A 55693-nucleotide genomic window follows, 5' to 3' on the forward strand; every position below is an offset into this window, starting at 1 on the left:
CTGTCGTTGCTGTGCACCCCCCTGGTCACAGAAAGAAGGCCCGACGCTCCTGAACAACCCGGGCTGCTCCTGGGCAACATCGAAGTATGGCGAAAGAACCCCTTCACCGACGCTGATCTGCAACTGCTGCAATGGCTCGCTACCTACGCCGCGGTGAGCATTGACAACGCCCGCCGCTACACGCGCGAACACCGCATGGCTCTGGCACTCCAGCAAAGTTTGCTGCCGCAGGCGCGGGTCGTCATGACAGCAGGCGAGACGGCCGGGATCTACCTGCCGTGCGGTGCCGGGCCGGCGGGCGGCCTCAGCGGGGACTGGTTTGACGTCATCCCCCTGTCTTCCGCCCGTGTGGCGCTCGTAGTGGGCGACGTCGTCGGCCATGGTCTGCGTGCCGCCGCCGCCATGGGCCGGATGCGCACGGCCGTGCGCACGCTCGCCGATCTCGATCTCGCGCCCGACGAGCTGCTCACCCACCTCGATGACGTCATCATCCAGTTTGCAGAGGGCGACGCGTCCGGTCACGAGAATGCCCCCGGCAGCTCCTGCATCTACGCCGTTGTCGACCCGACCACACGGCGCTGCGCCGTGGCCAGTGCGGGGCATCCGCCACCGGCACTCGTCCGGCCCGACGGCACGGCAGAGTACATTCCCCTCGTCCCGGGCCCCTTGCTGGGCGTGGGTGGCCTGGCATTCGAGGTCGCCGACGTTGATCTACGAGACGGCGACGTACTCGCGCTCTACTCCGACGGCCTGATTGAACACCCGTGGAACGACATCGACCGCGGAATGGCGGCCTTCCGCGAGCGACTGGCCGCGGCCCACCCCACTGACGGTGACTTGCACGTGGCAGCCTCCCGCCTGGTCGCTGGAATCTCCCCGGACGTCCTGCGCGACGACGTCACCCTCCTGCTCGCACGGGTACGCGGAGTCCCCGACGAAGACACCGTGTCATGGGAGATACCGGCCGACCCGGCGGCAGTCGCCGGCAGCCGCCAGAGCGCCGTCGACCGGGTCAGCGAATGGGGCCTTGACGAACTCGCCTTCACCACCGAGCTGGTAGTCAGCGAACTCGTCACCAACGCCATCCGCTACGGCGGCGGCGGCGCGAGCCTGCGCCTGATCCGCGAAAGCGACAGACTGACATGCGAGGTCTCCGACCCCTCCAGCACCGCCCCACACATCAAGCGCGCCCGAGACACCGACGAGGGCGGCCGGGGACTGTACATCGCCGCACGGCTCGTCAGCCGCTGGGGCGTCCGCTACACCCCCACCGGCAAAACCATCTGGACCGAACAGCCCCTGCACCCGAGTGAACGCCACTGACCGCCTGCTGCAACGGAAGCCCGCCTTCTGACCGGCGATCGAGTGGCTTTGTCGGTGAGCTACGGCTCTGGCTCAAGTTCTGTTTGCGTCGTGAGGGAGCGTCGCGACTGCTGCGGCATAGCCCCCGCCACCTGGGGGGACCCTGCGTATCCCGGGCATGACGACTGGTTGATGCTCGGCGCGGGCGGCTGCGGGGCTCAGGCGGTGCACGTGGACGCGACGCCCGTGCGCTTCGATGTCCCTGTCTCCGGTGAACTGCTTACCAGGCTTACCTGGCGCAACCGGCGAGGGCAGACCCGCGGTCTGAAGTACGTGGTGGATGGTCGTCTCGAAAGATCGATCAGCCTTCAAGGGTTCTACCGCCTGACCCCCGAGGCCGCTGACGAGCTGGCGGAAGTCGTCAGCAGTTCTACCCTCTGATATTGACCGGCGAGCGAGGCATCAGTACCCATCCCACCTCTATCTGCAGCAGCTGTGGAGAGTCGAACAGGAGCGAGTTCCGCCGCCTCCCGAAGTGGTGAACATTCGCTGTCCGTACAAAGCCAATCCGTTGACACACTGCGGCGGCGAGCGCGCCCTGGACCGCATGTGCTTGGCGGGAGCACCACGAATGCGGCTGCCAGCCGAGGCAGGTAGCTGTCTAAGGTCAGCCGGTAGGGCGACCGCGACCGGCAACACGATTGAGACGGGGCGCGTTTCGGGTTCACCGCAGTCCTCAGAACGACGGATCACGGACACATCCGGCTGATTACCCGGCATCTTCCGCTTTTCGCTTTCAGAGGCCGGTTCCAGTGAACAGGAATTGCAGAATCTCGGTACGGAGGGATTGCAGGAGGCGTATTTCAAGGACGGCAGCAGACGTGCAACCTGCTCGTGGAATTCACCTCGGCACCTACTATGCCTGACCCGGAGTACCGGCTACCGCCGCTGTATCCACTGCCGCAGGACATCCAGCAGCCCGCCGTTGCACTTTGGTTCGGTGCAACGGCGGGCTGCGTCGTCAGGGCTATTACTACAGCGCCCGCTCGATCTGGTTTTCGCTGATCTTCTCTTCGCGCATGGTCTTGTCGTTCTTGATGGCGTAGCGAGTCTGTGCCCCGCCGCTTTCGGTCTGCTGGATTTCGCCCTTCTGGAGCTCGTCTTGCTGGTCCCGGTACTCCACGTGCTGTCCCTTGCGGTAGGCCATGGGAATCTCCAAGTCTCGTGTAGGCCGGCGGAGGACCGGCCCTGCTCGTTCGGCAGGTGACGCCCCTGGCGCCCGCGTCCTGTCACTGGTCGCTCTGACAGCCCACCCCCCAACTCCGCCCTACGGCAATCACTGCGGGCCGAATGGAGGACGCCTTGCCCGCCACTGCGTCGACGTTCTCTGGAGCTTCCTCTGCGACGGACGGCACTACGAGCCAACCGCTCTCGAGGCTTGACATCCGGTCTGGGCACTCCGGTTGATCCGCACCTCCCAGCTCGGCTGATATGTCCGTTCTTCTCAGGGAGATCTGGGAGGTCGCCTCCTTTGTTTGCCTGGTGGACGAGTTCGTCTGGGAGTCTGGGAGGCAGGCCCTGGGGGCGACAGTGGCAATCGGCGTCCGGGCCCAGCGTCCGCGGCGTGCTCACGTGGTGGTGCGGACCGCCTTGGGATGGTGGCCGGCACAGCAGCGCGGATCGTCCAACCGTTCCACGGCCAGTAAATCCGTCAGGGCGCACGGCCCGTGATCACACGGCCCGGCATGCGAAGGCCAGGGCCGCAAGGACGAGCGGCTTCCCGGGGGCCTGATGTTTACGAAAGTCCACCACGGACCTGATTATGTGTGTGTTTGTCGGTACCTCTGTACCAAGGCCTGTCCGGTCAGCAGGCGGGCGGTACGCAGGGACAGGTGCCGGACTGTCTGTAAGCACTTCACGAAAGAACAGCCGCCACGGGGCCAGCCGTCCCAGGGCGAGGTGGCCGGTACCGGGGCACCGCGACCGCGACCTGGACTGTGAAGTGGGCCGCGCCGGTTCTCGGTGACGGCGGAGAGGTCACCGAGAACCGGCAGACCGCGTTCATCGCGCGGGTGGTTGAGGTGCAGGTCCTCAACTGACCTGCTACCGGCGCCGGTACCTGCGCTGCTACCGGCCACGCTTCCAATGCGGCTGCCAGCGCTCGTCTGATCCCATTTCGGGACCGGTCATCGGTCACCTTCCTGGCTACCCCTGGGCAAGCCTTGGCCTGCCGTGGGCAAGCCTGCAAGTAAGGGTTTCCTGGCGCCTGTAGAGAGGGTGTGCTGGTGTCGCTTTTGGCCCCTGACGTCGCTGCTTACGCGGGTAGCTTCCGATCATGGCGATTACGCCGGAATTAGAATGGCCAGGCCGGCCTGAGGTGTCTCTGCCGCATCCCGAGATCACCTACATAGGGTGCACTCGGTGCGGGACACAGATCGCGGGTCTCGATGGCCGGTACGCGTGTGCGGGTTGCGGCTGGGTCAACGACTGGTCCGAAGGGCACAGTCCGCTCCCTGCGATCGGGCTCCCTGCGTGAACTTCCTCGGCAGCGGAGCTCTGCCGGTCTGGAGCCGATGTGGGAAGCGTGGCTGCCGGCTGCCCGTCACGTGGGAGAGCGGACCGACGAATCCGCGGTTTCGTCCCGCCTCACGGGAGCCCTTGATCTAGGGGACCAGTGCTTTTTCGGTGCTGTGCTGGGTTGCATGGTGACGTGCAAGCAAGTGAGCAAGGGCTCCGCGTACAAGTATTACGGGCGTGAGGTGGTGGTCGGTGACGGGCGTCGGCGTCGGGGGAAGAGCCTGGAGGAGGCGCAGGAGGAGGCGGGTGTCCCGCCGGGTGTGTGGATGGGCCGGGCGCGGGTCACTGAGGGGCAGATGCGGAACCTGTTCGGCGAAGGTCTCCACCCGGATGCGGACCATATTGTTGCCGGCCCGTCTTGCCGCCGGCGGCAGTCCCGCAGCGGCCGCCCGGGCGGCCCGGCTCGGCTACGGGGTGCAGAAGTGGTCCGGCAACGATCTCGTGTTCCGCCCGCCGGGCAGCGTCCAGGCCCTCTGGGCGCTGGGCACACCGCCGGTCCGCCAGCTCATCGAGGACCTGCAGACCCGCGTGATCGGCGAGGTCCTGGCCACCGCCGAGACCGACCTGCTGTGGGTACGCGTCGGTGGCGACAGCACCGTGCAACGCGCCCGTGCCGGTGTGATCGCGCCCGCTTCCGCCACTACGAGAACCGCGACGGCATGCCGCTGCTCCACGATCACGTCGTCCTGTCGGTCAAGGTCCGCCGCCAGGACGACCGGTGGGGCACCCTGCACACCCGCTCGTTCCTCGAGTACGCCGTCGCCCTCTCGGAGCTCTACAACCAACGCCTGATGGAAGAGATCTGCCGCGCGCTCGATCTGGCGACCGTGCCCCGCTACCCGACCGCCGGACAGCGGCCCGTGATGGAACTCGCGGGGATCCCCGAGAAGCTCATCGACTGGGCCGCCACCCGCAACAAAGCGACCATGCAGCGCCTGGCAGAACTCGCCGACCAGTACCAGAAACGCACCCGCCAGCCCCTCACCACCAAAATCCGGCAACGACTGATGGCACGCGCCTCCCACGAGACCCGGCCCGCCAAGAAGAAGACCAGCCAGCCCCTGCCCGCCTTGCGGGAACGCTGGCGAGACGGCGCCGTCGCCCTGGTCGGCGAGGCGGTCGTCGACAACCTCCTGCGCCTGGCCCGCCTCGCCACCGCAGCGATCCGCAACACCGTCCGCACCGCCGTGGACGTCGCGGCCGCAGCCCTGGAGATCACCGCGATCGTCTCTGTCCACCACGGCGGCCGCTTCCGCCACCGCCACCTGCTCGCCGAAGCCCGCCGCTACCTCACCCGCACCCTCCACGTACACCCCGCCCCGCCCCGCCCCACACCGACACCGCCATCACCGCGGCCGCCATCCGCGACCACTGCATCCCCGGCGACCCGCCGAACCCCGACGGGCCGATGCCGCTCGCGCATCGCATCTTCACCACGGCCTGGGCACCCAACTCGCCCCCCGGTTCGGCCACGCCCGCCGCCCACCGGATCCACCACCGCGCCCGCGCGGAAGCCGCACGCCGTACTGTCCTCGCTCGTGCCGAAGCGCAACAGAAGCCGCCTGTATCACCTGGCCCCGTAGCCAGCGTCTTTGACCTCTGGCTTCGTTCACTTCCAGCAACAGCGTTTGTTGATCTGTTTGAGCAGCAGTGAATGCCCAGACTCGCCATGATTGTTCACGAGAAATCGAGGCTTGCCAGGGCAGCACATGAACCCGAGGCGGATGACCGGCGCGGGCGGCGGGCAAACCCGGGCGGCCTCGTGTCGGTCCGCGCTTGCGGTGCCGCCGGGGCGGCATCCTGGGCATATGAAGCACCAGCGAGGGCGCCGCGGTCGGCGCCGCTCCCGCGCCAAGGCCATGGGTGTGACCCCGGCCGAGTTGGACGCCCCCCGTCCCGGGCCGCCGGTCGTCCCGGTTCCCGAGCAGCGCCGGCCCGAGCCCGCCCCGGAGCGGGTGCGTGGCCCGGTGGCGGGGTGCTGCCGGGTGGGCACCGAGCGGCGGATCGCCGCCGGCGGAACCGTGATGCTCCGGCACTGCCAGCAGAGCGCGTGCGGGGCCTGGAGGCCGGCCGCGCGATGGCCCGCTGGCCCGGAGGGTGTGGGTGCGTGCCCCCGCCGCCCTGCAGGTGCCCGGCTCAACGAGCGTGGCCCCTCGTCTTCCCCCTAGAAGGCCGAGGGCCATCAACGTCAGCCCGCCGGCCGCAGAGGGAGGGTCTACTCCGGCGACACGGTCCAGATCACAGACGGTCTGATCACCGCGTACCGCAGGGTGACCAATCCCGAAAAACTTGTCCACGTCTGAGCTGTCACACCCGGAGGGGCTACCTCGTCTCCCTGATGAGAACGCAAAACGGGCGACGAAGGAATGTGCGCGAGCAGGTTAAATCGATCATGCGGAACGGCATACATCCACCTGCTGCATCTTCCCAATGACAGGCCGCTATGAGCCCTGTGTGTGTACGAAGCTGCGCGCTTGAGTCGTCCCTCCCCAGTAAGGACCTGTATGCAAGCCATCACTGTTCGAGACCGTGACGCTGGTCTTGCCGGGATGTCCCTGACGGACATGCCCTACCCCCACGCGGCCGAGAACGACGTCATTGTGCGGGTGCACGCCGCGGGCTTCACCCCCGGAGAGCTGGACTGGCCCGGCACGTGGACCGATCGTGCTGGCCGCGACCGGACGCCGAGCGTGCCCGGGCACGAACTCTCGGGTGTTGTCGTAGAGCTGGGGTACGGCACCACCGGCCTGAGCGTCGGGCAGCGGGTGTTCGGCCTGGCCGACTGGACCCGCAACGGCACGCTCGCCGAGTACACCGCGGTGGAGGCCCGCAACCTCGCCCCGCTGCCGGCGGACGTCGACCACACCGTGGCCGCCGCGCTGCCCATCTCCGGGCTGACCGCCTGGCAGGGTCTGTTCGACCACGGCCGCCTCACCACAGGCCAGACCGTCCTGGTCAACGGCGCCGCGGGCGGCGTCGGCTCGATCGCGGTACAGCTCGCCCGCGAGGTCGGCGCCCGCGTCATCGGCACCGGCCGCGCCTCCGACCGGGACAGGGCACTCGCATTCGGCGTCGACGCCTTCATCGACCTGGAGGCCGAGAAGCTGGAGGACGCCGGCGAGGCCGACGTGGTGTTCGACGTGATCGGCGGAGACATCCTCGACCGCTCGGCCGCCCTGGTGCGCGCCGGCGGCACGCTCGTCACCATCGCCATGCCGCCCAAGGTGCAGCCCAAGGACGGGCGGGCTGTCTTCTTCGTCGTCGAACCCGACCGCGCCCGGCTCACCGAACTCGCCCAGCGGGTAAGGGACGGTCGGCTCGGGCCGACCGTCGGCGCCGTGCGGCCGCTCGCCGAAGCACCCGCCGCATTCGCCCCCGGCAAGCGCACCCCCGGCAAGACGATCATCCGCGTCACCCAAGACTGAATCAGGAGACCCATCGTGATTGGAATACGGATCGCCGGTGGCCTCCCGGCCGTCGCCACGCTGGCTGTGTCCACGGCCTGCACGACCTCGACCCCAGCCACCCATGCTAAGGCTCCGGCCTCAGCCGCTGCCTCGGAGCACCCCGCCGAAACCCTGACGCCCCTGCTCCAGCAGGCCCTTCCGAACGTGAAGGGCAAGACGTTCACCTCGGCGGTCGTCGACTTCCCGCCCAGCGCACGCGCGGTGCCCCATCGGCACGGCCAGGCGTTCGTCTACGCCTACGTCCTGGACGGCACCGTGCGAAGCAAGCTCGACGGCAAGGCCGTGAGCACTTACCAGCAGGGCGAGAACTGGGTCGAGCCGCCGGGCGCCCACCACGTGCTCACAGAGAACACCAGCCGGACCAAGCCGGCCAAGCTCCTGGTCGTCTTCGTATCCGACACCGGAGACGAGCTCAAGGTCGACGACCCGAGGTCCTAGCCCGTCTCAGGCAGCGGGCGGCTCGGTCCCGCACTAACTCACTGCCCCTGTCGGAACACACCCCCGACTGGCTCCCGGTCAATTTGGTTGATGGAGGGTCAGCCTTCTGTGGGGGAGTGGTGGTTACTCCTGCTGTTGTTCAGTAATTGAGCATCGGTCCCAGGTGGGAGAGGCCGCCGCCGCAGCGAGCCTTGACCCGCTCCTGGCCAAGCTGTTGAAGATCCGCACAGGCGACGACGAACTTGATGCCGCGGTTGCCGAAGGCCCTGGGCAGCGTGACCGACATCCAGCCCGCCATGAGGTGGTCGAAGGCGTTTCCCACGGTCGGCCTGATGGCGGGGTGCGGGACCTCTCCGGCGAAGGCCTTCACCCGGCCGGGGACCGCATCCTCGCCGGCCGCCTTGCCGCCGGCGACACACCACAGCCGGCGGCGCGCGGGCGTCCCGGCTCGACCACGGCACCGCCCCAGCGATGCCCTTAACCCGGCAGGGCTCGATTACCTCACCGTCGGACACACGAAAATCTATGTCGGCCGGAGTAGACATTGGGAGGTGGCGTGGTTATGGTTTCTCTCGTAGCCGAGATCAACGAGGCCTGGCAGAGACGAACTGCCGGGCAGCAGTACACGCAGTTGCAGTGCGCAGGACGGTGCGGTGGTGGAGTTTCGAAGCCAGAGCGGTTGAAGGACGGCGACGGGACTGACGGCCGGACCGGGTGGCCCGCAGTGATCAGGGGCCGCCGTGAGCAGTAACGCAGTGGCAGTTCAGTAAGTGCAGTTCGCAGTACCAGCAGTGCGGTTGTCAGTGGTTCCTCGGTAAAGGCGTCGGCTGCGGGCGCGCGTACCGGGAGGTTCGGCAGTGGGGTTCTAAGCCAGAGCAGACGCAGGATGGGCGACGGGGCTGGCTGCCGAAGAGTGGCGCTTACTCAGGTCACCAGCAGTTCGCATCACCAGTAGTACAAGCAGTGCGCAGTACCAGCAGTACGCAGTCCCCCGTTGGTAAGTAGTTCATCCAGAGGGAAGAACGGAGGAGCCAGGCGCCATCAGGATCGCCCGGGCGGAAGTCTGAGCCCGGGTACCGCAGGACATCGATAGTGAGGTGGTCTCCGGTCAAGCAACCGCGATCCCTGCACCCCCGACAGCATCTCGGTCGGGTCTGCGGAAACAGAAGGCCGGCGCAGTGTCAGGGCCGGCAGATGGTGTAGCAGTTCCTTCGGGGCCCTGGTGCCATTGGCGCCAGGGCCCCTCCACGCGTTCCACACAGTGAGGTGCAATGACAGCAGACGACTCGTTCGGCCGTCTCGACGACGACGACTACCCCGCTTACACCATGGGCCGGGCCGCCGAAATACTCGGTACCACCCAGAGCTTCCTCCGCGCCATCGGGGAAGCCCGCCTCATCACCCCGCTCCGATCCGCGGGCGGCCACCGCCGCTACTCCCGCTACCAGCTGCGGATCGCCGCACGCGCCCGGGAACTCGTCGACCACGGGACCCCCATCGAGGCCGCCTGCCGCATCGTCATCCTCGAAGACCAGCTCGAAGAAGCCCAACGCATCAACGCCGAACACCGCCGCACCGCCGAATCAGCGAACCCCACAACCGCGGCCTGAGACGGCTGAGACCTGGGGGCTTCGCGGCTGCCACCCACACGTGCTGCCCGGGACGCAAAGCGTTCCGGGCAACTTCGTCCTCTGCGGTCCCGGGGCCGAGAGTGAGAACCGGGCCTCGATCCCCGCGAGTCCTTGTCGTCGACGACGTGATCGGGCCTGACGCGCGGGCGCTCAGTCAAGGACCGCGAGGGGGTCGGCGGCGCCTCTGTGCCACTCGATCATGAAGAGGGCGCTCCCGTCGCTGAGCAACAGACGCTCTCGTAACTCACTGCGGCACCTCGATGACGCCTCCGCGCAGGAACGCCCGGCCGGCGGGGGAATCAATGATCGGCTCGGGCTGGCTGACGTGCAGGTTCCTGCCCGGCAGGGGCACCAGCAGCTCCTGCGCGTAGTCCTGGAGCAGGATGGAGACGTCACGACCTCCGATCCTGGCCACCTCCTCCGCGATCAGCGGGGCGATCAGCTGCGGCGGCAGCAGCCGTGCCCTGTCCAGCAGCAAACCGAGCAGCCGCTCGCCAAAACCCTCCGCCCGATCCACGCTTTCCTCGCCCATGGCCCGGTATGCCACCTCCTTCCAGCCGCCGCCTCCGCACAACGTGACCGGATACGCCCATCCGATCGGTTTATTTCGCCAAGCGCGGCATGTCGGCCCACGTCATCGGCGGTCCGCGGTTCACTCGGAGCTATGAGCAAGGCTGGGCAACCCGAGGCTTCCCGCACCAGGTAGGCAGCTGAGAGGGAAGCACCATTGGTGCTTCCCTCTCAGCTGTTCATCAATCGATGGTTGACGGCTTCGGACTCCGGGGAACACACGAAAAAGGCGAGGGCGTTTTCGCCACCCGGCCCTTCCGGATCGATGAGACGGTGATGGCCGGTGCCATCGACAGTGAACTGGACCGCAACCACTCGCACGCCTCCCAGGTCGGTGCGGAACGTTTCGTGTTGCACGGCGGGCTCGTCCCGAAGGTGAACCACTCGTGCGCACCGCTGGAATTGCGGGATCCGCCTCAATTCCAGCGGTGCGCACGACTTCGTCGCCCGCGCACCCATAGTCGCCGGCGAGGAGATCACTTTCGACTATGCGATGCGGAACTACTCGGTCGACTACTTCGCCGCCCGCTGCCGGTGCGGTGCGCGCCACTGCCGTGGCCGCATCACCGGCTCGAGGGATCTACCCGACCAGGCGCAAAGCGGACTACCACGGCTTTGTCGCCCCCTACCTCATCGAGATAGACCACCGGGCCCGCACGGCGCTGGCCGCCCGCCGGGACGAGGGTTCCCATTCGCCGCACAACAGATATGGCTGGCGGTGCGAGCCGGGAGGCGACCCCCGGCTCCGCGCGACCCGGCGCAGCGTTCAGTACTGTTCGGTCTCGACGAAGCCCGCGTCGTCGTCGGCGCCGAAGGCGTTGGCAGCGGCGGTCGGGTCGAATCCGGGCGGGCTGTCCTTGAGGCCCATGCCCATGCCGGCCAGCTTTGCCTTGACCTCGTCGATCGACTTCGTACCGAAGTTGCGGATGTCGAGGAGGTCGGCCTCGGAGCGGGCGAGAAGCTCGCCGACCGTGTGGACGCCCTCGCGCTTGAGGCAGTTGTACGACCGGACGGTGAGCTCGAGCTCCTCGATCGGCAGCGCCAGATCGGCAGCGAGAGCGGTGTCTGTCGGGGAGGGGCCCATGTCGATGCCCTCGGCGTCGGTGTTGAGCTCGCGTGCCAGGCCGAACAGCTCGACCAGGGTCTTACCGGCCGACGCCATGGCGTCACGGGGACGCATGGCCTGCTTGGTCTCGACGTCGACGATCAGCTTGTCGAAGTCGGTGCGCTGCTCGACACGGGTCGCCTCGACCTTGTACGTGACCTTGAGCACCGGCGAGTAGATGGAGTCGACCGGGATACGGCCGATCTCCTGGCCCGCCTGCTTGTTCTGGACGGCGGAGACGTAGCCGCGACCGCGCTCGACGGTCAGCTCCATCTCCAGCTTGCCCTTGCTGTTCAGCGTGGCCAGGACCAGGTCCGGGTTGTGGACCTCGACTCCGGCCGGCGGGGCGATGTCAGCAGCCGTGACCAGGCCGGGACCCTGCTTGCGCAGGTACATCACGACCGGCTCGTCGTGCTCCGAGGAGAGGTCCAACTGCTTGATGTTGAGGATGAGGTCGGTGACGTCCTCCTTGACGCCCGGCACGGTGGTGAACTCGTGCAGGACACCGTCGATCCGGACGCTGGTAACCGCAGCACCCGGGATCGAGGACAGGAGCGTCCGACGCAGGGAGTTGCCGAGGGTGTAACCGAAGCCCGGCTCCAGTGGCTCAATGACGAACCGGGAGCGGAACTCGTCGACGACCTCTTCGGTCAACGAAGGACGCTGAGCAATCAGCATGGGGCGGTGCCTCCAGATTTCGGCGCCCGCTATTTGACGCCGTAGACACCGCACGGTATCGGCAATACGACCTCACAAGAGGCCGCACCGCCCGACGCCGCCAGGTACCGGCTCAGCCGGCGGGACAGGAGAGTTGCCCGAAGCGCGCGGCGCCTTTGCCGTCAGGCCGCACACCGGCGCGGTGGTGAGACGAAGAGGCCGAGAGCCTGCTGCCACGGGCCGGGGCGCCATGCGATGGGCGATCAAGAGCACGCCGCGCCCGCGGAACAGGGTGCGGGAGTACGACTCGTCGGCCAGGCCCTGCTCGAAGAACGGGTTGCCCGCCTGCCCCGCGGCGAGGCGTACGTGCACGCATGGGGGAGCCGTCGAGGGTGTGTGAGATCTTGCGGGGCCGCGGCCCGGTAATGAACTGGGGGGCGTAGGCGTCGCCCAAGACCTACCTCCCTTGCCACTTCGAAAGTAGGAGTATATGCTCTTATTGTCGCCGTCGGTAAACCTTGTCGTGACGACATGGCCCCGACATAGACGGATCTCGCCGACACGTGCAACAACCTGGCACTACGCAAGTCCGCACCGGCAAGATCACGGCTCGGAATCCAGGGCGGCCACCACCCATGGCCATCCGTCGCTTCCTCGGCGGATGGGTTGCGTGAGCCACCCGACACGGATTGTTCACAAGTCGATCGGAGCAGGCGGCGGCGCTGCGTATCCGGGCCGAGGTTTCACGCCTTTCTGCCGCCACTGAATCGACACACCACGGAATGGAGCGGCAAGTTGCCGACTGCATTGAAGATCAACAAGCTGCGTTACCTGACTGCAGCCGTTGGCATCGCTACGGCCCTCGCCGGTGGCGTCGCCATTGCGCCGCTGGCGTCGGCCGGCACGTCGACTTCCGTCAGTGCGCACGTCGTTGACCAGCGCGCGAAAACTTTCGAGCTGGTCGGCAAACAGACCTCGCTCGAAGACCTCGATCTGGGCAGGGAGGGAATCAGCCCGGGTGACCAGCGTGTCATCCACGAAGACCTCTACCGCGACGGCGAGAAGGTCGGCGATCACGGCGTCGTCTGCACCTATACTCACGTCGATCCGGCCGCGCTCCAGTGCCTGGGCACCTTCTCTCTGCCTGAGGGGCAGTTCGCTGCGCAGGCGCTGCTCCACCTGCCCGCCCCGTCCTACGTCGACGTCGGCATCACCGGCGGTTCCGGCGACTACCGCAACGCCCGGGGCTTTGTTCGCACCGTTCCCGCCGGTGACACCGAGAGGCACTTCACCGTCCACCTGAAGCGCTGACGGTTGACTGTCGTACGCCCGGGCGACTCGGCGTCGCAGCGTCACCGAAAGGCTCGGAAGGATTTGCTCCCCGCTTGCGCCAATAGGAGCATATGCTCCTATTGCGGTGTAGTCGCCAGTAGCCACTAGTGGAGCGGGACTTGTCCGCCCGGCCGGGCCCTATCCCTCCTGGATCGCCTCGACCCTTTTTATCGCGTGCCTGTCCCGGGTTGCGCGCCGCATCACGAGATCTTACCGACCGTACATTTGCAAGGAGTATCACCATGACTGTCATACGAGCCGCTGCAGTCCAGATCAGTCCCGTGCTCTACAGCCGCGCCGGCACGGTCGAGAAGGTCGTGAAGAAGATCCGGGACCTGGGCGCACAGGGCGTCCAGTTCGCCGTCTTCCCCGAGACCGTCGTCCCCTACTACCCCTACTTCTCCTTCGTGCAGCCGCCCTACGCCATGGCCAAGGAGCACCTGCGCCTCCTCGAAGAGGCGGTGACGGTGCCGTCCGCCGAGACCGACGCGATCGGCGCGGCAGCCCGCGAGGCGGGCGTGGTCGTCTCGATCGGCGTCAACGAACGTGACGGCGGCACCATCTACAACACCCAGCTGCTCTTCGACGCGGACGGCACGCTGATCCAGCGCCGGCGCAAGCTCACGCCGACCTACCACGAGCGGATGATCTGGGGCCAGGGCGATGCTTCGGGACTGCGCGCGGTGGACAGCGCCGTCGGCCGTATCGGCCAACTCGCCTGCTGGGAGCACTACCTGCCGCTGGCTCGCTATGCCCTGATGGCCGATGGCGAGCAGATCCACGCCGCGATGTACCCCGGCTCCTTCGGCGGCGAGCTGTTCGCCGAGCAGATCGAGGTGAACATCCGTCAGCATGCGCTGGAGTCGGCCTGCTTCGTGGTCAACGCCACCGCCTGGCTCGATGCCGGCCAGCAGGCGAAACTCGCCGAGGACACCGGCGCCCCAGCCGCTGCGATGTCCGGCGGCTTCTTCACCGCCATTGTCGACCCCGAGGGCCGCATCATCGGCGAGCCGCTCACATCCGGCGAAGGCGAAGTCATCGCCGACCTGGACTTCGCACAGATCGACCTGCGCAAGCGCCTGATGGATGCGCGCGGCCACTACAGCCGCCCGGAACTGCTCAGCCTGCAGATCGAACGCACGCCGGCGCCCCACGTCCACGAGCGCACCGGCCACGGGTCGGCCCAGACCACGCGTGTGACGGAAGAGGCTCGCCCCTCCGGGAGCGAGTGAGCTGTTTGCTGATCCTGCCGGAGGGTTCGAACCCAACAGTAGGAGTACCCCGGAGCCGCTGATCGCCTAGACGGCCGAACAGCTACCGGCCATGTACACCACAGTTCAGGGAGATGTCTGCCATGAGTGATCTAGTCAGCACTGTTATCGAGGCGCACGGCGGCTTGAATCGCTACAACCAGTTCAGCTCGGCCACCGTGCACCTCCGTGTCGGGGGTTCGCTGTGGCGGCTCAAGGGACAGGAAGGGATATTGAGTCATGCGGCTGTCAGGATCGACCTGCACCGGCAGCATGCCAGCCACTATCCCTTCACCGCGCCCCACCTGCAGACATCCGTCACCCGGCAGCGGGCCGCCGTGGAGACCCTCGACGGTGAGGTGAAGGCCGAGCGATTCGACCCTCATGCTTCGTTCCCGGGCGACGCGAGCGCTCCCTGGGACGATCTGCACGTCGCCTACTTCGCCGGGTATGCCATGTGGACGTACCTGACTTCCCCATTCACCTTCACCTCTGCGGGATTCGATGCGGTGGAACTGTCTTCGGTCACGGAGGAAGGGGAGAGCTGGAGACGTCTGAAGGTCATCTTCCCGGACCACATCGCGACACATTGCCGTGAGCAGATCTTCTACTTCGACTCGAACGGACTGCTGCGCAGGCACGACTACACGCCCGAGGTCATCAACGCCGGGCCTGCCGCGCACTACCCCTCCGAGTACAAGGAGTTCGACGGGATCATGGTTCCGACCAGGCGGCGCGTCTTTCGGCGAGGGCAGGACGGAACGGTGTCCCGGGACGTGGAACTGGTCACCATCGACGTGGAGAGTGTCCTGTTCGTCTGACCGGGCCTGCAATTGCTGATCGTCGATGCCGCCTTCGGGGAAACACCGGCGCCTCGGCACGCCGGCAGCACGTGACCCGAGGCTGTGATGTCCGGGCGGCCGTTGCGGCGGGACTTGTGGAAACGGGCGACGGCCGGGTTGGGGGCGGCGTCAGAGCTGGGGCGGCCGGTGAAGGATATGAGCGGCACCGCGAGGGACGTGGCGAAGGCCCGCGCCGCGCACGCGAAGCCCGTCGCATGAGCTGTTGCGGGCGAGGCTGGCGGAGGCGGGCAAGGCTGGCTCCTGGTGCTGCAGACGCTCCACCGGGCGGACGAGGTCCGCGATCCCGGCCAGGAGCTACCCGACCTGCCGTCCGGTCGTGCCGGCAAGGGCAAGGAGCGGGACATGACGATCCAGCTGATCGACGCTCTGGGCGCACCGTGGGATCCGGGGCGGGGGGCGGAGCGAGCTACGGCAGTTGACCAAGACGGAGCTGTACCAGCGGGCCACCGCGCAGGGCATTGCGGGCCGCTCCAAGATGAGCCGGGACGAGCTCATCGACGCACTCGCCGGGGCCGGACACCGCCGTGTAAAGAGCGCTGCGTGACTGCCGCTCCGTTTGGTTTCGCGCAGGCGCGCCGGGTTGTGGCGTTCTGAGGTTCCCCCGCTGTGCGGGAGGTGCTGACTAGCTGGTCAGGGCGGGTTGACGGGGGTTCAGGTTCACTTGTTCGGCTGCTGCCTGGTTGGCGTAGTGCTTCTCCTCGAATTCGATGGGGCTGAGGTAGCCGAGCCGTTTTTGGATGCGGCGGGGGTTGTAGAAGCCGTCGATGTACTCGAAGAGCGCGAGGTTCGCCTCGGCCCGGGTGGCGAGGGTGCGGCCGCGGACGCACTCGGTCTTGATCAGCATCCATAGGTTCTCCGCGAGGGCATTGACGCTCCTATAGTTGTCAACTCGCTGCGGAGGCCGTCCGTGGGGCGGGCCGGAGCAGGTGGTAGACCTCGCGAATGACGTAGCGCTTGAGGCATCGGATGATCTCGCGTTTCGTCTTGCCCTCGGCGGTGCGGCGGGCGACGTAGTCGATCGTCGGCTGGTGGAACCGCATTCGGACGATGACGGTTCGGTAGATCGCGGCGTTCAGCTGGCGGTGGCCGCCGTGGTTGATGCGATGCCGGCCGCTGGTCATGCCGGAGCCGGTGGGCACGGGAGCGATGCCCGCGAGCTTGGCGAGAGCGGCCTCGGACTTGATCCGCTCAGGGTTGTCTCCGGTCACGACGAGGATCTCCGCGGCCGTGTCCACGCCGATTCCGAAGGGCTCGAGCAACTGCGGGGCGACTCGCTGGACCAGGTCGCCGATCATCTTCGTCAGCTCTTTGGCCTCGGCGTCCAGGTACTGCCACCGCTTGGCGAGCGTCCGCAGGGTGTGACGAAGCGCGTCCTCGGGGCCTTCCAGATGGCGAGGACGCAGGGCTGCCAGCTGCCGCGCCAGGCTGATCTGGGTCTTGCCGGCAGTCTCCCGGCGCAGGGCATCCGGGGCGTGGACGAGCATCGCCTTGATCGTGACCATTGCCGCTGCACGCTGCTCAACGGCCTGGTCATGGGCAATCTTGAGCAGGCGGATCATCTCGGCCTCGCCGTCGGCGGTCTTCGGCGTGGCGGTTGCGAACCCGGCCAGCACCGCGCGGGCGGCATTCTCGGCATCCAGGGTGTCGGACTTGCCATTCATGCGTCGCAGTCGCCGGTCCGGGCGGCCAGCCTCGACGACCTTGTGGCCCGCCCTTCGCAGAAACGAGGTCAGCGTGGCGCCGTAGGAGCCGGTGCCCTCGATCCCGAATGCCAGCACAGTGCCGAACGAGGCGGCCCAGTCCGCCAGTTGCTGGAAGCCACCGGCGTCGGTGGGAATCGTCAAGGTGGCCAGGATCCCGCCGATCGTGTCCATCACCGCCGCGACGTGCACGTGCTTGTGCGTGTCGACGCCGATCACGACATGCCCGGACCTGGACTGCTCACTGTCGTTCACTGTGGTCCCTCCCGCCGCTAACGTGGGGTTCACGCTGTCGCCGGTCGGACGGACAGGACTGTCACGGGGACGCTTTGACGAGTTGGCTCCAGGCTCCTGACTTGTTCAATCGAGTCCAGACGCTCGGTCTGCAGCCGTAGCGTCCAGGGTGTCGGTCGGCACGGGCCCGCAGTGCTCCTTGCCGCCCTCGGGCTGGCTCACTGATAGCGTGCCGCCGCTGACCGGCACCCGCGCGGTGTGGCTCGACAGAGGCATGAAGGTGACGCAGTGACTTCAAGTCAGGGTGCCCGCCGCACTCCCGTCCCTATCTCATCGAGTGCGAGGCCAGCATCCTGTGATTCTGATCGGTGTCGATCCCCACAAGTCGTCCCACACCGCTGTTGCCGTCGACGCTGCGGGCCACCAAGTGGCCCAGCGCCGTTTCGTCGTCAACGCTGGGACTTTTCGTCAGTTGATGCGCTGGTGCGAGCAGTGGCCTGAGCGCCGGTTTGCCGTCGAAGGTGCCGGCGGACTGGGGCGTTCGCTTGCCCAGCAGCTGGCTGCCGCGGGCGAGAACGTGGTCGACGTGCCCTCCACGTTGTCGGCTCGGGCTCGGCTCCTGGCCACTGGTGGCGACCGCAAGACCGACGCCGCGGACGCCCTTCATGTCGCTCAGGTCGCCTTGTTCAGGGCAGACTTGCGGCCAGTGGCACAGGAAGACCAGACCACTATCCTGCGGCTGCTGACCGAGCGGCGCGACGACCTGGTGCACGAACGCACCCGGGTCCTCAACCGGCTGCACGCTGTCCTGCGAGATCTGGTGCCCGGCGGTGCACCCACCGGGTTGTCTGCCGACAAAGCCGCCACCGTGATGAAGGGCATCCGGCCGATTACAGCCACCGACTCCTGCCGTCGGGACATAGCCCGTGATCTGCTGGCCGATCTTCGACGCCTGGACCGGCAGGTCAAGGACAACGAGGCTGAGATGCGTGAGGCTGTCGCCGCGACTCACACCACGCTGACCACCCTGCCGGGCCTGGGCACCGTGCTGGCCGCCAAGGTGATCGGCCATGTCGGAGACGCCACACGATTCCCCACCGAGCACCACTTCGCCAGCTACACCGGCAGCGCGCCCCTGGACGCCTCCAGCGGCAACAACGTCCGCCACCGGCTCAACACCGGCGGCAACCGCGCGCTGAACTCGGTGCTGCACACCATCGCCATCTGCCAGATCCGCGACGGCGGACGCGGGCAGGCCTACTACCTGCGCAAAATCACGGAAGGAAAGACGCCCGCAGAGGCTCGCAGAGCCCTCAAACGACGCCTGTCCAACGTGGTCTACCGGATCATGAAACGCGACCAACGGAACCACCTCGCTCAAGCCGCTTGACACACAGAGGCGCTATGAGGTCATGTTCCACCCGGCCGGGGCCTCGGGAACGGGCCCCGGCAGCCGGACAGACCAAGGCGAAGACAGCCCAGCAGGACGTCAGTCAGTGATCGAGCCACGACCACCGGGAACCCGAATACCACTATCACTGTCGGTGATGTTCGAGATCGTCTGCTTCGACACCTCCGCGCCGTAGATCTCGGCCAGGTGGGCCGAGATCTCGCCGTGTGTGAGGCCCTTCGCGGACAAGGACAGCACCATCTCGTCAACGCCGCCCAGGCGCCGCTGGCGCTTCTTGACGATCTGCGGCTCGAACGTGCCGGCCACGTCACGCGGGACCTTGACGTCGACCGGTCCGACGTCGGTCAGCACCGTCTTTGCGCGGGTGCCGTTGCGGCTGTTGCCGCTGTTCTTCCCGGCCGCCTCATGCTTGTCGTAGCCGAGGTGATCAGTGATCTCGCCCTCCAGGGCGGATTCCAGCACCCGCTTCGTCAGCTGCTGCAGCAGCCCGCCCTCCCCAGTCAGCTGCAGGCCCTCCGACCGGGCCCGGTCTATCAGCATCGAGATCAGCTGGTCATCCGGCACCCCTCCGGGAACCGCCGGACCAGTGGCCTCGATCGAATCCAACTCCACACCCTGCACAGTCACTTGGCGTCTCTTCCTTGATCAGCAGATCCGCCGTTAGTTTTACACTCCCGCCCCTGGCTCAGGGTTATTCAGCCCGGATCCACCGGCTTGATTGTGGTGTGATCGGTTCGGGGTCGTGCAGGGCGTGTCGGGGCTGAGTTGCGGATTCGGGCGTGGGGTGGCCGCTGGTCTGCCCAGCCTTTCCACTTTCCGCAGGTCTCGGGCCCTTTCGGGCAGGTCGGTCAGAGAGTGTCAGAGGGCTGGTGGCGCGTGCACGATGCTGAAGAGTTGGGTGAAGTCCGTGTTCCAGGGCCAGCGTTCGGGCAGGTGCAGGGTGAAGCGCCGGGCCGAGCAGGCCAGGCGGGCGGGCACGTTGATCAGGTGGTCACGGATGGTGGCGGTGGTCGCTCTGGCATGGAACGTGCCGGCCAGCGCGCCGGCGGCGCGGGTCAGGTTGTGCGCCAGGGCTGCCAGGGCGAGCCACGCGGCATTGGCCTGGAAATGCCCGGAGGGCGCGTGGGCGAAGGCGCTGTTCTTGACATCCGCGATCACCTGCTCGACGACGGCGTGCCGGCGGTGATCACGCTCGGCATCGTTCAAGGAGAGCGGGGAGTCGGTGAACGCGGCGTGGTAGCGCCAGGCGTCAAACAGCGTGCCCTGTCCGGCGGGGACGGCTTCAGCGCTCAAGCGTTTGACGCGGCGCACGATCAGATGGGCGGTGACCTGCTGCTTCTTCGGCTTGGAAGTGAAGGCGGTGTAGCCGGTCTCGGCTATCTCGGCGTCGGAGATCCAGCATCGACCCTCCTCGTCCCAGACCGCCTTGGGGTACTTGATCGGCGTCCAGGCGTCCTCATCGATACGGGCGATGGCGGCCTTGACGGAAGCGTTCATCCGCACCGTGATGGAGAACCGCGCGCCCAGCGCCCGGCAGGAGTTGACAACATCGGCGCTGTAGAAAGCCGAGTCCGCGCGCATCACCAGCAGGCCACTCGCGCCGCAGGCGCGAGCGGTGCGGATGGTCTCGGCGACGAACGCTGCCGCCCCGCGCGCGGAGTTCGATGGTCCCTTGCGCAGCCTCGTGGCGGCGATCACCGGGGCGGCCAGGGGTGTGGAGACAATACCGAGCAGCGCGTTCAGGCCCTTGACCTTGCTGTATCTGTCGGCGTACACGTGAACGTCCCCAGCCTCGTACGGATGAAAAGGGACAGTTGCTGATGCGGTGAGACCTGCCGCTCGGCACTCTGCTGCTTGGTCGATATGGACGGCGGAGGAGGCTGGCAGTGGTCTTGGATCCGCAGCGTTGGCTGGAGCTTCGGCGATTTCGGGGCTTGTTGGAGTCCGGGGCGATGAGCCTGTCGGAGATCTCCAGGGAGACCGGGCTGGACCGCAAGACGGTCCGCAAGTACCTCTCGGCACCGGGGCCGGCGACGCCTCCACGACGGTCGCCGAGCGGGCGGTCGCGGGCAAGGGTCATCGACGAGTTCGGGCCGCTGATCGACTCGATGCTCCGGGCCGAGGTCCTGATGAAGGCCGCAGTCATCCACGAGCGGCTGGCCCAGGAGTACGGCTTCACCGGCAACTATCAGCGGGTCAAGCTCTACGTTCAGACGGCCCGGCCGAGGATCGCCGAAGAACTCGGGATCACGCCCAAAGAACTGGCGGGGATGCACCGCCGGTTCGAGGTGATCCCGGGCGCCCAGGCCCAAGTGGACTGGGGCGACGAGGGAAAGATCCTCGCCCATATGGGGATCCCGAAGGTCTACTCCTTCCACATGACGCTGTCGTACTCCCGCGATCCGTTCTGCTGCTTCACCACCAGCCAGGACCTGCAGACCTTCTTCGACTGCCACCGCCGGGCCTTCGCGCACTTCGGCGGGGCACCGATGACGATCGTCTACGACCGGACCAAGACGGTCGTCCGACGCCACGTCGCTCCTGGCGAGGCGGTCCCGCTGCATCCGGAAGCGGTCGGCTTCGCCGGCCACTACGACTTCGACATCGACGTCCTGGCCGCCTACCGGCCGCAGGGCAAAGGCCGGGTCGAGCGACAAGTGCTGATCGTCCGCGACCATGTTCTGTCCGGTCGGTCGTTCTCCTCCGTCGAGGAGATGGACGCCGCGTTCACCGCCTGGGTGCCCCAGCGGCGGGCCCAGATCCACAAGACCCACCGCGAGGTCATCGCGGAGCGGGCGGCGAGAGACCACGCGGCTCTCAAACCGCTGCCGCAGACCCCGTATCTGGTGGCCGAGCGGCAGCTGCGGCACGTCGGCAAGGACTGCTTGGTCGCCTTCGACGGCAACCTCTACTCCGTGCCAGCTCACCGAGTCCGCGCTCGCCAGCTGGTCGAGATCCGGGCCACGAAATCCCAGGTCATGCTGCATGCCACCCTCGCCGACGCCCATGGCAGCACGCTGCTGGCGGCACATCCGCGGGCCATCGGACGCGGTGCACGTGTCGTCGACGAGTCTCACTGGGACGGCCTGCCCACCGGCAAGGGCCGCCGGACCACCACCGGCGACATTCCAGTCAAGCCTCGTCAAGAGCGGCCGCGGGGCGAGGAGACCGGCCCGTTGCAGGCCCTGCTGAACCGGGCCGCGGCCACCCGGATCGAGGTCGGGCGCCGACCGTTGTCGGTCTATGACGAGCTGACCGGCACCCGTCCCTTCACCACCCATCGAGCGACGAAGGAATCGTCTTGAGTGAGCTGACCGGCAACCGCATCCGCACCACGGCCGGCAAGCTCGGCCTGCCCCACCTCGCGGAAACCATCAACGAGTTCACCCGCCGGGCGGACGAGGCGAAGATGGGCTACCTCGACTTCCTCGACCTCGTCCTCTCCGAGGAACTGGCCGTCCGCGACGACCGTCGCTTCCGCCAGGGCCTGCGGCTTTCCAGGCTGCCGCACCACAAGACGCTTGATGAGTACGACTTCTCGTTCCAGCCCGACCTCGACCCGCGCAAGGTCAAGGACCTGGCCACCCTCTCGTTCGTCGAGGCCAAGGCGAACGCCGCTCTCCTGGGCCCGCCGGGGGTGGGCAAGACGCACATCGCGGTCGCTCTGGCGGTCGCGGCCTGCCGGGCCGGTTACTCGGTCTACTTCACCAGCCTCGACGACATGGTCCGCAACCTCAAAGCCGCCGAAGCAGCCGGCCGTCTGGCCAACAAGCTCGGCACCTACCTGCGGCCGGGCGTCCTCGTGGTCGACGAGGTGGGCTACGAGATCCTCGAACGCGGAGAGGCAAATCTCGTCTTCCAGGTCATCTCAAAACGGTATGAAAAAGGCTCGATCATCCTGACCTCGAACAAGACCTTCAGCGAATGGGGACAGGTGTTCGGCGACGAGGTCCTCGCCACCGCCATTCTCGACCGGCTCCTGCATCACTGCGACGTGCTCTCCATCAACGGACCAAGCTACCGGCTCAAGAACCGGCTCAAGGCCATCGAGCGCGACACAGACGTGGCCTGACCGGCCACGTCGTGACACTCGGCCGGGACCTGGTCAGTCGCCGTCGAGTCGCTGGAAGATCTCGGAGAACTCGTCGTTCTCGATCAGTCCGGCGATCACCTTGGTCATGTTGTCGATGCCGGGATCCCGGACGATCAGGCCGTCCGAGACCCAGAAGTAGCGGCCGCCGAGAGCCTCGTCGGTTCCTGCCCAGGTCTGCATCAAGCGTTCGACCTCTGCGACCGTGAAGACGGTCGCGCTCCACCGGGAGCCGTCCTTGAGGTCCACGAAGAGATCGACGTTGCACACCAGGTCCAAGTCCTCGCCTGAGCTGGGCAGGAACGATGCCTCGAAGGCGTCCGCGCGAACCCGAAACCACGGCCCGTCCCAACCTCGTTCAACCGACCCAGGCGATGCGCTGTGACTCATCCTGCGAGTGTCTCCGGCTGGTCCAACGATCTCAACCAGGATCCCCAGACGTGCGCCTGCCCGCGACATAGCTGGGGACGTTCGTCCGTACGCGACTGGGGAGCTTAGGTCGTACGCCGACAGCGGGTCGCTTCGCGCAGGGCCTCGGGGCGCATCACCACGCCCTTGGCGTCCGAGGTGATCACCAGCAGAGTGTCATCGGTGCAGGCCACCGGGGCACGGGAGGTGTAGAAGGTGTCGATGTCGCGGGCGGCGGCCACGGTGTTCTCCTCGATCTGCCGCTTTCCGATCACCGGCCCGCACTGCTCGGTGAGCATCGCGTGCGCGTTGTCGAACGATCCCCGTACCGCCTGCTGGACCGCGAGTTTCCGCAGCACGAGGGAGTGCCGGTGCACGGGCAGGTTCAGCCCCGCGTCTGCCGGATACAGGTTGGCAACGCCCTTGGCCCGATACGCGATGCGCGTGACGGTGACCGTCCCGAACCGAGTGGCCAACTGACGGGTGTGCCCCGGCTCCACGGCCCGCCGCTCAACGCCGTCGGCCCCGGTCACCGACCCCTGCCGCATCTCGCGGGCCGCCCGCAGATCCAGCTGACCCTGGACAAGGAGGCGCTGGATCTCCCGTCCCACCACGAAGACCTGCTCTTCCAGGTCCACCTCGGACAACCCGTCCGCGGTCGGCGCCGTCAGATCCGCTATGAGCTCCTCGAACCCCGCCCTCGATGCCCGAAACGCCTCGGCGGCACGGATGTTCTCATACGCTTGCATCGGGCTCTTCTCTTCTGGTCCGTCGGCTTCAACACCACGGGCAACGAGAGAAGAGCCCTTTCACACTCACCCGGGCACGGACGAGCGAACACCACCGGCCACCTCGAACACTCCCGGCGACGACTCGAGCAACCAGCCCCGTCTCGTCAGGCGCTTCAGCTTCCCGCGCAGGGCCTCGATGTGCTTCGCCTCCCCGCCCAGACCGAGCTCTTCGCACACCTCCTTGGTCCGCACGCCCCGTCCATAGCGCGAGATCATGCCCAGAACGTCCCGGTAGACCCGCGGCAGCACCTCCCACGCCACTCCCGGCGAGAACACCGGGACCTGCAGACTTCCGCCCCGGAACTTCCCCTCACCGGCCAACGCCGCGCTCACCGGCGCATCCTCGTCCAACTCGGCGACCGGGTCCGCCGCTTCGGTCCCCTGTCCTTCCGGCCGCACCGCGAACACGGCGTCCTCCGGGAGATCCGGCCCGGCCATCACCTCCAGCACCGTCTCACGCGCACTCGACAACCGGTCCGCGGCAGCCTCCTCGGCCGCCAGCTTCTCCGCGAGCACCGCCATCTCGGCCCGCAGAAGATCCGCCCGCTCCCGCGCGGCAGCCTCCCGCGCCTCAAGACGCCCCAGCACCGAACCCATCGCCATCACCTCGCCCGGCACCGTAGGACGCCACCACGACCCACCGCAGCCCAACCAACAACATCCCAGCTCAGGACTTGATCAGAGTCCCTGCATCAGAGCTGCACCCGACCACGTTCTGCCGTCCCCATCGAGCTTCGCCACGAGCGGCATCTCCATCGCGGTCCAATCAGCCCTGTTGTAGCCCAGACGCGCACGCACCAGCGCCCGCAAGGTCAAGTGCCCGACCTCGCGCTATCCGGCGAACCCGACCAGCGAGCATCTGAACCGCCCCGGTTCGAATAGAGACTCGATTCCATGTAAGGATTGAGTCATGGCACGCCCCTCCTCCTATCCCCTTGAGCTGCGCAAACGAGCGGTCCGCATGGTCGCCGAGGTCCGCGGTGATTACCCGAACGAGTCGGCCGCGCTGAAGACGGTCGCCCAGAAACTCGGCATCGGCTCGGCCGAGACCCTGCGGAACTGGGTCAAGCAGGACGAGATCGACTCCGGTCGGCGGCCCGGCACGACGTCGGAGGAGTCCGCGGCGATGAAGGCCCTGAAGAAGGAGAACGCCGAACTCCGCCGCGCGAACGACATCTTGAAAGCCGCGGCAAGTTTCTTCGCGGCCGAGCTCGACCGGCCACACACACGCTCGTAGCGTTCATCGACGAGCACCGGGCCCGCTTCGGCGGTGTCGAGCCGATCTGCCGCGTGCTCACCGAGCACGATTGCAAGATCGCCCCTTCCACCTACTACGCCCACCACAAGCGGCTGGCCGAGCCGTCCGCGAGGACCGTGCGCGACGCCGGGCTGAAAGAGAAGATCAAGGAGATCTACGCGTCCAACTACCGCGTCTACGGGGCGAGGAAGATCTGGCGCGAGCTGAACCGCCAGGACATCCCGGTGGCCCGCTGCGCGGTCGAGCGGCTGATGCGCGAGCTGAACATCGCCGGCGCGGTGCGCGGCAAGAGGGTCATCACCACGATCCCGGACGAGAAGGCCGAGCGGGCACCGGACCGCGTCGAGCGCGACTTCGTCGCCGAGGCGCCCAACCGCACCTGGGTCGCGGACTTCACCCACGTGGCGACCTGGGCGGGCGTCGTCTACGTCGCCTTCGTCGTGGATACCTTTTCACGTCGCATCGTGGGCTGGTCCGCCTCCACATCGAAGGAGACCCAGCTCGTCCTGGACGCGCTGGAGATGGCACTGTGGCAACGCGACCGCGACCAACACCCGTATACGCACGGCGAGTTGATCCATCACTCCGATGCCGGGTCGCAATACACGAGTTTCCGTCTCGCCGAGCACCTGGATGCCGCCGGTCTCGCGGCGAGCATCGGTTCCGTCGGGGACGCACTGGACAACGCCCTGATGGAATCGACCATCGGTCTCTACAAAACCGAGTTGATCAAGCCGCAACGGCCCTGGAAGACGCTCTCCCAGGTCGAGCTGGCCACCGCCGAATGGGTCGACTGGTACTGCCACCGGCGCCTCCACGGTGAAATAGGCCACGTCCCGCCCGTCGAGTACGAGAACAACTACTACCTCGCGACCACGAAACCCCAGGTCACAACCGCTATCTGAGCTCTCTACCGAACCCGGGGCGGTTCAGGGGTGTCCTTTTTATGAGGATGTTTGCCGACGGGGTGGCGGGGCGCGGGGCTACTCGTCCAGCCTCGTGGGCGCCCTGGGCCGGGGCGGCTGGCTTTCGGCGGTCTGGCGGGGGTGCCCAGGATCTTGCGGATGCGGGGATAGCCGCGGCGAACCCGGCCCGGGGTGAGTTGTTGTTGTGTCAGCGGTTTCTCCCAGGGGCGGCGCAGATCGCCGGTGAGGGTGCGAGCGAGTCGGAGTTGGGTGTAGGCGGCGAGGATCAGCCAGACCCATCGGTCGGCCTGTTCTGGGTGGCGCAGGCGGGGGCGGGTCATGCCCAGGGCCTGCTTGAAGAACCGGAATGTGTGTTCGATGTCGAATCTTCTGAGGAAGATCCGCCACAGGCGGTCGACGTCGTGCGCGTCGGCGTCGGGGACCGAGTGCCATAGCCATAGCGGCTTGGGATCGCGGTTGCCGGGCAGGCGCTCGACCGCGAGGTGCACCAGTGTTCCCTCCACGTTGGGTAAGTCACCTGGGTGGTCGGCCCAACCGCCCTGGCGGCGTTCCAGTTTGGGGTGCAGGCGCCCCCAGCATCGGGCCTTCACGCGGCCGAACCGGTCGTGGACAGTAGCTGATTCCTGGACCGGGTCCGGGTGGGTGGCCGGGTCGGCGAGGCGGAAGGGCTCGCCGTGACGCGGTTGCCGGCCTTTGGTGGGTCCCTTGCGACGGCCTGGCGGGTGGTGCATGACACGGTCGGCGCGGATGCGCCCGAGCATGCGGACCGGTGCGTCACGCAAAAGCCAGGTCAGGCGCACGATGTCGTAGCCGGCGTCCAGGACGAACAGCACCTCGGGGTCACCCTCGCGCCACTGGCCGGCCTCTCGCAGGCACGTGAGCAGGTCCCGGATCTGGGCGGCGGTGACCTCGGTCGCATCGTCGTTTGGGCCGAGGCGGACTGCGTCCAGCGGACCGGTCCACGAGGTCCGTCCCCCGCCCAGCGCGGCGGCGACCTGGTACGGCCACCCGGGGATGGTCTGCCGGACCCCATCGCAGCGGCACGGCCGGTGACAGTGAAGCCGGTCCGGTGAGCACTCCGCGTCCGGGCGCGGCCACGCTGTCACGTCCAGCGCGATCGAGATCTGCCCGTCCGTCCCGCGCGGCAGCGTGAGGCCGGCCACGACGCACCGCAGCCGCGACACATCCAGACGCCCCCGGGCGAGCGCGTCGTACATCGCCCCGTGCCCACGCCGGTGCACCGCCTGAAGCGACAACTCCGGCAGCGACACCACCGGGGAACCGGCACACAACACCGCATCCGTCAACTCGAACAACGCATCGGCACGGCGCGGCATCGCCGCATATAACTCCATCCGAAAGGACGACAGTTCGGCAAGCGCCTGCCGATGAGCGACTTCGTGGACGACACTCGACACCGGCGACCTCCTGGCCCGTTGTGCGACTAGACATCACACAGCGTGAAAGGGAGGTCGTCGCCATGTCCGGAAGATTCCCATGTGGGTGAACGACTCGAACCCCAAACGATCACCGAAGGGCTGACCACGAAGGCGAACTCCCCATCGTCGAGGGAACGTTGGTCCATCTGGCGGTCGAGCGCCTGCCCGGCAATCGCGACCCCAAGCCGCTATGGCTGTGGCACAGCGACCCGGACGCCACCGCGCACGGCGTCGACCGCCTCTGGCGGATCTTCCTTCGAAGGTTCGATATCGAGCACACTTTCCGCTTCTTCAAGCAGACGCTCGGCCTGACCCGACCCCGCTTGCGCACCCCCGAACAGGCCGACCGGTGGGTGTGGCTGATCCTCGCCGCCTACGCGCAACTCCGTCTCGCCCGGCCCCTGACCGAGGACCTCCGGCGGCCCTGGGAGAAGCCCCTGGCACCGGATCAGCTCACCCCCGGCCGGGTCCGGCGCGGCTATCCCCGCATCCGACGGACCGTGGGCACTCCAGCCCGCGCGCCAAAAGCCTCCCACCCCGGCCCAGGCCGCCCCAAGGGCCGCACCTCCACACCCGCACCCCGCCACCCAGTCGGCAAGAAACAGCGCAAAACGAACATGCCTAGACGCGGCGGGGTCGAGCAGCAGCCTTAAAGATCAAGCTTAGCCGCACAGGCGGGTGAGGACGCTGAGGGCTTACGATCCACGAGCCACGCCATCCTTGGGGGACCCATGCGCACCACCATGAACACCGTTGTTAATTAGGCAGGTTCCTCAGCCAGGTGGCCGGGCTTCCCTACTCCGACAATAATTTCTCGGAGCGAGCTGTTTGGATCCGCACGACGGTATCCGGGCGGCACCACACCTGGGGCACCGCAGGCGGCCCGTCAGGTGCAACAAGCGCCTGACGGGCGGCCAGAGAGACTCAGCTCTCTTCGGGCAACGGCTTGCTCTCGTTGTCCTTCTTCTTCTTGACCTTCGTGACGTGGTGCCCGAGAACGATCACATCGCGCAGACCGATCATGGTTCCCTCATCTCTGCGTGGGCCCGGAGACTGAACGTACAGACGTACATGCAAGAGTCTCCTGCTTCTTCGAGGAGGGCGTCAAGGGAACGTGAGGGCGCATCATCGGCGCACTGGGGGCACCGTGGGCAGCATGTCAACGGCCTCCGGCCGTCAGCCAATCCAGTCGCTCCAGCTCCTCCAGCACCAGCGGGGAAACCGTGTCAGGGTGCAGCTGACTGAACCCCGCCTCCTCATCGTCCTCGCTTGCGAACCATAGGGCCGGATACCAGTCCGCAACCGCCCAGTGGCCGCTGCTGGTGTCGGGTTCGAGCTCATTCAGCCGATCCGCTGCGGCGGTCAGCATGTGCCGCGGGGTAGCAAACCTCGTAACCGTGTCGTAGAAAAGGAAGTTGCGATACCCCAGATCGTATCGATATCCATCCGGCGTTCTCTCGATCTCCAGGATACGTTGTCCCCGGGCCACCGAGTTGCGGGTCAGGTCTTCCAGAACGCGGTCGGTTGTGAGCACCGACAGATGGGCGTGCGGGTATTCGGTGACCTCCACACCTCCGCCGAGTGCCCAATTCATCTCCTGAACCGCTTCGGCGTATGCCTCCGACCAGAGATCCCAAAATGGATGCGGATCCCTCAGAAGCTCCGGAAGGCGGTCAAGCAGATACTCAGTGATGCGCTGCCCCTGTTCCGCCTCAGAGAGTTGAGTCAGGTCCGTGGCGAGTGGTGATCTCTCTGGGTCGTCCACGGCCCGTACGGTCAGGTCGATCTGTAGAGCCGCGGGCGTTGTCCACTCCTGGAAGTCACTCACCTGGGCGGCATCGATCAGCTGTCTGCTCCACTCGGGTGCGAGCGTGGGATTGAGCAGCGTCCAGATGGTCAGTACGCCGTCAGTATCCATATGGTCGTTGGTGACGATGCCATGACCGCGGAGAGGTTCGGACGGATCAGCGATGGCCCGCAATGCGGACTCGACACTGACGTCCGCCTTGAGATGCGTCGGCGTTCGATTGCCCGGCAGATGGCTCAGATACAGCCCGTTACCGCAGTCCGGTTCGCCGTCCGCGATCACCTTCTCGACGCTGTACAGATCCGGCACGTACTGAAGGAACTTCATGCGGCCTCATCCTCCTAGCTCTGGTGCGGGCGGCCAGGTTCCTCGCCCTGTCTACTGCGCGGCTGCGGCCCTGTCGAGAGCACCTGCGGGGGCGCGCGGGCGCAGTAAGGGCGCGAGCGTTTCGCACGTGCGTATGGATCTCACTGGCGCGCCGTCAAGGCGCGTCGACGATGTACGTGAGCGTGCGCTCACGGTCCGAGGGTCGAACATCACCGGCCAACTTGGAACAGAGTCCTTCAACGAGAACGGGAGAGCGGCCATGAAGCGCGAACGCACACCACAGAGCCATCCCATTCGATTGGAGCTCCCTACAGCAACGGTATGCCGGGCCTGTTGCTGTGGAACGGCGAAGGCTCTTCCATCCGTGGATCACGAAGGCTAACTGATGGAACTTGCCAGGCTCGTGCCGGGCAACGCCGTGATCCGAACCACGTCCGCCTGCCTGGCTGCCTGCGAACTGGCCAATGTGATTGTCGTCCACCCCAGACCCGAAGCCGCGAGTCGGGCGCACGCCCCGTTTGGCTCAGCAGCATGAACGAGCACTCCGCGATCCGCGAACTGGCCGACTGGCTGAACGTCGGCGGCCCAGGCGCGGCGGAGCCGCCCGGCGGCTTGGCGCAACGTATCTTCACGCCGACCAGTGGAATGCAGGGCGAGATCCTCAAGGAGTGCGAAGCTCCCTCTCGACCGATCCGGAAGACGGCGGAGCGGCAGCACTGAATCAGCCCAACCCTAAAGGGACACTTGAATATCTTTTCATACAGTATAGGTACGATGTCGGATAGGGGTCATGGAATCGAAGGCCGAAGTACAAGTACTTGCCACCGCCTTAGGCCTGTCCCGTAACTGCTGGTCACAGGTGAGATGATCTTGCGGTGTCTGGTGTGATCACGGCGTCGGAGCCGTCTTGGATAGCCCCGTTCACCGGGCTGAGCCCGCTTCGGCAAGCTGGTGACCGCGCTGCGCCGTGAGGGTGCAGATCCGGTCCGTAAGGGTCGCCCGTGGGCTCTTCCGCTGGAGGACCGGGTGCTGCTCGTGGCGGCCTACTGGCGCACGAACTTGACGATGCGCCAACTCGCTCCGCTCTTCGGTATCTCCAAGTCTGCGGCCGACCGCGTCATCGACCACCTCGGCCCCTCGCTCGCGCTCCAGCCACGCAAGCGGTTCCGCAAGGACACCGTGCTCATCGTGGACGGCACCCTGGTGCCTACCCGCGACCACACCATCGCCGAGCAGTCCAAGAACTACCGGTACTCCACGAACCACCAGGTCGTCATCGACGCCGACAGCCGCCTCGTCGTGGTGGTCGGCCGACCCCTGCCGGGCAATCGCAACGACTGCAAGGCGTGGGAGGAATCCGGCGCGAAGGCTGCCGTCGGCAAGACCATGACAATCGCCGACGGCGGCTATCCGGGCACAGGGCTCGTAATGCCCCACCGCCGCCGCAAAGGCGAAGAACTGCCCGACTGGAAGCAAGCCCACAACAAGTCCCACAAGCAGGTCCGCGCCCGCGTTGAGCACGTCTTCGCCCGCATGAAGACCTGGAAGATCCTCCGCGACTGCCGCCTCAAAGGCGAGGGTGTCCACCACGCCATGCTCGGTATCGCCCGCCTGCACAACCTCAACCTCGCCGGATAGGCGAGCAGCCGGACTGGTCACCGACCACGTCACACCCAGTCAAAGATCATTTACGGGACAAGCCTTTGATGCTGCCAGTGCCGAACGAGTGGCACCGCAAATTACGAGGGTAAGTTGCTACCCTTTTCTGGTCGCGTCCTGGGCCTTCTGCTGTGTCGATCACGCTGTCTGAGGGCGAGCGTGCCGAGTTGGTGCGTCGGGCGGGGTCGTGGGACCCGAGGGCGGCCGAGCGGGCCCCGGATCATTCTGGCGTGCGCCGACGGTATGTCGAATGCTGCTGTCGAGCGGCTGGCCCTGTCCCGTAGTCGGTGGTAACGGTGAGTCTCTGCCTACAAACATGAGGCATGGATGACATCAATTCCCTTGTAGCCCTTGTAGCCGTGGTGTTTTCCGGGCTGTCAGCACTGGTCGTCGAGGATGTAGCGGATGGCGGTGAGGTGGTCCGGGTAACGGCGCGGACCCGGGATGTCCCGTTGCCGTCCCCGTTATGCGGTGTGCCGACGGCGAAGGTGCACGAGTATCACCGCCGGACAGTGGCGGATGTGCCGCTGGACAGCCGCCGGGTCAGGGTACGCGTCCGGGTCCGTCGGTCGGCCTGCCCGGTCCTGGGCTGCCGACAGCAGACATTCCGCGAGCAGATCCCCCGGCTGCTGGAGCGCCACCAGCGCCGCACCACACGTCTGACCAGGCAGATCTCCGCCCAGGCGGCGATGTCGCCAGCGGGCGTCGGGGTCGTTGACAAGGCCGAGCCAGACCGGGCGCCCGCCTGGCGGCGCGTCCGGCAGCCGAGGGCTGCACGACGATGACGTTGCCGCGCTCGCACGCGTCCAGGCAGCCACTCACGCGCACCTGCCTGCCCGCGCCCACGGCCGAGCGGAGCCGGTCGAGCTGGGCGGCGTGGTCGACGCCAGGGATCTTCGGCGTGCCGCAGCAGCAGCCCCGGCACACGGTCACCGCGCAGCGGGCCGCCCCTGCCGGGGCGGGGCGGTGTTCTGGCGGGGGCGGCGGCTCACGCCGTGGCCTCGGTGCGGGCGCGCTTCCACGCACTCTCGCGCAGCAGCCGCAGTCCGTTGAGGCCGACGATGACGGTGGAGCCCTCGTGTCCGGCGACACCAAGCGGCAGCGGCAGGTGTCCGGCCAGGTCCCAGACGATCAGGACGGCGATGAACGCGCCGGCGATGACGAGGTTCTGCACGACCATCCGGTGGGCGGCACGGGAGAGCCGCACGACGGTCGGGATGGCAGCGAGTTCGTCGCGGACCACAACGGCGTCGGCGGTCTCCAGCGCCAAGTCGGATCCGGCCCGCCCCATGGCGATGCCGGTGTGCGCGGCGGCCAGTGCCGGGGCGTCGTTGACGCCGTCCCCGACGACCAGCACCTTGCGCCCGGCCGCCTCCAGTTCCTTGACTGCGTGCACCTTGTCCTGCGGCAGCAGTCCGGCACGGACATCGGTGATGCCGACCTCGCCGGCGAGGCGGGCCGCGGCACGCGGGTTGTCGCCGGTGACCAGGACCGGAGCGGAACCGGTCAGGCCCCTCAGCGCGGTGACGGTGGCCGCGGCCTCCTCACGCAGCCGGTCGGCGATGCCGAGCACCCCGACCGGGGTGCCGTCCACCATGATCAGGATGGCGGTGCGGCCCTCCTGCTCCAGCTGCTCGGCCACCACCGCGCCGGCGTGGTCGGTGCGGCCGTCAAAGAGCCGGGCGGGGCTGCCGACCGCAATGCTGCAGCCGTCGACGGTGGCGGTGACTCCGGTGCCGGGGGCGGAGGCGAAGTCGGCTACCGGCGGGATGTCCAGGCCGCGGGTGCGGGCGGCGTCGATGATGGCACGCGCGAGCGGGTGCTCACTGGGGTGCTCGGCCGCAGCCGCCCACGCCAGCATGGCGTCCTCGGCCAGCCGGGAGGCGGCCAGCGGCCGCACGTCCGTCACCTTCGGGGTGCCCTCGGTCAGGGTGCCGGTCTTGTCCAGCGCTACGGCGTCGACCTGCCCGAGCCGCTCCATGACCACGGCCGACTTCACCAGCACGCCGTGCCGTCCGGCATTGGCGATCGCCGACAGCAGCGGCGGCATGGTGGCCAGCACCACCGCGCACGGCGAGGCGACGATCATGAAGGTCATCGCCCTCAGCAGCGTGGACTGAAGGTCGGCGCCGAAGGCGATGGGGAGCGCGAACAGGGCGAGGGTCGCGGCCACCATGACGACCGAGTACCGCTGCTCGACTTTCTCGATGAACAGCTGGGTCGGCGCCTTGGTCTTGGAGGCTTCCTCCACCATCTTCACGATCCGGGCGATGACCGAGTCCGACGGGTCACGCTCGACCTTCACCCGCAGCGCCCCGGTGCCGTTCAGGGTGCCGGCGAACACCTCGTCCCCGGCCTCCTTGGCCACCAGCAGCGGCTCCCCGGTGATGGTGGCCTGGTCGACCTCGCTGGCCCCGTCCAGGACCCGGCCGTCGGCGCCGATCCGCTCGCCGGGCCGCACCAGGACCGTGTCGCCGACCGTGAGCCGGTCGGCGGCCACCGTCTCCTCGCTGCCGCCGTCGGTGATCCGCGTGGCCCTGGTCGGGGCGGGGTCGAGCAGACCGCGTACGGAGTCGGCAGTGCGGGCGGTGGCCACCGCCTCCAGAGCGCCGGAGGTGGCGAAGATGACGATCAGCAGCGCCCCGTCCAGGACCTGCCCGATCGCGGCCGCGCCGAGTGCGGCGACGACCATCAGCAGGTCCACGTCCAACGTCTTGTCCCTCAGGGCCTTCAGGCCCTGCCATCCCGGCTCCCAGCCGCCGGTGATGTAGGTGGCGGCGAACAGCGGACCCCACGTCCACGCCGGGGCGCCGAGCAGGTACAGCGGCAGAGCGATCAGGAACAGCACCAGCGCGGCGAGCGCCCAGCGGGCCTCGGGCAGCGCCAGGGTGCGCCGCCGGGGCGCCGCGGTCACGGCGGCCGGCGGTGGGGCGGTCTTTGCCAGGGTGGAGAACATGAGGAAACGAGCCTTCGCGTGGAGGAGTCCGACCCCTCCACCGTACAAGAACGCTTGAACAGGCATTCATGCATTCATGCCCGTAGGCTGTCCCCATGGGCCACGGAGCGAACACCCCCGACAGCAGCCAGGCACCGCGTACCCGCCTGACCCCGGACAACGCCCCGCAGGTGGCCACCGCCCTCCAGGCGCTGTCCACCCCCTCACGGCTGCTGATCCTGGCCTGCCTGCGCGAAGGCCCCTGCGCCGCCACCGAGCTGGCCAACGCGGTCGGCATGGAGCAGTCCGCCTGCTCCCACCAGCTGCGACTGCTGCGCAACCTCGGCCTGGTCACCGGCACCCGCCAGGGCCGCTCCGTGGTCTACGCCCTGCATGACAACCACGTCGCGGCCCTTCTCGATCAGACCGTCTACCACGTCGAACATCTTCGTCTGGGCCTGACCGACACCGCCGCCGAAGCTGCCCTCCCGCAGGGCGAGGCGATCGTCCCCGCAGCGCGGTGAACCGCCGTCCGGCCACCGCCGTCCGGGACGCCTGGCACGTTCACCGGACCCATGCGTAGTCATCGGCGTCACGCTCGTCGTCGCCGAGCAGATTGTTCACCTCGTCCTCGTTGAGCTCCGCCTCGTTCATGGCCTACATAATGCCGACCCGCCCGTGGCCGGTTCAGGCGGCCTGGCCGAGGCCGGCGGTGGTCAGGTCCTGCTCGCGCAGAGGGGCGAAGGCGACGTTGCGTTTCGGGTCGTACGCGTCGGGCTGGTTGCCGAGTTCGTGGGTGGAGTACTCGCCGAACCGGTTGATGTGCTCGGTCAAGTACGGCGAGATATGCGCCAGGTCCTCCGGGGCGATTGCCCATCCCTCCTCCAGCAATTGCCGCCGCGATGCGCTCCAGCCAGGCCGGGTAGGCCTGGTGGGCGGCCAGCCGCTCGGCTGTCTCCAGCCCAGCTCTCTGTTTGTCGTGGTGCGGCTCTAGTTAAGCGTGCCGCGGCGGTGCTGGTTGCCGCGTCCGTCGTTTTCGGTGGCGCGGCCGCTGCGATGCACTACTGGCAGAAGGACCCGCCTCATGCAGAGCCCGGAAACGCCGCAGTTCCAGCCACCGCTCCGGTTCCAGCAACATCCGGCAGGCCCTCCTCGACGCTTCATGCGGTCAGCGCCAGACTCCTCCCAGCACGCCAGACCCCACCCCGACACGCCGGTTTACCTCTGCAGATCAACCCGTACGCACCTCTGCACCAGAGCCCGTACGCCGACAGGACGTCACCCACCTGCGCGGGATGACGCGCCAACAGCTCGCACATCTGGGAACGTTGGACTTCATCGCCGGGAAAGAGAACGCCGTTCTCCTGGGACCGCCGGGCACCGGGAAGACACACCTGGCGATCGGGCTCGCGGTCCGCGCCTGCCAGGCCGGACACCGCGTCGCGTTCGCCACCGCCGCCGAATGGGTTGACCGCCTGGCCGCCGCCCACCACACCGGCCGCCTCCAGGCCGAGCTCACCAAGCTCAGCCGCTACCCGCTGATCGTGGTGGACGAGGTCGGCTACATCCCCTTCGAAGCCGAAGCCGCGAACCTGTTCTTCCAGCTGATCTCGAACAGATACGAACGCGCGTCCGTGATCGTCACCAGCAACAAACCCTTCGGACGCTGGGGAGAAGTCTTCGGAGACGAGACCGTGGCCGCCGCCATGATCGACCGCCTCGTCCACCACGCCGAGGTCCACTCCCTCAAGGGCGACTCGTTCCGCATGCGAGGACGTGAACTGGGACGGGTCCCCAGCGCCACCACCGACAACGACTGAACCAACCAAACCGAAGACACCTGGGTCAGATTTCAACCGGCCAGAGTGGGTCCAAGTTCAGCCGCCGCCGACAAGAGCCTCCTCGGCCCCGGGTTTGCGGCCCGGGAAGCGTGGCCTGCCTATAACCGGCAGAACCGGGAAATGGCAGGTTGCTGAGAGGCAGTCGGAGGGGGTCGTAGTAGTGGTGATCGGCGGGACAACACAACCCGCTGGGAGCGAAGGACCCCTGCTTCATCGACGCGATTCGCAAACAGGGAGGGACCCGGATGAGTGCCGTTTCGGCTAGTTCCATCCGCCGGGAGGAAGACGCCGCAGGACCGGGCCGCCGTCCTCTGGACAAGGTCCGAGCCCTGCAACGGACGCTTTACCGCTGTGCCAAGCAAGAACCCGAACGCCGGTTTCATGCCTTGTATGGCCATGTCCACCGCATGGACGTTCTTTGGCGGGCGTGGGCCGGTGTGTGCGCAAACCGAGGTGCCCCCGGCGTGGACGGTATGACCGTCGACGCGGTGGCGTCCTCGGGGGTGGATGTGTTCCTCCAGGACCTTTCGCAGAGACTGCGGACGCATACGTATCGTCCGTCAGTGTTGCGGCGGGTCCAGATTCCCAAACTGGGGCGGCCGGGGGAGTTCCGGCCGCTATCGATCCCCACCGTGGCGGACCGGGTGGTGATGACGGCTGCGAAACTGGTCCTTGAACCAGTATTCGAAGCCCAGTTCACCGAGGCGAGCTACGGATTCCGGCCGAAGCGGTCCGCGATCGACGCATGCGAAGCCGTGCGCGTCGCCGCGAACCAGCGGCGGGAGTGGGTGCTCGAGGCCGATATCCGCGACTGCTTCGGCACGATCGACCATGAGGCGCTGATGGCCCAAGTGGCACGGCGTGTGGTGGACCGGCCGATGCTGAAGCTGATCCGGGCCTGGCTGCGGATGGGAGTCCTGGAGGGCGGGGTGACCTCGCCTACCGGGGCAGGAACCCCGCAGGGCCAGGGTCATTGCATGATCGAGATCTGTCTGGGTTCGTCACGTGAGACCGAGGGTTCGTAGGGGCCGGTGGTAGTCGCGGCCGGTGTGGCGGAGGGCGGCGGCGATGTTGGTCTGGCCGTCCTGGCGGAAGACGCTGATGGCGAGGTTGCGCAGGGAGGCCATGGCGCGAGGCAGGGTGCCGGTGCGGACCTTGGAGTCGTCCTCGCGGAACGTGCGGTCCCGCACGTGGTGCAGGAGGTTCTCGATTCCCCAGTGGCCTCTGATCCAGGTGGCGAGCTCGGTGCAGGTGGCGTCGAAGGCGCTCAGGCTGGTGATCAGGTAGACGCGCTCGATGGTCAGCTTCCCGGTGCTCAAGTCGCGTCGCCACCGTACGACTTGGATCGCCTGGCGGGCGCCGGGGTAGTCGAGGTGGCTGAACGCGGCGACCTTGAGCCGGCGGATCTCGTCGCGGTGGTGGGCGTGGTCGCGAGTGCGGTGCCCGAGCGGGATGTCTCGCCAGGGCAGCTTCCTGACCTGGGCGTACAGGCCCGGATGGTTCTTCTTCACGACGGCCACGTAGTGCGCGCCGCGACTGGTCAGATAGGCCCCGTGGTCGTGCTGGGTGTGCAGTGCGTCGGCGGTCACCACCGTGTTCTCCAGCTCGAGACCGTCCAGCAACGGCGCGAAGGAGGGGATCTCGTTGCTCTTGGAAGCGACCTGCCGCTGGGCCAGGACCACGCCGTGGTGGTCCATCGCCGCCAGCAGCTGGATCGCCGCGGCCGTTGCGGTTCGCGATCCGCGGACCACCTTGCCGTCGACCGCGATCACCCGTCGCACCGGCCCTTTCTCCGCCTCCGGCTCGACCGGGGGCGGCGTTCTGGCCTGCAGATACGCGCTGATCGCCGCGTCCAGCGCGTCACCGTCCACACGCTGCAGCAGGCGGCGCACGGTTGCGGCGTGCGGCACCGGCCGCAGACCGGTAAGTGGATCGGCAGCGAAGCCGAGGACGCCCAGCACATGCTGCGGGGCATCCGTGATCCACTCGCTGATCGCGATGAGCGAGCGAGCCCCGGTCAGCACCGCCGAGACGGCTGCGCACAGCAACGCGAGGGCCGGATACCGCAGTCCTCGCGCATCGCGGGGATCGGCGACCAGGATCAGGAAACGCCGCAGGTCAGCGACATCGCTTGAGGTGAGGGGATCAGTCGGGGAACCCAGTTTCTCCAGTGCGGAAGGGATGGGCGATGATGTTCGGGCAGGCACGGTCTCGCTCGGTTCTCATGGGTCTCGACAACCACATGATCACCAGCACCGTGCCTGCTCTGCTCTCCCGGGCCCCTTGCCCCACAACGGACATGACGCCACGTCACTCACGAGACCGGCGAACCGGACCAATCCCAATCACGCAATGCCCCTGGCCGCTGGATGGCTCAGAGAACTTGGCCGCCCGGAACCCCGCGACGACTCGACCGCTAATTGGGAGACGCGACTCGATCGCTTTGTAGGACAACGTCGGCGAGGTCGTCTGCTGGGCTGGTGTACGACGAGCTGACGGAGGTGGCTGTGCCCGAGATCTGGGCCGGAGTGGACATCGGCAAGGAACATCACCACTGCGTGGTGATCGACGCCCAGGGCAAGCGGCTGCTGTCGCGTCGGATCCTGAACGACGAGGCTGAACTGCTCCAGCTCATCGCTGACGTACTGGAGCTGTCGCGGGATGTGCTGTGGGCGGTGGACATTAACCACGGCGGGGCCGCACTCCTGCTCGGTCTGCTGGTTAGCCACGACCAGCACATCACCTACATCACCGGCCTGGCCATTCACCGTGCATCGGCCGGCTACCGGGGCCAGGCCAAGACCGACGCGAAGGACGCCTTCGTCATTGCCGACCAGGCCCGCATGCGCACCGACCTCGGTGTCCTGCGGCCCGGCGACGAGATATCGGTCGACCTGCGCACGCTGGTTACCCGCCGCACCGATCTGGTCTGCGACCGGACTCGGCAGATCAACCGACTGCGCGCCCAACTCTTGGAAATCTTCCCTGCGTTGGAACGCTCGTTGGACCTGACGAAGAAGGGGCCGGTCCTGTTGTTGACCGGCTACCAGACCCCGGCCGCGATCCGTCGCGCCGGCGCCTCCCGGATCGCGACATGGCTGAAGAACCGCAAGGTCCGCAACAGCGCGGCGCTGGCCCGGACCGTCGTCGAGGCCGCCGAGGCCCAGTTCACCGCACTGCCCGGCGAGAAACTCGCGGCCACCATGGTGGCCCGCCTGGCGAAGGGGGTGATGGCCCTCGATGAGGAGATCACCGAGCTCGAAGCCCTTATCGAGGCTCGGTTTCGCGAGCACCCACACGCCGAGGTGATCCAGAGCCTGCCTGGCATGGGCACCATGCTGAGCGCGGAGTTCCTCGCTGCGACCGGCGGCGACATGGACACCTTCGGCACCGCCGACCGCCTGGCCGGCTACGCCGGCCTCGCACACATGCCGTCGAGACTGCTCTTCCACGGCGGTGTGGGGTTGCTGACCGACCACTTCTCGGTGAGTGCCGACCACACATGGTCCTCGCGGGAGGCGAGATCTTCGAGCACCTCAACGCGAGTGGTCAGCAGGGATGGGTCGACCTTCGCGACGACCGCGGACCGGTCGTGCTTGCCGGTGTCCGCCATGTCAGTGCGATCCTCGCTGCGCCTTGCGGACCCGGTCGGCCGTGACGTTTTCCGTCACTCCGGGCCGAGGCAGCGCGACGCCCATCATGCAGTCACGGGTGACAATCTGCGTCAGCTCGTCCTCGGACCAGCCCTCCGTGCCCTCCGGACGCATCGGCAGCACCATGAAGCGGTGCTTCTGGTTGGAGTCCTGGATTCGGATCTCAACGTCGGCCGGCATGTAGGTGCCGAACTCGGCGAGCACACCGCGCGGGTGCCGCACCACCCTGCGCCGGTAGTTGGGCGTGCGGTACCACTCGGGCGAGTTGCCGAGCAGCGGCCGCGGGTAGCAGGAGCAGAGCGTGCAGACGATGACATAGTGGAGCGTCGGGGTGCTCTCGAGGATGCGCAGCGCCGTAAAGTCGCTCGGCGTGCCGAAGCCCGAGGGCTGCATCCAGTCGACTCCTACGGCCTTGCACGCCTCGATCGGGTCGGCGAGTGCGGCGCGCTTGAAGGACTCGTCGAGCCAACACTTGGCGACAAGTCGCGCTGCGGGAAGCGGGCCGATGTGCTCCGAGAACTCGGTGAACGCGCGGTGGTCCTCAGCCGTGAAGATGCCCTTCTCGAGGCAGAGCTCGCGGACCGCGACCTCCAGGACCTCGAAGTCAGACACCTCCTCGACCATGGGCGCGGGCGGATTGTGACCGTGCTCACTGGTTGACATGGAGATTGAAACCTTTCTATGAGTGGGAGTTTCGGCGTCTCAGACGGCCTGGAGCCAGCGCTCGGGGAGCTCGGTCTGCAGGGTGTCGCTCTCCTCGCCGGTGTAGTCCGGCCAGAGCTCGCTCATCTTGAAGCGGACGACGTAGAACCACTCGGGCTGGGGTGAACCGATGGCCTCGTAGTCGAATCCCTCGTCCTCGGCGGCCGGAGACTCGTAGGCAAGCGTCGCGATCTCGCCCACGGCGCCGCGGACAAACTCCTGGGTGCGCGTGTAGTACAGCGCCTGCCAGTCGTGGACCCGCACCGCGTCACCGACCGCGAACCCGGCCGGACCCGCTTGGCCGGCGTACACCTGCGGATCGCCCTTGCCAACCGCGTGCACGTGGTGCTTGTTGCGGGGGATGTCCTTGCCGTCGGCGATGTGGTGCGGCTTCGGCTCCAGCAGCTCGCGCGGTGCGAGGTCAGCAATGCGGGCCTTCACCTCGTTGTACTTCGCGGTGAGCTCGGTCAAGCTGACGAGGTGCTTGTCGATCAGCACCCGCGTGCAGCCCAGCAACCATCGGCCGTAGTAGGGCAGTCCGAGGTACATCGACCGGTCGAAGTCGCCGTTGTGCAGGCGCCTGCGCTCCTCCGACACCCAGATGCCACGCAACGCGAGCACCTCGGCTAGCACGTAGGTGTTGTGCTCCCAGTGCTCGCCCTCCTTCTCGATCCATTCGATCGGCGCATCCAGCTCGCCGCCGACGTCCTCCGAGGTCTTGAGGTATGCCTCGAGCCGATCGTTCGACAGCTCGTACGGAGCCTCCGGGAGGTCCTGGAAGGAGGGCTTCAACCGATTGCGGAGGGCGAGCTTGTCGGCCCGGTCTTGCGCGGTAGTCGCCATGATGGGATTCCTTTCGTGAGTGATCTCGATGAGTGCTGGGGTCGCTGTGCGCCAGAGGTGGGTGGCGTGCTCAGTCGCGGAAGACGGCGACGTGGAACGACCGGGCGGCCGGATTGCCGTGGACGTCGTACGTGCAGACCCGCATCGCATGCGCGTCCTCCAGCAGGCCCACGGTGCAGAACCCCGGCTCGACGTCCTCATACATCGCGCTGCCCACGACGGCGGAGAAGTTCGCCTTCGCCGCTCCCTGCAGCGGGACCCCCCAAGTGAGGGTGTACTAGTTCGCTCCGTCGTACTCGCACCCCTCGATTGCCGGGGGCTCACCGGACGGCCGGGCGGGGGGTCCTGCCGGGCGGCCGGACGACCAGGTGGACGAGCCCCGGCGGGGGGTCGGCCTGTCCCGGTCCACCGGCCCGGGCCCACGCGACCACGTCGGCGACGGTGTCCGGCTCCCGCACGCAGCCGAGCCACACGGGCCGCCCGCCCGCCGCACGGCCGGCCCCCTCTCTGTCAGCCTTGGGTGAGACATCCCGTTCTGCGGGGTTAGCCTGAGAGGGCACGACAAGGAGAACCGTCCCTTAGACCGACCGGCAAATGGATCACTTGAGGCGTCGGGTGCTCGGGCGGCTGTCCCAGCGGTAGCGGCTGGTCGCGCGTCGAATGAGCATGCGGAGCGTGACGAGTACGGCGGCGAGGTGGAGATAGAGGTCCACGACCATGCCGTTTTTCTCGGTGCAGCGCCGCAGCTTGCCGTAGGCGTTCATCCAGGAATGCGTGCGCTCCACCACCCAGCGTTTGCTGGCCTGGATCGGCGCCGGGATGCCCTTGCGGGCGATCTCAGCCGTGAAGCCCAACTCGGCCAGCAGAGCACGGGACTTGGCGCTGTCGTAGCCGCGGTCCAGGTTGACGTTGACGCCCTCGGGCATCGCCCCGACTTGGGTGCGGGCGGCCGCCAAAGTCGGGCCGAGCAGGGGCGAATCGTGTCGGTTGGCTCCGTCGGAGACGATGCCGAGCGGAACGCCGCAGGCATCGGAGGCGACCGAGCGCTTGAGCCCCTGCTTGCCCCGGTCCACCGGTGAGCGGCCCGCTTTCTCGCCGCCGGACGGCGCCTTGGTGATACAGCCGTCGACCGACATCTCGGCCAGACCCAGGCCGATCATGCGGTCGTACGCTTCCAGCGCCAAGGCATGTACTCGTTGTGCTATCCCCAGCTCAGCCCACTGTTTGACGCGTCGTCGGATGGTGCGGTCGGAGCACCCGGGACTCGCAATCCGCTCGTACCCCGAACCGTGGACCAGAGCCAGCACGACGTGCTCGAACACGACACGGTCCGACACCCGGCGGCGGTGACACCCGAGCGGATGGCTCGCCGAGAACCCCTCCCGCACCGGCAGGAGAGCAGCGAACTGGTCCCACAGGGGGTCGAGCAGGCAAAATGGCACCGCAGGCACGGGTCCTCCGCGTGATCACTGAGCGTCGAGAACTCCATGATCACGCAGGGCCCGTGCCTGTCTCGTTTCCGGGACCGTCAGCCAACGAGCGACGTAGCCATTTGCCGGTCGGTCTTATGCCCAGCATAGAGCCCGTCGGGTCCGACCCGTCGCCGAGGCCGAAGCGCCGCACTTTCACCTCGGAGTACAAAATGCGGATCGTCGCCGAGTACGACGCCGCGCCCAGGAACGAGAAGGGTGCGGTGCTGCGCCGGGAACGGCTTTACCACTCGCATGTCAAGGAGTGGCGGGCCGCCCGGGATGCCGGGGCCCTGGAGAACCTGGTCGACCGCGCTGGACTTGAAATCTTCCGGCCGGCGCCGGTTGCAGGACGATCAGGTTAGCCTCCTCGCACAGGCCCAGGCATGGAGTGGTGCGCACGGTCGCGATGCCCCGCAGCCCTCGCGAGAGGTCGGCCAGTTGGGCCTCGTGCTCCACTCCGGGCACCTTCGCCGTACGGCAGCAGCAACCCCTGCACACAATCACGGTGGGAAGCCGCCCGCAGCCGGGGGCGCTCACCTGTCCCTGAAGCAGGCGATGTGGAAGGGCCGGGCCGCCGGGTTGCCACCTGCGTCGAAGGTACACACCCTCATCTGGTTGTCGGCCGGTCCCAGCCGCACGGTGACCAGTCCAGGCAGCACCGGCTCGTCCTCCGCGCTCCCGACAGTCCCCGCGAAGTTCGTCTTCGCCTCGCTGCCTCGCAGCGGGACCCCCCAAGTGAGGGTGTACTCGTTCGCTCCGTCGTACTCGCATTCCTCGATTAGGTAACCGCGGACCACCGATCCGTCGGCTGCGACGACGCAGGCGAGTCGTTTTTCGAACTGGCTCATTTCATCCGCCTCGATCTTTTCCCGACTGGTTTCCGCAATCGTCACACCGGGTCCGCCAGTCCGCCATCCAGACTGCTCCCGAAGGGGCAGGTCACGGCTTCCTGAAGGGGCGGTGCTGGCGGTGTTCCGCAGGCGGTCTGCGGAACACCGCCAGCACCGCCCCTTCAGTTCAGGCAGAAGACCGCCTGGCAGCCGGTGTCGGCCATTCGGGGGAGGGTCTGGTCCGGTCTGGGCCATTCGAGGGGCCTCCGGTTGACCGGCGCGGGCCCCCGGTGTCGACTTGGAAGCGAGCATCGGGCAAAAAGCGAAAAGAAACCGGCAGCCGGAAGGCCGGGAATCAGTGATTCCCTGCCTTCCCCAGGCTCCCATCGGCCGAAGCCGTGGCTGACCGGTCAAGGTTTCCCTGGATTTCATCCGCCGGTGCTCTCGGCCGCGTAAAGAAGGAGGAACCATGGGCGCGTTCGAAGGACGTCTTGCCTGCGTCGTCGCAGCCGACGGATCGGTGGTCCGCGGTTACCTCATCGAGGAATGCGAGTACGACGGAGCGAACTAGTACACCCTCACGTGGGGGGTCCCGCTGCAGGGAGCGGCGAAGGCGAACTTCTCCGCCGTCGTGGGCAGCGCGATGTATGAGGACGTCGAGCCGGGGTTCTGCACCGTGGGCCTGCTGGAGGACGCGCATGCGATGCGGGTCTGCACGTACGACGTCCACGGCAATCCGGCCGCCCGGTCGTTCCACGTCGCCGTCTTCCGCGACTGAGCACGCCACCCACCTCTGGCGCACAGCGACCCCAGCACTCATCGAGATCACTCACGAAAGGAATCCCATCATGGCGACTACCGCGCAAGACCGGGCCGACAAGCTCGCCCTCCGCAATCGGTTGAAGCCCTCCTTCCAGGACCTCCCGGAGGCTCCGTACGAGCTGTCGAACGATCGGCTCGAGGCATACCTCAAGACCTCGGAGGACGTCGGCGGCGAGCTGGATGCGCCGATCGAATGGATCGAGAAGGAGGGCGAGCACTGGGAGCACAACACCTACGTGCTAGCCGAGGTGCTCGCGTTGCGTGGCATCTGGGTGTCGGAGGAGCGCAGGCGCCTGCACAACGGCGACTTCGACCGGTCGATGTACCTCGGACTGCCCTACTACGGCCGATGGTTGCTGGGCTGCACGCGGGTGCTGATCGACAAGCACCTCGTCAGCTTGACCGAGCTCACCGCGAAGTACAACGAGGTGAAGGCCCGCATTGCTGACCTCGCACCGCGCGAGCTGCTGGAGCCGAAGCCGCACCACATCGCCGACGGCAAGGACATCCCCCGCAACAAGCACCACGTGCACGCGGTTGGCAAGGGCGATCCGCAGGTGTACGCCGGCCAAGCGGGTCCGGCCGGGTTCGCGGTCGGTGACGCGGTGCGGGTCCACGACTGGCAGGCGCTGTACTACACGCGCACCCAGGAGTTTGTCCGCGGCGCCGTGGGCGAGATCGCGACGCTTGCCTACGAGTCTCCGGCCGCCGAGGACGAGGGATTCGACTACGAGGCCATCGGTTCACCCCAGCCCGAGTGGTTCTACGTCGTCCGCTTCAAGATGAGCGAGCTCTGGCCGGACTACACCGGCGAGGAGAGCGACACCCTGCAGACCGAGCTCCCCGAGCGCTGGCTCCAGGCCGTCTGAGACGCCGAAACTCCCACTCATAGAAAGGTTTCAATCTCCATGTCAACCAGTGAGCACGGTCACAATCCGCCCGCGCCCATGGTCGAGGAGGTGTCTGACTTCGAGGTCCTGGAGGTCGCGGTCCGCGAGCTCTGCCTCGAGAAGGGCATCTTCACGGCTGAGGACCACCGCGCGTTCACCGAGTTCTCGGAGCACATCGGCCCGCTTCCCGCAGCGCGACTTGTCGCCAAGTGTTGGCTCGACGAGTCCTTCAAGCGCGCCGCACTCGCCGACCCGATCGAGGCGTGCAAGGCCGTAGGAGTCGACTGGATGCAGCCCTCGGGCTTCGGCACGCCGAGCGACTTTACGGCGCTGCGCATCCTCGAGAGCACCCCGACGCTCCACTATGTCATCGTCTGCACGCTCTGCTCCTGCTACCCGCGGCCGCTGCTCGGCAACTCGCCCGAGTGGTACCGCACGCCCAACTACCGGCGCAGGGTGGTGCGGCACCCGCGCGGTGTGCTCGCCGAGTTCGGCACCTACATGCCGGCCGACGTTGAGATCCGAATCCAGGACTCCAACCAGAAGCACCGCTTCATGGTGCTGCCGATGCGTCCGGAGGGCACGGAGGGCTGGTCCGAGGACGAGCTGACGCAGATTGTCACCCGTGACTGCATGATGGGCGTCGCGCTGCCTCGGCCCGGAGTGACGGAAAACGTCACGGCCGACCGGGTCCGCAAGGCGCAGCGAGGATCGCACTGACATGGCGGACACCGGCAAGCACGACCGGTCCGCGGTCGTCGCGAAGGTCGACCCATCCCTGCTGACCACTCGCGTTGAGGTGCTCGAAGATCTCGCCTCCCGCGAGGACCATGTGTGGTCGGCACTCACCGAGAAGTGGTCGGTCAGCAACCCCACACCGCCGTGGAAGAGCAGTCTCGACGGCATGTGTGACGCACTCGACGAGGCTTCCTGCGCGCACCTGGGGGTCGTCTCGTCGTTCGAGGAGCGCCGCAATGAGGAAGACGCGCTCTCTCAAGGGCGGTACATCGACTTGCCGTTCCCCGAGAGCCAGTTGGTCGCGTTGGCCCACTCGCTGATCTGGCGGGGCGTCATCGGCGAGGACGCGCTGCGCGACCGCATGGTGACGGTGCGGGAGCGCCTTGAGGCCTGACGTCGTGCGCGAGGGTCGGACCGACGAACACGCCGGACCGACGAACACGCCGGACCGACCCTCGCGCAGGCCCGCGCAGGCCGCCCGGGTAGCGCCGTGCGACGTACTGCCGCTTCCCTGCTCGACTGCGGGTGAGTGATTATCACGCCGACGAACCCCGACGCGGCGGCCGACCGGAGGCGCCCGCCCGTTGCCGGTGCCGGCGGGCCAACCTGTATCCGGCAGACGCGGGGCTGAACCTGCCCGTGCACCGGCACTCCCTCGTGCTGCGGAAACTCGCGGTCCAGCAGGCGGTACGGGGATCGTTCGACAACGCGCACGCGATGCTCACCGAGCAGTGCGGGCCGGTGATCGGAAAGCGGCAGATCGAGGAGAACACCGTGGCCGCCGCCCGCGACATCGACACCTTCTACACCTCCCGTGCCCCGGTGGCCTGCACCGATGACACTCTGCTGGTGATCACCTCGGACGCCAAGGGCGTGGTGATGCGCCCCGAGGCCCTGCGCGAAGCGACCCGCAAGGCCGCCGAGAGTAAAGGCGGCAACACCTTCGCCACCCGGCTGGCCAGCGGAGAGAAACATGGACGTAAACGGATGGCGACTCTGGCCGCCGTCTACGACACCGACCCCGTCCCCCGCCAGGCCCACGACGTGTTCACTCTCCCCACCCCCACCCCCACCCCCACCGACGGCGACGGCAACGGATCGGAAGGAGCGAAGGGCAAGGCAGCCCGCGTCAAGGGCCCGGTGGCCTTCAACAAGTGGCTGACCGGCTCGGTCGTCGAGGGCACCGAGGAGGTGATCACAGACGCCTTCGACCAGGCCGATCAGCGTGATCCCGTCCGTCGCCGCACCTGGCTGGTCCTGGTCGACGGGGCCCCGCACCAGATCGACGTCATCCGCGCCGAGGCCAAGCGCCGCAAGGCGAAGATCCACATCTTGATCGACATCATCCATGTCGTTGAGTACTTATGGTGTGCGACCTGGGCGTTTCATGCCAGCGGTGACACCGGTGCCGAGCGGTGGGTCGTCGAGAAGGCCCTGTTGATCCTTCAGGGCCGGAGTCAGGACGCCGCTGCCAAGATCATCACCCAGGCCGACGAGGCCGATCTCACGCCCGAACAACGCAATGGCATGTCCCCGGACTGGTACCGCACCCCCAGCTTCCGGCGACGGTTGGTGCGCTATCCCCGGGAGGTGCTGGCGGAGTTCGGCCTGCACTTGCCGTCGGAGGCAGGTGCGGGTCCACGACTCCAACCAGAAGTCGCGGTTCATGGTGATGCCCATGCGCCCGGAGGGCACCGAGGGGTGGAGCGAGGAGCAGCTGGCCTCGATCGTCACCCGCGACACCATGATCGGTGTGGCGCTGCCCCAGGCCGACTGGACGGCCACCGAGGCGCCATCCACCGGAGGTACGCGATGATCGGGAGCACCCGGCCGGAAGAGGCCGTCGTGGAGATCCTCGGCAGCGTCGGGCAGCGCACCGACAGTAACCTGCCGGAGCTGGACCGCACCTCCTCGCCGTGGGAGTCCAGCATGCAGGCGACCTGCGAGTGCCTGTCCTGGCGGGGCACGCTGGACAATCTGGAGCGCCGCCACGAGGAGGACCGCCTCGGCGAGAGCGTGTACGTCGGCTACCCGGTCCATGCGCGGTCGGCCCTGACGGTCACCCACTCCCTCATCTCCAAGGGCATCCTGGACTCCCAGGAGATCAAGGCGAAGATGAAGGAGGTCCGGGCCCGGCTGGAGGACATCTGAGCCGCCGGCCGCCGGAGACGGGCGGGGCCAGGAGGTGCGCAGCCTCCTGGCCCCGCCCGCACCCCCGCCGTCGAGCTGGTGATCACCACTGCTCCCAACCAGTGCGCTGAGAATGCCGCAGGCCATGAAGACGGCGCCGCCGGAGCCGGGCGCCACGGGGCCGCACTCCGGTGAACGGGGCTGTCCCCGACCACCAGTTCGCCCGCCGCACTCCCCATCAGTTTTCTCCGAGCCCAGTCCGGAATTTTCCGGAAGCCGTGACCTGCCCCTTCCGGAGCAGTCCGGATGGCGGGCTGACGGACCCGGTACGACAATTACGGAAACCAGCCGGGAAAAGATCGAGGCAGATAAAATGAGCCAGTTCGAAAAACGACTCGCCTGCGTCGTCGCAGCCGACGGATCGGTGGTCCGCGGTTACCTAATCGAGGAATGCGAATACGACGGAGCGAACGAGTACACCCTCACCTGGGGGGTCCCGCTGCGAGGCAGCGAGGCGAAGACGAACTTCGCGGGGACTATCGGGAGCGCGGAGGACGAGCCGGTGCTGCCTGGACTGGTCACCGTGCGGCTGGGACCGGCCGACAACCAGATGAGGGTCTGCACCTTCGACGCGGGTGGCAAACCGGCGGCCCGACCCTTCCACATCGCCTGCTTCAGGGACAGGTGAGCTCCCCCGGCCCCGGGCGGCCGGGCCGCGAGCCCCGCTCCCCGGGTACGGCCCTGTGCCGCCCGGTACAGATCCGCCGCACACACCTGTACACGTCCGCCTCCGGCGGCACCACTCGCCGCCGGTGCCGCCCCGGGCAGACCGCGGGCCCGGCCACCCGGACCACCGCCCTCCACCCGCTTTCGGGCCCGGCAGGCGGTCCCCGGCCGTTGCGCGCCCCGTACCGGCCCGATCCGCCTCGTCCCTCCGGGGATTTCCAGTGATCCGCCACCAACGGGCCCGGGCCGCGCCGCGCGGTCTTCAACCGTCCCCTCCCGGGCGCTCGGCGCTGCGAAGGAGACCGGGTCCGCCCGGGGAGACGCACGGCGCGGAGCGCCGCCGGCCGGCCGGCGAAGCAAGCCGCCCGGCCCCACCACAGAGGAACGAACCCTCGGCAGCGGAATACTGGGCAGCAGGGGAGAGGGACCGGCCGTGCGCCCCGAGGAGGTGAGGCCGGCTCCCACCGCCGACCGAGGGCGGCTTCCCACCGTGATTGTGTGCAGGGGTTGCTGCTGCGGTACGGCGAAGGTGCCCGGAGTGGAGCACGAGGCCCAACTGGCCGACCTCTCGCGAGGGCTGCGGGGCATCGCGACCGTGCGCACCGCTCCTTGCCTGGGCCTGTGCGAGGAGGCCAACCTGATCGTCCTGCAACCGGCGCCGGCCGGCCGTGCGGCGGGCGGGCGGCCCGTGTGGCTCGGCTGCGTACGGGAGCCGGACACCGTCGCCGACGTGATCGCGTGGGTCCGGGCCGGCGGACCGGGACAGGCCGCCGTCCCGCTGGGGCTCGTCCACCTGGTCGTCCGGCCGCCCGGCAGGACCCTCCGCATGGCCGTCCGGTGAGCCCCCGGCTCCCGTCGGCACCCCTGCCTGCGGCACCTGCCGATCCGGCGCGCATGCCGGGAGCGGGAACGCCGCAGCGCGTCCGGCAGCAGGCGCCGCCGGGTCCGCCGGCGGAGCGGCTCAGTCGGGCGGGCGGTTGCGGCGCCAGGTGACGAGCAGTATCACCAGGACGGCCAGGCCCGACGCGGCCAGAGCGGCGCCGCCGAACGCCGTCGTCAGCCGGTCATGGTCGGTAGCGGGCCCGGACGGCGGTCGGTGATGGCCCGTCGGACGTCTGCACCGCAGTACCGGTACCGCAGCGGTCCGCTGCCGGGGCACCCGCTGGGGGCGTCCGCCCGCGGCAGGTGGGCGGCAGCACGCACGGAAACTGGCCTGATACCACGTCCCCTGTCGGCGTATCAGATGTTCAAGGAATCCATTCCATGCATTACGTTGTTCCAAGGGCAGGCTTCGCAACGGTTCGGAGGAGGACTCCCTCCTCTCCACGGAATGATCTTTCTGGAGTGGCCGCGATGACGATCAAAGTCCCCCGAATCCATTCGTCCCCGCCGCCCGGCGGCTCCGTTGCGACCGGGCCCGGCCGTGCTTCCGGCTATCGGATAAGAGTCGTTGGGGTCTTCCTCGTCATCGGTGCGCTGCATGTGTTCGGTTGGGGCACCATGGCACTTGTCGTGATTCCTGCCCATCTCTCCCTGGACTCACAGGTATTCGGTCTCGGCATCGGTGTGACCGCATACACTCTCGGCCTGCGCCACGCATTCGATGCGGATCATTTGGCCGCGATCGACAACACCACCAGGAAGCTGCTGAACGACACCGGGAGGAATCCGGTCTCGGTCGGTTTCTGGTTCGCTATGGGGCATTCCGTGGTCGTTCTCCTGCTGGCCGCTCTCATTGCCGCCGGGATCCGCGCGACGGGAGCGCTTACCTCCGAGGGCTCCGGCCTGCATCGGGCTTTCGGGACGGCAGGCACCGTGCTGGCCGGTTCCTTCCTCTATGCCATCGGGGTGCTCAACCTGGTGGTCCTGCAGGGGATCACTAGGATCTTCCGCCGCATGCGGAGCGGTGAGTTCAACGAGGACGAGCTCGAGGAACAGCTCAGCAAGCGAGGGCTGCTCAACCGGTTCCTCAACGGGCTCACAAAGTCGATCCGGCACCCCTGGCAGATGTTCCCGCTGGGCCTGCTCTTCGGCCTGGGCTTCGACACGGCCACCGAGGTGACGATGCTGGTGCTGGCCGGAGCCGGGGCCGCGAGCGGCCTTCCGTGGTACGCCATCCTCGTGCTTCCGGTGCTCTTCGCAGCCGGCATGACCCTGCTCGACACGCTCGACGGCCTGTTCATGAGCGCCGCCTACGGATGGGCGTTCGCAAAACCGATCCGCAAGTTGTACTACAACATCACCATCACGGGGTTCTCGGTCGCCATCGCGCTGATCATCGGCACCATCGAGTGGATGACCGTGGTCCACGACGACCTGGGGATGAGCGACCCGGTCAGCAGCTGGGTCTCCTCACTCGACCTGAACAACGTGGGATTCATCATCGTCGGGATCTTCGCCGTCGTCTGGATCGGGGCCGTCGCCTACTGGAAGGTGGGGAAGGTCGAGCAGAAGTACTGCTCGGCCGCGGACTCGTCGGCCCTCGCCCCTGACGCCGCCTCCGGTCCCTGAACCGCCCCTGTGCCGCACAGGTTCAGTTGCCGAGAGCCTGTCGTATGCGGCGGGACGGGGTGAAGGTGTAGAGGTCGAGGATGTCGGGCGGGTCAGCGAGGCCGGGTCCGCCCGCCCGGACCCAGGCGGTGATGTCCGCCGCCGCGTCGGGGTCGTTGACTAGCCCCAGCCAGACCGGGCGACCGCCGGCCCTGCGGCCGCCGGCGGAAGGCTGGATGACTATCACGTTGGCGCGCTCGCAGGCGTCCAGGCAGCCCGTGGGCCGCACATTGGCGACCCCCGCCAGCGAGGCGCGCAGATCCGCGAGCTGCGCGGCGTGGTCCAGACGGGGGACCTTGGCGGTGCCGCAGCAGCAGCCGCGGCAGACCGTGACGGTGCAGCGGGCGACCGCCCCCGCCTTGCTGGTGGCGGCCATGAGGGCGTCCCTGGCTGGAAGTCGGGCGTGGCTGTGCCTGCTCACTGGACCCCTTCGATGCCGGCCCGCTTCCACGCCGCGTCGCGCAGCAGTCGCAGTCCGTTGAGGCCGACGATGACGGTGGAACCCTCGTGCCCGAGGACGCCGAGTGGCAGCGGCAGGTGACCGGCCAGGTCCCAGACGACCAGGCCGGAGATGAACACCGAGGCGAGCACCAGGTGCTGCACCACCAAGCGCCTCGCCGCGCGGGACAGGGTGACCACCTTGGGGACGGTGGCGAGTTCGTCGCGCACGATCACCGCGTCCGCGGGTCCCAGAGCGAGGTCGGAGCCGGCCCAGCCCATGACGAAGCCGGTGTGTGCGGCTGCGAGTGCGAGGGCGTCCTTGACGCCGTCATCGATCACCAGGCCCCTGCACCCGGCCTTCTCCTGGTCCTGAACCGCCGTGACCTTGTCCTGCGGCAACAGGCCCGCGCGGACGTCGGTGATGCCGACCGCGCCCGCCAGGCGCGCGGCCGGGCGCAGATTGTCACCGGTCACGAGCATCGGGGCGCGCCTGGTCAGCGACGCCAGGGCGGTGACGGTCGCGGTGGCCTCCGGTCGCAGGCAGTCGGCGATACCTAGGATCCCGACCGGGACACGATCACCCGCGAAGATGACGATCAGCAGCGCACCGTCCATCACCTGCCCGATCGAGGCCGCACCGACGCCGCGACGATCACCAGCAGGTCCACTTCGAGGGTCTTCTCGCGCAGCGCCTGCAGGCCCGCCCAGGCCGGCTCCCACCCGCCGGTGACGTAGGCGATCGCATACAGCGGACCCCAGGCCCAGGCGGTGGCGCCGAGCAACTGCAGCGGCAGCGCGAGAGTGAACGTGACGATGGCGGCGGCTGCCCAACGAGCCTCGGCCAGCGCGAACACCCGTGTGCGCCGCCTGGGGGGGCGGCCGGTTCGCTCGGGGCCGCGGCCGTGACCGGGCGCTCGGTGAGGGTGTCAGACATGGGCGGTGGTGTTCCTCCTCCCAGGCAGGGACGACCCAGCAACCATACAGGAACACATGAACAGCTCTTCATTACCTTCGTAGAGTGGTTGGCATGGGCTATGGAGTCGTCACCCCCGCCGAGAACACCGTTCCTCGCGCTCGCCTGGATGCGGGCAATGCCGTGAAGGTCGCCACGACCCTACAAGCACTGGCGACCCCGTCCCGGCTGCTGATTCTGGCCCGCCTGCGGGAGGGGCCGCTGCCGGCCACCGAGTTGGCCGCCGAGGTCGGCATGGAGCAGTCCGCCTGCTCCCACCAGCTACGACTGCTGCGCAACCTCGGCCTGGTCGTCGGCGAACGCCACGGGCGCTCCGTGGTCTACGCGCTGTACGACCACCATGTAGCCGAGCTCCTGGACTAGGCCCGGACTAGGCCGTCTATCGCATCGCTCACCTGTGCCTGGGCCTGGTCGACGTCCCCGAGGCCGACGCCGGCGACTGACGGCAGATCGACTGTCCAGGGGGATGTCCGCGATCCCTCATTTGGGGTGGCGCGCCGTCGACGGCGGTGGCGGGGATGGTCGCCTCCGGACTGCTCGGACTCGCCCCAGGGCGTGTGGGCACCGAAGAGGATGGACGCACGTCCGACGCGCTGCCTGCGCACCTGACCGGCGGCCAACAAACCCGGCTGGACACCGCTCACCCGTTGACATCCCCGCGCTCGGCGGCAGTCGGAAATATCGGGCAGGCCGGGGCGACGGGCATGGGGCAAGCGCCGATCGGGAGAAGTGGGTCAAGTCAGGCCGTAGCCTGCCGTGTCCGGTCCCCGGGCCGTCGGACAGGATGGCCGCCGTGCCCACACCTCCGGAGTCCGCCCGGCTCTCGCTCGAGCAGCGCCTTGGCGAGCACGCCCGCACCGCCTGGCGGCAACTGACACTACTGCACGTCCGCCACCGCGGGGCCTCGCCTATGTGGAGACGGAACTGGCCGACGGCGAGGCGGTCAAGCTGATGCGCCTGCGCTACGGCGGAACCATCAGCAGGTGGGGCATCGCCCTCTACTACGCCGGCAGCGACCGCTACGAAGAATCCCTGCTGTCCACCCGCACCTTTGCCGACAGTCCCGAAGACGCCCTCAACTGCGCCTGCCGGCTCCACCTCGCTGCCCACGGCATCTGATCAGGCGACACCCACAACACCAACTCCGCAGTCAACCCCGAAGGATTTCCGAACTCGACCGATAAGGTCACACGCACCGTCAACACTCTCTCCGGCCTGTCCAACTCGCTTGCCTCAGCCGTCGATCGGCTCGCGGGCCGCAGGGCGCACGAGCGGGAAAGTGCGCCGCCCGTGCGCCCTTGGCTGGCCTGGCGGTTGACGGTACGTTTGATATGACGACGGTGTGACGGAAGCCCCGGTGCGAGTCCGGCACGGTCGTGCCACTTTAACCAGGCAGACGCCGCCCCACGGGGTGGTGGTTCCTGGGGGAAGGACCCGATGCCGTCGTCCACGCATCATCTAGCGCAACACGAGTTCCCTAGGAGGTCCCTGTCATGGCACACACCGCAGCTCCCACAGCCGTCCCTGCCGCCCCCCTGACGCTGCCTATCAAGGCGATCGTACCCTGGGCGGTGTTCTTCGGCATCCTGCTGATGGCCCTGATCTACTTCGTCGGCGCCGAGCAGGGCGCCACCTCTCTCATCTCCGGCGAGAACGTGCACGAGTGGGTACACGACGGCCGCCACCTGCTCGGCTTCCCCTGTCACTGACGTAGCAGGGGAGCCCTTCATGAATTCCGCAACCGTCAGATCCCTACTCGTACGCGGCATGCTGGCCGGCCTCGGGGCTGGCCTGCTCGCCCTGGTCGTCGCCTACCTGCTCGGCGAGCGCCAGGTCGACGCCGCCATCGCCTACGAGGACGCCCACACCACCGAGCACGGAATGGAGATCGTGAGCCGTTCCCTGCAGTCAACCGCAGGACTGGCCACCGGCGTGCTCATCTACGGCGTATCGCTGGGCGGCATCGCCGCCCTTGCGTACTGCTTCGCACTCGGCCGCATCGGCCGGTTCACCCCCCGCGCCACCGCCGCCCTGCTCTCCGGCACCGCACTGCTCGCGGTCTACGTGGTGCCGTTCCTCAAGTACCCCGCCAACCCGCCCTCCATCGGCGACCCGGCGACGATCGGCAAGCGCACCACGTTGTACTTCCTGATGACGGCGCTCAGCGTGCTACTGGCTGTCGCCACGGTGATCGTCGGCAAGCGGCTCGCCCTGCGCCTGGGCAACTGGAACGCCACCGTCACCGCGGTACTCGGGTTCAGCGTGGCTGTCGGCCTCGCCTACGCCTTCCTCCCCGCGGTCAACGAGGTGCCGCAGGGCTTCTCGGCGACACTGCTGTGGCAGTTCCGCCTCGCGGCCCTCGCCATCCAGATGACCCTCTGGGCCTCCTTCGGACTCCTGTTCGGACGCCTTGCTGAACGGGTAATCAGCCCGAAGCCCATCGCTGCGACCACCGCGCGGGACACCGCATCGGAAACCGCCGCGCCCGTGCAGTGATACGTACGGACCTCGGTCAGCCAACCACAGGGCCGTAGGGGACGGCAGAATGTCGCCCCCGCCGACCTGACCCGGGAGACCGGGTTGCCCCATGATTCGCCGCACTCGACTGCCTGGGGCTTGATCGCGTGCCGGGCCAGGGTCTCTTCGAAGGGCCCGTCCGGAAGAAGCCGTAGAAGATGGGGCCTCGGTGTCGGCGAGCAGCTGGGCGAGCATGGCACCGCAGTGGTCGGCGGCATAGAGAATGTCCTTGAGGACGACGTGGCTCGGCCGCCGGATGAAGCGCCGCTCAGGAGCAGTTCCACTGGCGTGCCAGGGCGACGGGCGCGAACCGCGATCAGTTGTTGCTGGCCGGATAAGTGTCGGAGCCGGCGAACCACCACCCGGAGGTGGGGGTGAAGCGAAAGAA

52 protein-coding genes and 13 pseudogenes (2 of these 65 running past the window's edge) are annotated in these 55693 nt (G+C 67.6%); 37 read left to right on the forward strand and 28 right to left on the reverse strand.

The features are described 5' to 3' along the window. Together OHA03_RS35130 and OHA03_RS35135 are read left to right on the forward strand one after the other, a co-directional pair. Window positions 1–1323, forward strand: the 3' portion of a protein-coding gene (locus tag OHA03_RS35130; RefSeq protein ID WP_267007684.1) for a SpoIIE family protein phosphatase. Its footprint begins 477 nt before the window's first position; only the last 1323 of its 1800 coding nucleotides appear in the window; the start codon falls outside the window, past its left edge; the stop codon is at window positions 1321–1323. A gap of 171 nt (window positions 1324–1494) precedes the next feature. Further along, window positions 1495–1743: a hypothetical protein gene (locus OHA03_RS35135; RefSeq protein ID WP_267007685.1), complete on the forward strand. Its 249-nt coding sequence runs from the start codon at window positions 1495–1497 to the stop codon at window positions 1741–1743. Between the two features lie 592 nt (window positions 1744–2335). Here the strand turns inward: OHA03_RS35135 and OHA03_RS35140 are convergent. After that, window positions 2336–2509 (reverse strand): hypothetical protein, encoded by a 174-nt coding sequence (locus OHA03_RS35140; protein ID WP_267007686.1) that lies wholly within the window; start codon window positions 2507–2509, stop codon window positions 2336–2338. Between the two features lie 1128 nt (window positions 2510–3637). On the opposite strand from OHA03_RS35140, the gene OHA03_RS35145 reads away from it, so the two are divergent. From OHA03_RS35145 to OHA03_RS35160, 4 genes and pseudogenes are all read left to right on the forward strand, one after another. Continuing rightward, a complete protein-coding gene (locus tag OHA03_RS35145; RefSeq protein WP_267007687.1) occupies window positions 3638–3838 on the forward strand; it encodes a hypothetical protein in 201 nt (66 codons plus the stop codon). Between the two features lie 371 nt (window positions 3839–4209). Then, window positions 4210–5462: pseudogene (gene mobF / locus OHA03_RS35150) on the forward strand (MobF family relaxase). A gap of 921 nt (window positions 5463–6383) precedes the next feature. After that, window positions 6384–7304: an NADP-dependent oxidoreductase gene (locus tag OHA03_RS35155; RefSeq protein ID WP_030980566.1), complete on the forward strand. Its 921-nt coding sequence runs from the start codon at window positions 6384–6386 to the stop codon at window positions 7302–7304. A gap of 15 nt (window positions 7305–7319) precedes the next feature. Continuing rightward, window positions 7320–7784: a cupin domain-containing protein gene (locus OHA03_RS35160; RefSeq protein ID WP_267007688.1), complete on the forward strand. Its 465-nt coding sequence runs from the start codon at window positions 7320–7322 to the stop codon at window positions 7782–7784. Between the two features lie 139 nt (window positions 7785–7923). Here OHA03_RS35160 and OHA03_RS35165 read toward each other — a convergent pair whose 3' ends face one another. Continuing rightward, entirely contained in the window at window positions 7924–8106 is a 183-nt protein-coding gene (locus OHA03_RS35165) for a hypothetical protein (protein ID WP_267007689.1), read from the reverse strand. A 949-nt stretch (window positions 8107–9055) separates the two neighbouring features. Between OHA03_RS35165 and OHA03_RS35170 the strand changes: the two genes are divergently transcribed. Then, window positions 9056–9394 carry a MerR family transcriptional regulator gene (locus tag OHA03_RS35170; RefSeq protein WP_267007690.1) on the forward strand — a complete coding sequence of 113 codons (339 nt, stop codon included), beginning with the start codon at window positions 9056–9058 and terminating at the stop codon, window positions 9392–9394. 268 nt (window positions 9395–9662) lie between these two features. On the opposite strand, the pseudogene OHA03_RS35175 reads toward OHA03_RS35170, so the two are convergent. From OHA03_RS35175 to OHA03_RS35185, 3 genes and pseudogenes are all read right to left on the reverse strand, one after another. Further along, window positions 9663–9947 (reverse strand): annotated as a pseudogene (locus tag OHA03_RS35175) (serine/threonine-protein phosphatase); the annotation flags it as partial. A gap of 209 nt (window positions 9948–10156) precedes the next feature. Then, on the reverse strand, window positions 10157–10342 hold the full coding sequence (locus OHA03_RS35180; protein WP_267007691.1) for a hypothetical protein: 186 nt from the start codon (window positions 10340–10342) through the stop codon (window positions 10157–10159). Window positions 10343–10751: 409 nt separating this feature from the next. Continuing rightward, a complete protein-coding gene (locus OHA03_RS35185) occupies window positions 10752–11768 on the reverse strand; it encodes a DNA-directed RNA polymerase subunit alpha (RefSeq protein ID WP_267007692.1) in 1017 nt (338 codons plus the stop codon). Window positions 11769–12542: 774 nt separating this feature from the next. On the opposite strand from OHA03_RS35185, the gene OHA03_RS35190 reads away from it, so the two are divergent. The 4 genes from OHA03_RS35190 (at window position 12543) to OHA03_RS35205 (ending at window position 15736) form a co-directional block, all read left to right on the forward strand. After that, window positions 12543–13058 carry a hypothetical protein gene (locus OHA03_RS35190; protein ID WP_267007693.1) on the forward strand — a complete coding sequence of 172 codons (516 nt, stop codon included), beginning with the start codon at window positions 12543–12545 and terminating at the stop codon, window positions 13056–13058. Window positions 13059–13321: 263 nt separating this feature from the next. Continuing rightward, complete coding sequence (locus OHA03_RS35195) at window positions 13322–14311, forward strand: nitrilase-related carbon-nitrogen hydrolase (protein ID WP_267007694.1); 990 nt, start codon at window positions 13322–13324, stop codon at window positions 14309–14311. A gap of 122 nt (window positions 14312–14433) precedes the next feature. After that, complete coding sequence (locus OHA03_RS35200; RefSeq protein WP_267007695.1) at window positions 14434–15150, forward strand: hypothetical protein; 717 nt, start codon at window positions 14434–14436, stop codon at window positions 15148–15150. Window positions 15151–15607: 457 nt separating this feature from the next. Beyond that, complete coding sequence (locus tag OHA03_RS35205; RefSeq protein WP_267007696.1) at window positions 15608–15736, forward strand: hypothetical protein; 129 nt, start codon at window positions 15608–15610, stop codon at window positions 15734–15736. A gap of 78 nt (window positions 15737–15814) precedes the next feature. Here the strand turns inward: OHA03_RS35205 and OHA03_RS35210 are convergent, their stop codons facing one another. After that, window positions 15815–16036 carry an IS3 family transposase gene (locus OHA03_RS35210; protein WP_267007697.1) on the reverse strand — a complete coding sequence of 74 codons (222 nt, stop codon included), beginning with the start codon at window positions 16034–16036 and terminating at the stop codon, window positions 15815–15817. Window positions 16037–16076: 40 nt separating this feature from the next. Further along, entirely contained in the window at window positions 16077–17147 is a 1071-nt protein-coding gene (locus OHA03_RS35215) for an IS110 family transposase (protein WP_267007698.1), read from the reverse strand. A gap of 334 nt (window positions 17148–17481) precedes the next feature. On the opposite strand from OHA03_RS35215, the gene OHA03_RS35220 reads away from it, so the two are divergent. Further along, window positions 17482–18516, forward strand: a complete 1035-nt coding sequence (locus OHA03_RS35220; protein WP_267003322.1) for an IS110 family transposase — start codon at window positions 17482–17484, stop codon at window positions 18514–18516. 150 nt (window positions 18517–18666) lie between these two features. Here the strand turns inward: OHA03_RS35220 and OHA03_RS35225 are convergent. Both OHA03_RS35225 and OHA03_RS35230 read right to left on the reverse strand, forming a co-directional pair. Next, window positions 18667–19077, reverse strand: a pseudogene (locus OHA03_RS35225) (transposase); the annotation flags it as partial. A 318-nt stretch (window positions 19078–19395) separates the two neighbouring features. Further along, a complete protein-coding gene (locus OHA03_RS35230; RefSeq protein WP_267007699.1) occupies window positions 19396–20313 on the reverse strand; it encodes an IS1380 family transposase in 918 nt (305 codons plus the stop codon). 110 nt (window positions 20314–20423) lie between these two features. On the opposite strand from OHA03_RS35230, the gene istA reads away from it, so the two are divergent. Together istA and istB (OHA03_RS35240) are read left to right on the forward strand one after the other, a co-directional pair. Then, on the forward strand, window positions 20424–21842 hold the full coding sequence (gene istA / locus OHA03_RS35235) for an IS21 family transposase (protein ID WP_267007700.1): 1419 nt from the start codon (window positions 20424–20426) through the stop codon (window positions 21840–21842). Next, a complete protein-coding gene (gene istB / locus OHA03_RS35240; protein ID WP_267007701.1) occupies window positions 21839–22609 on the forward strand; it encodes an IS21-like element helper ATPase IstB in 771 nt (256 codons plus the stop codon). The genes istA and istB (OHA03_RS35240) overlap by 4 nt, the downstream gene beginning before the upstream one ends. Before the next feature lie 33 nt (window positions 22610–22642). Here istB (OHA03_RS35240) and OHA03_RS35245 read toward each other — a convergent pair whose 3' ends face one another. The 3 genes from OHA03_RS35245 to OHA03_RS35255 form a co-directional block, all read right to left on the reverse strand. Next, window positions 22643–23017, reverse strand: coding sequence for a hypothetical protein (locus tag OHA03_RS35245; protein WP_267007702.1), 375 nt, complete (start codon window positions 23015–23017; stop codon window positions 22643–22645). Between the two features lie 104 nt (window positions 23018–23121). Then, window positions 23122–23784, reverse strand: a complete 663-nt coding sequence (locus OHA03_RS35250) for a hypothetical protein (RefSeq protein WP_267007703.1) — start codon at window positions 23782–23784, stop codon at window positions 23122–23124. A gap of 66 nt (window positions 23785–23850) precedes the next feature. Continuing rightward, window positions 23851–24423 (reverse strand): hypothetical protein, encoded by a 573-nt coding sequence (locus OHA03_RS35255; protein WP_267007704.1) that lies wholly within the window; start codon window positions 24421–24423, stop codon window positions 23851–23853. Between the two features lie 313 nt (window positions 24424–24736). Between OHA03_RS35255 and OHA03_RS35260 the strand changes: the two genes are divergently transcribed. Next, window positions 24737–25989, forward strand: a protein-coding gene (locus OHA03_RS35260) for an IS3 family transposase (RefSeq protein ID WP_267007271.1) whose coding sequence is annotated in 2 segments (ribosomal slippage) — window positions 24737–25019 and window positions 25019–25989 — 1254 coding nt in all. Because the reading frame shifts where the segments join, the coding sequence is not laid out codon by codon here. 5 nt (window positions 25990–25994) lie between these two features. On the opposite strand, the gene OHA03_RS35265 is transcribed toward OHA03_RS35260, so the two are convergent. Beyond that, window positions 25995–27428: an NF041680 family putative transposase gene (locus OHA03_RS35265; RefSeq protein WP_267007705.1), complete on the reverse strand. Its 1434-nt coding sequence runs from the start codon at window positions 27426–27428 to the stop codon at window positions 25995–25997. Window positions 27429–27556: 128 nt separating this feature from the next. Here OHA03_RS35265 and OHA03_RS35270 point away from each other — a divergent pair. Beyond that, window positions 27557–28102 (forward strand): annotated as a pseudogene (locus OHA03_RS35270) (transposase); the annotation flags it as partial. Between the two features lie 506 nt (window positions 28103–28608). On the opposite strand, the gene OHA03_RS35275 reads toward OHA03_RS35270, so the two are convergent. Beyond that, complete coding sequence (locus tag OHA03_RS35275; RefSeq protein ID WP_267007706.1) at window positions 28609–29583, reverse strand: DUF6687 family protein; 975 nt, start codon at window positions 29581–29583, stop codon at window positions 28609–28611. 531 nt (window positions 29584–30114) lie between these two features. Between OHA03_RS35275 and OHA03_RS35280 the strand changes: the two genes are divergently transcribed. From OHA03_RS35280 to OHA03_RS35290, 3 genes and pseudogenes are all read left to right on the forward strand, one after another. Next, the gene (locus OHA03_RS35280; RefSeq protein WP_267007707.1) at window positions 30115–30303 is read left to right on the forward strand and encodes a hypothetical protein; all 189 of its coding nucleotides are present in this window, start codon (window positions 30115–30117) and stop codon (window positions 30301–30303) included. Window positions 30304–30458: 155 nt separating this feature from the next. Further along, window positions 30459–31221, forward strand: a pseudogene (locus tag OHA03_RS35285) (transposase). A 383-nt stretch (window positions 31222–31604) separates the two neighbouring features. Beyond that, window positions 31605–31922: pseudogene (locus tag OHA03_RS35290) on the forward strand (transposase family protein); the annotation flags it as partial. A 30-nt stretch (window positions 31923–31952) separates the two neighbouring features. Here the strand turns inward: OHA03_RS35290 and OHA03_RS35295 are convergent. Together OHA03_RS35295 and OHA03_RS35300 are read right to left on the reverse strand one after the other, a co-directional pair. Further along, a pseudogene (locus OHA03_RS35295) lies at window positions 31953–32169 on the reverse strand ((2Fe-2S) ferredoxin domain-containing protein); the annotation flags it as partial. A gap of 61 nt (window positions 32170–32230) precedes the next feature. Beyond that, complete coding sequence (locus tag OHA03_RS35300; RefSeq protein WP_267007708.1) at window positions 32231–34198, reverse strand: heavy metal translocating P-type ATPase; 1968 nt, start codon at window positions 34196–34198, stop codon at window positions 32231–32233. Between the two features lie 95 nt (window positions 34199–34293). On the opposite strand from OHA03_RS35300, the gene OHA03_RS35305 reads away from it, so the two are divergent. Beyond that, window positions 34294–34701 carry a helix-turn-helix transcriptional regulator gene (locus tag OHA03_RS35305; RefSeq protein ID WP_267007709.1) on the forward strand — a complete coding sequence of 136 codons (408 nt, stop codon included), beginning with the start codon at window positions 34294–34296 and terminating at the stop codon, window positions 34699–34701. A 163-nt stretch (window positions 34702–34864) separates the two neighbouring features. Here OHA03_RS35305 and OHA03_RS35310 read toward each other — a convergent pair whose 3' ends face one another. Further along, window positions 34865–35068, reverse strand: a complete 204-nt coding sequence (locus OHA03_RS35310; RefSeq protein ID WP_267007710.1) for a Tn3 family transposase — start codon at window positions 35066–35068, stop codon at window positions 34865–34867. A 245-nt stretch (window positions 35069–35313) separates the two neighbouring features. On the opposite strand from OHA03_RS35310, the gene istB (OHA03_RS35315) reads away from it, so the two are divergent. Both istB (OHA03_RS35315) and OHA03_RS35320 read left to right on the forward strand, forming a co-directional pair. Beyond that, window positions 35314–35997: an IS21-like element helper ATPase IstB gene (gene istB, locus OHA03_RS35315; RefSeq protein ID WP_267008266.1), complete on the forward strand. Its 684-nt coding sequence runs from the start codon at window positions 35314–35316 to the stop codon at window positions 35995–35997. A 494-nt stretch (window positions 35998–36491) separates the two neighbouring features. Then, the gene (locus OHA03_RS35320) at window positions 36492–37043 is read left to right on the forward strand and encodes a reverse transcriptase domain-containing protein (protein ID WP_267008267.1); all 552 of its coding nucleotides are present in this window, start codon (window positions 36492–36494) and stop codon (window positions 37041–37043) included. On the opposite strand, the gene OHA03_RS35325 is transcribed toward OHA03_RS35320, so the two are convergent. Beyond that, window positions 37020–38225, reverse strand: coding sequence for an ISAs1 family transposase (locus OHA03_RS35325; protein WP_267007269.1), 1206 nt, complete (start codon window positions 38223–38225; stop codon window positions 37020–37022). The two genes, OHA03_RS35320 and OHA03_RS35325, sit on opposite strands and share 24 nt — an antisense overlap. 300 nt (window positions 38226–38525) lie before the next feature. Here OHA03_RS35325 and OHA03_RS35330 point away from each other — a divergent pair. Next, a pseudogene (locus OHA03_RS35330) lies at window positions 38526–39443 on the forward strand (IS110 family transposase); the annotation flags it as partial. A gap of 189 nt (window positions 39444–39632) precedes the next feature. Here the strand turns inward: OHA03_RS35330 and scnC (OHA03_RS48080) are convergent. The 5 genes and pseudogenes from scnC (OHA03_RS48080) to OHA03_RS35350 all read right to left on the reverse strand — a co-directional run bounded on the left by scnC (OHA03_RS48080) (window position 39633) and on the right by OHA03_RS35350 (window position 42667). Then, complete coding sequence (scnC, locus tag OHA03_RS48080; protein WP_267007715.1) at window positions 39633–40334, reverse strand: thiocyanate hydrolase subunit gamma; 702 nt, start codon at window positions 40332–40334, stop codon at window positions 39633–39635. Window positions 40335–40373: 39 nt separating this feature from the next. After that, window positions 40374–41216, reverse strand: coding sequence for an SH3-like domain-containing protein (locus tag OHA03_RS35335; RefSeq protein WP_267007711.1), 843 nt, complete (start codon window positions 41214–41216; stop codon window positions 40374–40376). Window positions 41217–41286: 70 nt separating this feature from the next. Beyond that, window positions 41287–41421 carry a hypothetical protein gene (locus OHA03_RS35340; RefSeq protein ID WP_267007712.1) on the reverse strand — a complete coding sequence of 45 codons (135 nt, stop codon included), beginning with the start codon at window positions 41419–41421 and terminating at the stop codon, window positions 41287–41289. 115 nt (window positions 41422–41536) lie between these two features. After that, a pseudogene (locus OHA03_RS35345) lies at window positions 41537–41713 on the reverse strand ((2Fe-2S) ferredoxin domain-containing protein); the annotation flags it as partial. Between the two features lie 102 nt (window positions 41714–41815). Next, window positions 41816–42667: an IS5 family transposase gene (locus tag OHA03_RS35350; protein ID WP_267007713.1), complete on the reverse strand. Its 852-nt coding sequence runs from the start codon at window positions 42665–42667 to the stop codon at window positions 41816–41818. A 116-nt stretch (window positions 42668–42783) separates the two neighbouring features. Between OHA03_RS35350 and OHA03_RS35355 the strand changes: the two genes are divergently transcribed. Further along, the gene (locus OHA03_RS35355) at window positions 42784–43050 is read left to right on the forward strand and encodes a hypothetical protein (RefSeq protein ID WP_267008293.1); all 267 of its coding nucleotides are present in this window, start codon (window positions 42784–42786) and stop codon (window positions 43048–43050) included. Here OHA03_RS35355 and OHA03_RS35360 read toward each other — a convergent pair. Both OHA03_RS35360 and OHA03_RS35365 read right to left on the reverse strand, forming a co-directional pair. Next, window positions 43013–43240, reverse strand: a pseudogene (locus OHA03_RS35360) ((2Fe-2S) ferredoxin domain-containing protein); the annotation flags it as partial. The gene OHA03_RS35355 and the pseudogene OHA03_RS35360 overlap by 38 nt on opposite strands. Beyond that, on the reverse strand, window positions 43222–43536 hold the full coding sequence (locus tag OHA03_RS35365) for a hypothetical protein (protein WP_267007714.1): 315 nt from the start codon (window positions 43534–43536) through the stop codon (window positions 43222–43224). The gene OHA03_RS35365 and the pseudogene OHA03_RS35360, both read right to left, overlap by 19 nt. Window positions 43537–44161: 625 nt before the next feature. Between OHA03_RS35365 and OHA03_RS35370 the strand changes: the two genes are divergently transcribed. The 9 genes and pseudogenes from OHA03_RS35370 (at window position 44162) to OHA03_RS35405 (ending at window position 51335) form a co-directional block, all read left to right on the forward strand. Then, on the forward strand, window positions 44162–44296 hold the full coding sequence (locus OHA03_RS35370) for a hypothetical protein (RefSeq protein WP_267007712.1): 135 nt from the start codon (window positions 44162–44164) through the stop codon (window positions 44294–44296). Window positions 44297–44366: 70 nt separating this feature from the next. Beyond that, on the forward strand, window positions 44367–45209 hold the full coding sequence (locus OHA03_RS35375) for an SH3-like domain-containing protein (protein WP_267007711.1): 843 nt from the start codon (window positions 44367–44369) through the stop codon (window positions 45207–45209). Between the two features lie 39 nt (window positions 45210–45248). Then, window positions 45249–45950 carry a thiocyanate hydrolase subunit gamma gene (gene scnC / locus OHA03_RS35380; RefSeq protein ID WP_267007715.1) on the forward strand — a complete coding sequence of 234 codons (702 nt, stop codon included), beginning with the start codon at window positions 45249–45251 and terminating at the stop codon, window positions 45948–45950. A 1-nt stretch (window position 45951) separates the two neighbouring features. Continuing rightward, window positions 45952–46362 (forward strand): hypothetical protein, encoded by a 411-nt coding sequence (locus OHA03_RS35385; protein ID WP_267007716.1) that lies wholly within the window; start codon window positions 45952–45954, stop codon window positions 46360–46362. A 1133-nt stretch (window positions 46363–47495) separates the two neighbouring features. Further along, window positions 47496–47784: pseudogene (locus tag OHA03_RS48085) on the forward strand (nitrile hydratase subunit alpha). Next, window positions 47781–48119: a hypothetical protein gene (locus OHA03_RS48090; protein WP_354006160.1), complete on the forward strand. Its 339-nt coding sequence runs from the start codon at window positions 47781–47783 to the stop codon at window positions 48117–48119. The pseudogene OHA03_RS48085 and the gene OHA03_RS48090 overlap by 4 nt, the downstream one beginning before the upstream one ends. Before the next feature lie 352 nt (window positions 48120–48471). After that, complete coding sequence (locus OHA03_RS35395) at window positions 48472–48786, forward strand: hypothetical protein (protein ID WP_267007718.1); 315 nt, start codon at window positions 48472–48474, stop codon at window positions 48784–48786. Window positions 48787–49272: 486 nt separating this feature from the next. Beyond that, window positions 49273–49665, forward strand: coding sequence for a (2Fe-2S) ferredoxin domain-containing protein (locus OHA03_RS35400; RefSeq protein WP_267008268.1), 393 nt, complete (start codon window positions 49273–49275; stop codon window positions 49663–49665). 659 nt (window positions 49666–50324) lie between these two features. Continuing rightward, window positions 50325–51335 carry a HoxN/HupN/NixA family nickel/cobalt transporter gene (locus OHA03_RS35405; RefSeq protein WP_323181308.1) on the forward strand — a complete coding sequence of 337 codons (1011 nt, stop codon included), beginning with the start codon at window positions 50325–50327 and terminating at the stop codon, window positions 51333–51335. Window positions 51336–51357: 22 nt separating this feature from the next. Here OHA03_RS35405 and OHA03_RS35410 read toward each other — a convergent pair whose 3' ends face one another. Next, window positions 51358–51750, reverse strand: a complete 393-nt coding sequence (locus OHA03_RS35410; protein ID WP_267007719.1) for a (2Fe-2S) ferredoxin domain-containing protein — start codon at window positions 51748–51750, stop codon at window positions 51358–51360. Window positions 51751–51791: 41 nt separating this feature from the next. Beyond that, window positions 51792–52749, reverse strand: a pseudogene (locus tag OHA03_RS35415) (HAD-IC family P-type ATPase). Between the two features lie 93 nt (window positions 52750–52842). On the opposite strand from OHA03_RS35415, the pseudogene OHA03_RS35425 reads away from it, so the two are divergent. The 4 genes and pseudogenes from OHA03_RS35425 (at window position 52843) to OHA03_RS35440 (ending at window position 55284) form a co-directional block, all read left to right on the forward strand. Continuing rightward, window positions 52843–53162: pseudogene (locus tag OHA03_RS35425) on the forward strand (ArsR/SmtB family transcription factor). Between the two features lie 538 nt (window positions 53163–53700). After that, on the forward strand, window positions 53701–53907 hold the full coding sequence (locus tag OHA03_RS35430; protein WP_267007723.1) for a hypothetical protein: 207 nt from the start codon (window positions 53701–53703) through the stop codon (window positions 53905–53907). Between the two features lie 374 nt (window positions 53908–54281). Further along, window positions 54282–54497 carry a CbtB-domain containing protein gene (locus tag OHA03_RS35435; RefSeq protein WP_267007724.1) on the forward strand — a complete coding sequence of 72 codons (216 nt, stop codon included), beginning with the start codon at window positions 54282–54284 and terminating at the stop codon, window positions 54495–54497. A gap of 19 nt (window positions 54498–54516) precedes the next feature. Further along, a complete protein-coding gene (locus OHA03_RS35440) occupies window positions 54517–55284 on the forward strand; it encodes a CbtA family protein (protein WP_267007725.1) in 768 nt (255 codons plus the stop codon). A 337-nt stretch (window positions 55285–55621) separates the two neighbouring features. Here the strand turns inward: OHA03_RS35440 and OHA03_RS35445 are convergent, their stop codons facing one another. Then, window positions 55622–55693, reverse strand: the 3' end of a protein-coding gene (locus OHA03_RS35445; RefSeq protein ID WP_267007726.1) for a hypothetical protein. 144 nt of this gene lie beyond the right edge of the window; the window shows 72 of its 216 coding nt (coding positions 145–216); the start codon falls outside the window, past its right edge; its stop codon occupies window positions 55622–55624.

Origin of the sequence: Streptomyces sp. NBC_00154, from assembly GCF_026342835.1 — a bacterium.
GTDB lineage: Bacteria > Actinomycetota > Actinomycetes > Streptomycetales > Streptomycetaceae > Streptomyces.

Coding starts and splice junctions, on each gene's coding strand:
- OHA03_RS35135 (WP_267007685.1), top strand. CDS start 1,495: ATGCTCGGCGCGGGCGGCTGCGGGGCTCAGGCGGTGCACGTGGACGCG.
- OHA03_RS35140 (WP_267007686.1), bottom strand. CDS start 2,509: ATGGCCTACCGCAAGGGACAGCACGTGGAGTACCGGGACCAGCAAGAC.
- OHA03_RS35145 (WP_267007687.1), top strand. CDS start 3,638: ATGGCGATTACGCCGGAATTAGAATGGCCAGGCCGGCCTGAGGTGTCT.
- OHA03_RS35155 (WP_030980566.1), top strand. CDS start 6,384: ATGCAAGCCATCACTGTTCGAGACCGTGACGCTGGTCTTGCCGGGATG.
- OHA03_RS35170 (WP_267007690.1), top strand. CDS start 9,056: ATGACAGCAGACGACTCGTTCGGCCGTCTCGACGACGACGACTACCCC.
- OHA03_RS35185 (WP_267007692.1), bottom strand. CDS start 11,768: ATGCTGATTGCTCAGCGTCCTTCGTTGACCGAAGAGGTCGTCGACGAG.
- OHA03_RS35195 (WP_267007694.1), top strand. CDS start 13,322: ATGACTGTCATACGAGCCGCTGCAGTCCAGATCAGTCCCGTGCTCTAC.
- OHA03_RS35200 (WP_267007695.1), top strand. CDS start 14,434: ATGAGTGATCTAGTCAGCACTGTTATCGAGGCGCACGGCGGCTTGAAT.
- OHA03_RS35210 (WP_267007697.1), bottom strand. CDS start 16,036: ATGCTGATCAAGACCGAGTGCGTCCGCGGCCGCACCCTCGCCACCCGG.
- OHA03_RS35245 (WP_267007702.1), bottom strand. CDS start 23,017: ATGAGTCACAGCGCATCGCCTGGGTCGGTTGAACGAGGTTGGGACGGG.
- OHA03_RS35250 (WP_267007703.1), bottom strand. CDS start 23,784: ATGCAAGCGTATGAGAACATCCGTGCCGCCGAGGCGTTTCGGGCATCG.
- OHA03_RS35255 (WP_267007704.1), bottom strand. CDS start 24,423: ATGGGTTCGGTGCTGGGGCGTCTTGAGGCGCGGGAGGCTGCCGCGCGG.
- OHA03_RS35275 (WP_267007706.1), bottom strand. CDS start 29,583: ATGAAGTTCCTTCAGTACGTGCCGGATCTGTACAGCGTCGAGAAGGTG.
- OHA03_RS35280 (WP_267007707.1), top strand. CDS start 30,115: ATGAACGAGCACTCCGCGATCCGCGAACTGGCCGACTGGCTGAACGTC.
- OHA03_RS35300 (WP_267007708.1), bottom strand. CDS start 34,198: ATGTTCTCCACCCTGGCAAAGACCGCCCCACCGCCGGCCGCCGTGACC.
- OHA03_RS35305 (WP_267007709.1), top strand. CDS start 34,294: ATGGGCCACGGAGCGAACACCCCCGACAGCAGCCAGGCACCGCGTACC.
- OHA03_RS35320 (WP_267008267.1), top strand. CDS start 36,492: ATGACCGTCGACGCGGTGGCGTCCTCGGGGGTGGATGTGTTCCTCCAG.
- scnC (WP_267007715.1), bottom strand. CDS start 40,334: ATGTCAACCAGTGAGCACGGTCACAATCCGCCCGCGCCCATGGTCGAG.
- OHA03_RS35335 (WP_267007711.1), bottom strand. CDS start 41,216: ATGGCGACTACCGCGCAAGACCGGGCCGACAAGCTCGCCCTCCGCAAT.
- OHA03_RS35340 (WP_267007712.1), bottom strand. CDS start 41,421: ATGTATGAGGACGTCGAGCCGGGGTTCTGCACCGTGGGCCTGCTGGAG.
- OHA03_RS35355 (WP_267008293.1), top strand. CDS start 42,784: ATGCCCAGCATAGAGCCCGTCGGGTCCGACCCGTCGCCGAGGCCGAAG.
- OHA03_RS35365 (WP_267007714.1), bottom strand. CDS start 43,536: ATGAGCCAGTTCGAAAAACGACTCGCCTGCGTCGTCGCAGCCGACGGA.
- OHA03_RS35370 (WP_267007712.1), top strand. CDS start 44,162: ATGTATGAGGACGTCGAGCCGGGGTTCTGCACCGTGGGCCTGCTGGAG.
- OHA03_RS35375 (WP_267007711.1), top strand. CDS start 44,367: ATGGCGACTACCGCGCAAGACCGGGCCGACAAGCTCGCCCTCCGCAAT.
- scnC (WP_267007715.1), top strand. CDS start 45,249: ATGTCAACCAGTGAGCACGGTCACAATCCGCCCGCGCCCATGGTCGAG.
- OHA03_RS35385 (WP_267007716.1), top strand. CDS start 45,952: ATGGCGGACACCGGCAAGCACGACCGGTCCGCGGTCGTCGCGAAGGTC.
- OHA03_RS48090 (WP_354006160.1), top strand. CDS start 47,781: ATGATCGGGAGCACCCGGCCGGAAGAGGCCGTCGTGGAGATCCTCGGC.
- OHA03_RS35395 (WP_267007718.1), top strand. CDS start 48,472: ATGAGCCAGTTCGAAAAACGACTCGCCTGCGTCGTCGCAGCCGACGGA.
- OHA03_RS35405 (WP_323181308.1), top strand. CDS start 50,325: ATGGCACTTGTCGTGATTCCTGCCCATCTCTCCCTGGACTCACAGGTA.
- OHA03_RS35410 (WP_267007719.1), bottom strand. CDS start 51,750: ATGGCCGCCACCAGCAAGGCGGGGGCGGTCGCCCGCTGCACCGTCACG.
- OHA03_RS35435 (WP_267007724.1), top strand. CDS start 54,282: ATGGCACACACCGCAGCTCCCACAGCCGTCCCTGCCGCCCCCCTGACG.
- OHA03_RS35440 (WP_267007725.1), top strand. CDS start 54,517: ATGAATTCCGCAACCGTCAGATCCCTACTCGTACGCGGCATGCTGGCC.